Source organism: Microbacterium trichothecenolyticum, assembly GCF_000956465.1.
In the GTDB taxonomy this organism is placed as follows: Bacteria; Actinomycetota; Actinomycetes; order Actinomycetales; family Microbacteriaceae; genus Microbacterium; species Microbacterium trichothecenolyticum.
In genome coordinates this window covers 1-57671 of sequence record NZ_JYJA01000034.1, presented here as the reverse complement: position 1 = coordinate 57671, position 57671 = coordinate 1, and the positions used below count along the sequence as shown (strand labels likewise).

Sequence of the window (57671 nt, the reverse complement as noted above, 5' to 3'; positions counted from 1 at the left end):
GATTCGCGACGCGCCCGCGCGCCTGCGTGTGGGAGGGTGTTCGTGCGGTAGAACAGCAGGAAGTCGAAGGGAACCCGGACCGTGAAGCTGATCAAGCGCATCGTCGTGGTGCTCGTCATCGCGTTCGCGGCGTTCTACCTCATCACCCGCCCGCAGGACGCGGCGAACGCGGTGCAGGGCGCGGTCGGCGCCGTCTGGGGCGCCGGTGTCGCCGTGGTCGACTTCTTGACGGCTCTCGCACAGGGCTGAGCATGTTCGATCCGCGGATCGAGAAGCACCTGATCTCGGATCAGGGAGAGCACGTCGTCGACGAGGTCCGCAAGCACTGGGCCGCCACGGTCTCGGCGGTGCTCGAGTTGTTCGGCGGCATCGTCGTGCTCCTTCTCGGCTTCTTCGTGCCGGCGCAGGCGTGGTGGGTGCCGGCGCTGCTGGGCGGCGCGGTGACCGTGCACGCGATCTGGCGGATCTTCGAGCAGCACACCGACCGCTTCGTCATCACGAACATGCGGGTCTTCCGCGTGCACGGCATCCTGTCGCAGCGCATCGCGACGATGCCCCTCGCGCGGATCCTCGACATCTCCGTCTACAAGCCCCTCGTCGGCCGCATCTTCGGCTACGGCCACTTCGTGTTCGAGTCGGCCGCGCAGGAACAGGGGCTTCGTGAGATCAAGTACGTCGGCGATCCCGACCAGCGCGGTCTCACGATCCAGCGCGTGATCCAGCAGGCGGGCCTGCGCGGCGCCGCGGGTCGAGGCGACCAGTTCGCCGGTGCGCCGTTCGCTGCCCCGGCACCGCCGCGACCGGAGCCCCCGGCATCGATCACCGTCGTGCCGGTCTCCGACGACCGCAACCCGACCGCTCCGGTTCCCGATGTGCGGCACGGGTCCACGACATCGGGGTGGGACTGGCTCGCCGATGCGCAGCGCCGCGAGGATGAGCGGCTGGCTCAGCTGCGCGGAGAGGCCACCTCGTCGCCGGCGCCCTTCGACCCCGACCGCACGAACACCGCGCCGATCGAGCTTCCCCGCTGATCCGAGCGGGATGCCGAGGGCGAGGGACCGGGCATTTCGGGGCGATCGGGAACATCGCGAGCGACCCGGTCGTTCTGATACCCTGGAGCGTCACTCGTGTGGCTGTTTCGCCACGCCTGAGTGCCGGCTCGCGCCGGTGACCGGGCCCGCAAGGGTCCGAGTGGCATCGCAAGAAAATCCGCTTCGCCTCGGCTCGAGGCATCCGTTCGCGCTCGCGCGGGGGGAAGCCGCTGAAAGCCGGGGCCCGACACACAACCCCAACAAGGACAACCCACTACATGACTACCGCAACGACCGCCCCGGCCACCAAGCAGGTCGCGATCAACGACATCGGATCTGCCGAGGACTTCCTGGCCGCGGTCGAGAAGACCCTGAAGTTCTTCAACGACGGCGACCTCATCGAGGGCACCGTGGTGAAGATCGACCGCGACGAGGTCCTCCTCGACGTCGGTTACAAGACCGAGGGCGTCATCCCCTCGCGTGAGCTCTCCATCAAGCACGACGTCGACCCCAACGAGGTCGTCAAGGTCGGCGACGAGGTCGAAGCCCTCGTTCTCCAGAAGGAGGACAAGGAAGGCCGCCTCATCCTCTCCAAGAAGCGCGCTCAGTACGAGCGTGCGTGGGGCGACGTCGAGAAGATCAAGGAGAACGACGGTGTGGTCACCGGCTCCGTGATCGAGGTCGTCAAGGGTGGTCTGATCGTCGACATCGGCCTGCGTGGCTTCCTCCCCGCATCGCTCATCGAGCTCCGCCGCGTCCGCGACCTCACGCCGTACCTCGGCCAGGAGATCGAGGCGAAGATCCTCGAGCTCGACAAGAACCGCAACAACGTCGTGCTGTCGCGCCGCGCCCTGCTCGAGCAGACGCAGTCCGAGTCGCGCACCACGTTCCTCAACAACCTCCACAAGGGCCAGGTCCGCAAGGGCACGGTCTCGTCGATCGTCAACTTCGGTGCGTTCGTCGACCTCGGTGGCGTCGACGGTCTCGTCCACGTCTCGGAGCTCTCGTGGAAGCACATCGAGCACGCGTCCGAGGTCGTCGAGGTCGGCCAGGAGGTCACCGTCGAGATCCTCGAGGTGGACCTCGACCGCGAGCGCGTCTCGCTGTCGCTGAAGGCGACGCAGGAGGACCCGTGGCAGGTCTTCGCCCGCACCCACGCGATCGGTCAGGTCGCGCCGGGCAAGGTCACCAAGCTCGTTCCGTTCGGCGCGTTCGTCCGCGTCGCGGACGGCATCGAGGGCCTCGTGCACATCTCGGAGCTGTCGGGCAAGCACGTCGAGCTCGCCGAGCAGGTCGTGTCGGTCGGCGAAGAGGTCTTCGTCAAGATCATCGACATCGACCTCGAGCGTCGCCGCATCTCGCTCTCGCTCAAGCAGGCGAACGAGTCGGTCGACCCGCACGGCACCGAGTTCGACCCCGCCCTCTACGGCATGGTCACGGAGTACGACGAGCACGGCGAGTACAAGTACCCCGAGGGCTTCGACCCCGAGACCAACGCCTGGCTCGAAGGCTTCGACGAGCAGCGCGAGAAGTGGGAGCAGGAGTACGCCGCCGCCCACGCTCGCTGGGAGGCCCACAAGGCTGCCGTCATCAAGGCCCTCGAGGCCGAGGCCGCCGCTCCGGTCGAGACCGGCGCGTCCTCGTACTCGTCCGACAGCGGCCCCGCGGGCACGCTGGCTGACGACGAGGCCCTCGCCGCCCTCCGCGAGAAGCTCTCGGGTCGCTGATCCTGAGCTGAGCCGCCCGGTTCGCTGAACCGTCTGGTTCGAAAGGCCGTCACCACCGCTTCTGCGGGGGTGGCGGCCTTTCGCGTTTCCGGGCGTCGGAGGTCCCCGGTACCGTCGCTCTGTGCCAGTGAATCCTCACGCCGCGCGATGTCTCGTGGACGACGACGGCTGCCGCGGTCCCGTGGCTGCGGATGCGCCGGTCGCGCTGTGCGAGGCGCACCTCGCGGCGGCGGGGGAGTGGGCGGACGCCCAGTACGGCGTCACCGACGCGCTGCCCTCGCCGTGCCGGCTGTGCGGCTCGCGGCTGGGGGTCCGCTATCCGTCGGGCTGGCTGTGCGCGGTGTGCGAGTGGCGCTACGGCGACCTGCCCGACGACGACATCGCACCGCCGCGCGTCGACGTCGTGTACTACCTGCGCTACGACGACCGCGTGAAGATCGGAACGAGCGGGAATCCACGGCAGCGCTTCGGCGCCATCTGGCATGACGAGCTGCTGGCGTTCGAGCGCGGCGGGCGCGCGCTCGAGCAGCGGCGGCACGTGCAGTTCGCGGCGGATCGGTTCCCGGGCACGGAGTGGTTCCGTCGCTCCGACGCGCTCACCGCGCACATCGCCGTGCTCGCGGCCGGCGTCGACGATCCGTGGCAGCTGCATGCGCGGTGGCTGAGCGAGGCGCTCGCGGCACGCGGGTGACGCCGTACGCTCTGCGAGAACGAGGGAGGATCCTCCAGCACCTTCCGAGGAAGCGCGCCTAGCGTGAGGATCCACCCCGCACTCGCAGACGACGGAGCAGCACATGGGATTCCTCGACCGACTGTTCGGAAGCACGGATGACGCGCGCCAGGCGCCGCCCGTTCCGCAGAACCGCTACGGCGCCCAGGGGCCGGGCATGCAGCCGCCCCGGAGCGAGGACGAGATCGCCATCGAGCGCTACCGGTACCTGCTCAAGACCGCGCCGCCCGAGACGATCGAGCAGGTGCACGCCGAGGCCTTCGCGAAGCTGACGGAGCCGCAGCGCCAGCAGGTGCTCGCCGAGCTCTCGGCGGGGCTCCCTCGGCAGGAGCAGCCGCGTTCGACGGATCCGCGGGCGATGGCCCGCGCGGCGACCCGCGCGGAGTACACCGACCCCGGTTTCATGGAGCGCACGCTGGGTCCTCAGCGCCAGGGTCCTTCCTTCGGCTCCATGCTCGGCTCGTCGATCCTCGGCACGGTGGTCGGCTACGTCATCGGCTCGGCTCTGGTGAGCTCGTTCCTGGCGCCCGGCTTCGCCGACGACCAGGGCTACGAGGACGCCTCCACCGCCGACGGCGGCTCCGGCGAGACGGGCCCCGCGGACGCGGGCGCCGACTCGGGGGCCGGCTGGGGCGGCGACCCGGGCTCGGGCTGGGGCGGCGACGCCGCAGCCGGCGACATGGGCGGATTCGGGGACTTCGGCGACTTCGGCTTCTGACCCGGCGCCGGGCGATCGGGCCCCGCGTTCGCGCACCCGGTGGGCGGCGCCGAGCGCGCCGTTCGGGCGCAGGGGTGCGGCATCCGTTACCGTCGCGGTATGAGCGCCGCGACGCCGGGCGAGCCGGGAGCGCCTGCGGCGCGATCCCGCACGGGCGGGACCGCGCCGGAGGGAGCCGACCGCACGCGCGGTCGCACCGCGATGCTCAACCAGCTGCTGCTGACCGCAGTGGTGTTCGTCCTCGGGGTGCTCGTGGCGATCGGGCCGTTCGGCGGCGAGCAGCTGCTGTTCTTCCTGGGGGTCGTCCTCGTGGTCGCAGTGACGGCCGCCACGCTCGTGGTGCCCTGGGGTCGCCTGCCGTACGGGTGGGTCGCCGTGGTTCCCTCCGTCGACATCGTCGCCATCACCCTCATGCAGATCGCAGCGCCCGACACGGTGCTGGGACTGCTGTGGATCTTCCCCGCGACCTGGCTCGCCGGCGGGTTCGGGCTGCTCGGGCTGTTCGGCGTGATCGTGGCGATCGCGGGGATCGTCAGCGTGCTGACGGCGCTCAGCGCCACCGAGGTCACGTACCGGACGTTCCTGCTGCCGCTCGTGATCGTCGCCGTCGCCGCCACCAGCCACCTCAACGCGCGCCGGTCGGACGCGCAGCGCATGCTGCTGGCCAAGCAGTCGGCACTGCTGGCGAGCGTGCTCGCGCGCACCCGGCGTCAGGAGCAGGTCGTCACGGAGGTGCTGGACGCCGTCGACTTCGGCGTGGTGCGGATGGGCACGAGCGGCCGCGTCGCGGTCACGAACGAGGCCCACGGCAGGCTCCTGCAGGGGTTCGAGCTCGACCCCGACGGCATCGAGGTGCCGGCCTTCCGCGATGACGGCACCTCCCCGCTGCCGCCCGACGAGCTCCCCCTCGAACGTGCGCGCCGCGGCGAGGCGTTCGACGACCAGGTGGTGTGGTTCGGGGCAGAGCCCGGACCGCGCCGGGCGCTCACGATCACCGCGCGTCGCCTCATCGATCCCGACGGCGCCGACGCCGGTGCCGTGGTCGTCTCGCGCGACGTGACCGCCGAGCTCAGCGCCCTCCGCGCGCGCGACGACCTGGTGGCCTCGGTGTCGCACGAGCTGCGGACGCCGCTCACCTCGATCCTGGGCTATCTCGACCTCGCCATCGAGGATCCCGACACCCCCGACGCGGTGCGCGCCAGCCTCGACGTGGCCGAGCGCAACGCGGAGCGACTGCTGCGCATCGTGGCCGACATCCTCGCCGCGTCGAGTTCGTCGCCGTCGTCGGTCGAGGCATCCCTCGCCCCTCAGCTCCTCGATGCGCGAGACCTCATGCGCGGCGCGGCGGCCGACGCCCTCCCGCGGGCCGCCGCCCGGGCGATCACGATCGACGAGACGGGCCTCGAGCCCGCGACCGCGTGGGCCGACCCGCTGCGGCTGCGGCAGGTCGTCGACAATCTCGTGTCGAACGCCATCGCCTACAACAAGGACGGCGGCACGGTGTTCGTCGGCACGACGACCGACGGCACGTCGAGCTGGATCCTGGTGCGCGACACCGGCGTGGGCATCTCGGACGCCGACCGTTCGCGTCTCTTCCAGCGCTACTACAAGGCGGGAGGCGAGCGCAGATCGGGTACCGGCCTCGGCCTCGCGATCACCCGCGACATCGTGCGCGCGCACGGCGGCGAGCTCGCGCTCCACAGTGCGCCCGGCGTCGGCTCCACCTTCATCGTGAAGCTGCCCGCGGTCGCCCCGGAAGGAGAAGAAGGATGACCCTCGATCTGGCGAGCGTGCTCATCATGACCGCTCTGGTCGTCAACGTCAGCGGCGTGCTGTTCATCCTCGAGACGCTGTTGCGACGGGACGAGGGCGCGGGGCGCATCTGGGCGATCGCCTTCCTCGCGGCGATGCTCACCACCCTCGCGTACACGATCTGGGTGCAGTCGGAGGGCGCGTGGTGGGCGATCGCCGTCGGCAACGCGGCGTTCGTCGCGGGCACCGGCTGCATGTGGCTGGGATGCCGCCGCTTCAACGGGCGCGACATGCGCTGGTCGGCGATCCTCGTGGCCGTCGCGGTGACCGCCGCGGCCGCGGCCGTCGCCGTCGAGGGAGGGGCAGGCGGCGACTGGGCGGGCGCACTGTGGATGTTCGTGCCGCTGCTCGCCTTCGCCGGCGCAGGGGCGGTGGAGTGCCTCCGCGGCGACATGCGGGAGTCGCGGACGGCGTGGGTGCTGGGGGCGGTCCTCGGATTCCAGTCGCTGTACTACGTGTCGCGCACCACGGCCTTCGTGACCTCCGGCCCCGACAGCGCGCTGTTCGAGACCGCGTTCGGCACGATCAGCACGAGCTACCTCACCGTGACCCTCACGATCGTCGCCGTCGTCGTGACCTCGGTGCTCCGGGCGAGCCGTGCTCCGATGCGCGGGTACCTGCGAGAGACCCGGGCCGTGGACGAGGAGCAGGGCATCCTCACCGAGGGCTCCTTCGCTGTCGTGCTCGAGAGCATGTGCCGGCGTGCCGAGCGGCGCCTGGAGCCGATCGCGGTGACCGCCGTGCGCCTGGACGACCTCGACCAGATCTCCACGGCGTTCGGCAGCGACGTCGCCGGGGCACTGGCGGCGACGTGGCGCACCGGCGTGCGCGACCACGCGCCGACGAACGCCGTCGTGGGGCAGGACGGCCACACCGGGCTCGTCGTCGGTCTGGCTGTCTCGTCCGCGCAGGAGGCGCGCCGGCAGGCGGGCGCGATCTACCGAGGCCTCTTCGACGACCTCGGCAAGGTCGGCGGGGGAGTGATCCCCGTTGTCGGCGTCGGCGTCGCGCTCAGCGAGACGGCCGGCTACGACTCCGCCGAGCTCATCCGCGTCGCGCGCGAGGCGGCGAGCCGCGCAGCCGCGAACGTCGAGACGTCGGTGCTCGTCGACGAGGGCGAGTAGCGGCATCCGTGCGCCGCCGCGGAGCACGTGTCAGGCGGTGAGCCGATAGCCGACGCCGCGGACGGTCTCGATCCACCGGGGCTGCGAGGGCGACTCGCCGAGTTTGCGCCGGAGGTTCGCCATGTGCACTTCGATCGCGCGGGCGTCACTGTCGGAGACGAAGTCACTGACCGCGTACTGGTCGCCGCGGAGCATCAGGGCGAGATCGGACTTCGCGCGCACGCGCCGGCCCGCCATGAGCAGGTCGGCGAGGATGTCGAACTCGCTGCGCGTCAGCTCGACATCCTCGTCGTCGACGGTGACGAGGTGCGTCGAGGCGTTCAGGCGCAGCCCGTGGTGCTCGATCCACACGCCCTCGGGCGGGGCGTTCTCGCTCTGGCCGTCGGGGTCGGCCGGCGCCACGTGCCGCGGCCGGCGCAGCATGGCGTCGATGCGGGCACGCAGCTCGCGCGGACGGAACGGCTTGGCGACGTAGTCGTCGGCCCCCGCCTCGAGGCCCTGGAGGGCGTCGATCTCCTCGGTACGGGCGCTGAGCATCACGATGTAGGTCGAGCTGATGGCCCGGATGCGCTTGGCGGTCTCGAAGCCGTCCATGCCGGGCATGTTCACGTCGAGCGTGGTCACCAGCGGACGGTGCTCGCGAACGAGTTCGACGCCGTCCGCGCCGTTGGCCGCGCCGTGCACCTCGAAGCCCGCCTGGGCGAGCACGGTCGACAGGAGAGAACGGATGTCTTCCTCGTCCTCGATCACCACCGCGACGCGCGCTTCTTCCACCGATGCACCCTCCGGGTCCGGTGCCGTCGACGGACCATGGACGTCGGTCATGATATCCCAGAACGCGCTTCGGAACGGGTGCGGCAGGCCGTCGACGATCACGGAATGCGACCGTGGGCGGCTCGGGCCAGGTGCCTCTGCTCGCGGGCGTCCGCAGCCCCGCCGGTTGGACGGGCCGCGCGGAGGGCGGGAGTCTTCCCCACGACCCGCCCTGCGCGCGTCCTCCGTGCACGGACCAGGGCCGCAATCGTCCCCACGCACGCGGCCCTTCCGTACCTCAAGACGATCCGGCTGGTGCAGCGGGGCGGTGCCGCGTCGGGCGCCACGATGTCGCGTCCGGCGTTCATCTCCCGCCCTCCCCAGTGCCACACGGGTGGATCTGTCCTTCGGGTGCCCCGAGGCTACCTCCGGTGCCTCAACGCCCGCTCAGGCCCGCCTCAGGAACCGCGCAGGCTTGCAGGGGACCGCGCCCCGCCGCTTCAGTGCGGCGTGGCATGCTCGAACCATGCCGCTCGTCGCCCTCACCGGAGGCATCGCCTCGGGAAAGTCCACGATCGCCCGTCGTCTCGCGGAGCACGGCGCCGTCGTCGTCGACGCCGATCAGCTGGTCCGCGAGGTGCAGCAGCCGGGCTCTCCCGTGCTGGCTGCGATCGCCGAGACCTTCGGGGAACGGATGCTGCGCCCCGACGGATCCCTCGATCGCGCGGCCCTCGGCAGCCGGGTGTTTGGCGACGAAGCGGCGATCGCGCAGCTCAACCGGATCGTCCACCCCGCCGTCCGAGCCGAGTCGGCGCGCCGCTTCGAGGAGGCGTTCGCCGCCGATCCCGACGCTGTCGTCGTCTACGACGTGCCGCTGCTCGTCGAGGCGCGTGTCGACGACCCCTGGCAGCTCATCGTCGTGGCGCACGCGCCCGAGGACGTCCGCCTCGGGCGCCTCGTCGAGCTGCGCGGCATGACCGAGACGGACGCGACCGCCCGCCTCGCGTCGCAGGTGCCCGACGACGCGCGCCTGCGGATCGCCGATGTCGTGATCGACACCGCGGGTTCGCTCGAGAGCACCCGGCGCCAGGTCGACGCGCTGTGGGACTCGCTCGACGAGCACGTCGCGCAGCGCACCGCACGAACGTAGCCTGGAGACGGATCGAGGAGGTACCCGATGGCCGTGTTCTCGAGGTTCCGGCGCCGCAAGACGCCCTATGGTGCGACGACCGACGAGGAGCGCATCGCGCGCTACGTCTATCTCCTCAACACCCTCCCCGCGTCCGTGATCGAGAGCGCCCATGCGTCGGCCTTCGCCGACGTGCCTCCGGAGCGCCGGCGCGAGATGTTCGAGCGGCTGCGGCCGTTCCTCGCGGAGTCGGAACGCGATGCCGCCGCCGAGGATCCGACGGTCATCGCGCGGCTGGTCCGCCGAGCCGAGGAGCACAAGGCGCGCCGTGGCGAGAGCAGGGGAGCGGATGCGGCGGCCGCGGCCGTGACCGACCCCGCCCGCACGGCGGTCGACGCCCTGGACCGCGACCCGCGCGACGACGTCGATGTGCGCTCGATGCTCGTGAACGCCGGCGCACTGATCATCGTGGCGAACCAGTTCCTGCTGTCGAGCTCGGTGGCCGCGTACTACACCGTCGGTGCCGGATCCCTGCAGCTGGGCGACGGTCCCGCATGGATCGGCGACACGTACGACCCCGGCTCGGGCGGCTACGACGGCGGTGGTGGCGGGTTCGACGGCGGCGGCGGGTTCGACGGGGGCGGTTTCGGCGGCGGATTCGACGCCGGGGGCTTCGGCGGCGGGTTCGACGGCGGCGGGGGCTTCGGCGGCTGAGTCCCGCGCGGACAGCAGTCCGCGGCATCCGCTGGTCGCGAACGCCGCCCCGATGTCGGGGGTCGCGCCTACGCTGGATTGGTGCAGACCACTCGATCCGTGCGGCCGTTCGAGGTCGTGAGCGAATTCGCGCCGTCGGGCGACCAGCCCCAGGCGATCGCCGAGCTGGCGGCGCGCATCAACGCCGGCGAGACCGACGTCGTGCTGCTCGGCGCGACCGGCACGGGCAAGTCGGCGACGACGGCGTGGCTGGTCGAGGCCGTCCAGAGACCCACCCTCGTGCTGGCCCACAACAAGACGCTGGCCGCGCAGCTGGCGAACGAGTTCCGCGAGCTCATGCCGCACAACGCGGTGGAGTACTTCGTCAGCTACTACGACTACTACCAGCCCGAGGCGTACGTCCCGCAGACCGACACCTTCATCGAGAAGGACTCATCCGTCAATGCCGAGGTGGAGCGGCTGCGCCACTCGACGACGAACTCGCTGCTCAGCCGCCGCGATGTCGTCGTGGTGAGCACGGTCTCGTGCATCTACGGCCTCGGCGCGCCCGACGAGTACCTGCGGGCCATGGTGGCGCTGCAGGTCGGCGAGGTCTACGACCGCGACGCGCTCATCCGCAAGTTCATCGCGATGCAGTACAACCGCAACGACGTGGACTTCTCGCGCGGCAACTTCCGCGTGCGCGGCGACACCATCGAGATCATCCCGGTCTACGAGGAGTACGCGATCCGCATCGAGATGTTCGGCGACGAGATCGAGGCGCTGTTCATGCTCCACCCGCTCACCGGCGATGTGGTGCAGCGGCTCGACAGCGTGCCCATCTTCCCGGCGTCGCACTACGTCGCCGGCACCGAGACGGTGCAGCGCGCGATCGGCACGATCGAAGACGAGCTCGCGGACCGGCTCAAAGAGCTGGAGTCGCAGAACAAGCTGCTCGAGGCGCAGCGCCTGCGCATGCGCACGACCTTCGACCTCGAGATGCTGCAGCAGCTCGGGTTCTGCTCGGGCATCGAGAACTACTCGCGCCACATGGACGGGCGCGCGCCCGGCGAGCCGCCGCACACGCTGCTCGACTTCTTCCCCGACGACTTCCTCATGGTGATCGACGAGTCCCACGTCACCGTCCCGCAGATCGGGGCGATGTACGAGGGGGACGCCTCGCGCAAGCGCACACTCGTCGAGCATGGGTTCCGGCTGCCCAGCGCGCTCGACAACCGGCCGCTGCGGTGGGACGAGTTCAAGGACCGCGTCGGGCAGACGGTGTACCTGTCGGCGACTCCGGGCCGGTACGAGATGGGCATCGCCGACGGCGTCGTCGAGCAGATCATCCGCCCGACGGGCCTCGTCGACCCCGAGATCGTGGTGAAGCCCTCGAAGGGGCAGATCGACGACCTGCTCGAAGAGATCCGCCTCCGCGTCGAGCGCGACGAGCGCGTGCTCGTCACGACGCTCACCAAGAAGATGGCCGAAGAGCTCACCGACTTCCTGGGCGAGCACGGCGTGCGCGTGCGCTATCTGCACTCCGACGTCGACACGCTGCGCCGTGTGGAGCTGCTCAGCGAGCTGAGAGCGGGCGTCTACGACGTGCTGGTGGGCATCAACCTGCTGCGCGAGGGCCTCGACCTGCCCGAGGTCTCGCTGGTGTCGATCCTCGATGCCGACAAGGAGGGGTTCCTCCGCAGCGGCACCTCGCTCATCCAGACGATCGGTCGCGCGGCCCGCAACGTCTCGGGTCAGGTGCACATGTACGCCGACAAGGTGACCGATTCGATGGCCAAGGCCATTGAAGAGACCGACCGGCGTCGCGAGAAGCAGATCGCTTACAACACCGCCAACGGCATCGAACCCCAGGCGCTGCGCAAGCGCATCGCCGACATCACCGAGGTGCTCGCGCGCGAGGCGTCCGACACCGATCGGATGCTGCGGGGCAAGGCGGCAGCGAAGACCAAGTCCGGTGTCGGCAAGAGCCCGACCCCCCAGCTGCGGCGCGAGGGCATCGCGGCCGAGGGCGCGGAGCAGCTCGAGGCGACGATCGCCGACCTCAGCCAGCAGATGCTCGCGGCGGCCGGCGAACTGAAGTTCGAACTCGCCGCGCGGCTGCGCGACGAAGTGCAGGACCTCAAGAAGGAGCTGCGCGCCATGGAGCGCGCGGGTCACGCCTGAGGCCGCGCCTTCGACGTGGCTCGAAGACCGCCCAGGACTACGGGCAGTGCATGAGGGGCTTCGGCCCCGAGCGGTCGAACGTGTGCTGCGAGATCGGCGCGCCGCAGAGCGGGCACGCGCGCTCGGCCCGTTCCGCCTGACTCGGCGGGGGAGTCGTCTCGTAGGGGCCGACGGCGGCGGGGCCGGCGACACGGATGAGATTCGTGTTCAGGAACGCGTACCAGCCGCCCGCTTCGCGCACGCGCTCGCGGAGCGGACGGCGGTCGGGGGTGGGGGCATCCGTGTCTGGCATGTTCCTTAGTGTACTAACGATTAGTGGGCGATAGGATCATCGGGTGACGAATGCCGAACTCAGCCCCGACGACCTGCTCAAGCTCGACAACCAGGTCTGCTTCGCGCTCGTGACCGCGGCGCGCAACGTCGTCGGGCTGTACCGGCCGATCCTCGAGCCGCTCGGCCTCACGCACCCGCAGTACCTCGTGATGCTCGCGCTGTGGGAGCGGTCGCCCCGCTCGCTGCGCGAGCTCGCCGCCGAGCTCGCGCTGGAGCCCGCGACGCTGTCGCCCCTCGTGAAGCGCCTCGAGGCGCAGGACCTCGTCACCCGTTCGCGTCGCGACGACGACGAGCGGGTGCTCGACGTCCGCCTCACGGAGGCCGGCCGGCGTCTTCGCGCCCAGGCGCTGGAGGTCCCCGGCAAGGTGATGGCGAGCGTCGGGACGGATGCCGCGGCGCTCCTGGCGCTCCGGGACGCGCTGCAGCCCTTCGCCGGCGCCCGCTGATCCGGGGCCCGCGGTACCGCCCCTTCGCCTACGGCGAACAGCTCCCAGCCCTCGTGTCGGAGGCCCCACCTAGACTTGTCGGGTGCCCATCGTCCCTGTCGCCCTGCCCGCGAACATGCCCGGAAACTCCGTCGGCGGTGCCGGCGGAAAGCTCAGCGTCCGCGGTGCCCGCGTGCACAACCTCAAGGATGTCGATCTCGACATCCCGCGCGATTCGCTCGTCGTCTTCACCGGCCTGTCGGGCTCGGGCAAGTCGAGTCTGGCGTTCGACACGATCTTCGCCGAGGGCCAGCGCCGCTACGTCGAGTCGCTGAGCGCTTACGCCCGGCAGTTCCTGGGGCAGGTCGACAGGCCCGACGTCGACTTCATCGAGGGCCTGAGTCCCGCTGTGTCGATCGACCAGAAATCCACGAACCGCAACCCGCGGTCGACGGTCGGCACGATCACCGAGATCCACGACTACATGCGTCTGCTGTGGGCGCGGATCGGCGTGCCCCACTGTCCCGAGTGCGGGGCCGTCATCCAGCGCCAGACGGTGCAGCAGATCGCCGACCAGCTCATTGAGCTGCCCGAGCGCACCCGCTACCAGATCGTCGCCCCCGTCGTCACACAGAAGAAGGGCGAGTTCGTCGACCTCTTCAAGGAGCTCGGCGCGAAGGGCTACGCCCGGGCCATCGTCGACGGCGAGCTGATCCAGCTCGCCGAGCCGCCGGCGCTCAAGAAGAGCTACAAGCACGACATCGCGGTCGTGGTCGACCGTCTCGTCGCGGCTCCCGGCATCCTGGACCGCGTCACCGACTCCGTCGAGACCGCGCTGTCGCTCGCGGGCGGCGTCGTGCAGGTCAACTTCGTCGATGAGGAGGGGGATGCCGCGTGGCAGTCCTTCTCCGAGAAGCTCGCGTGCCCGAACGGCCACCCGCTGCAGCTCACCGAGATCGAGCCGCGCACGTTCTCGTTCAACGCGCCGTTCGGCGCGTGCCCCGCGTGCTCGGGTCTCGGCACGCGCATGTCGGTCGACGTCGAGCTCATGCTGGGCGACGAAGACCTGTCGATCCGCGAGGGCGTCCTCATCCCGTGGACGACCCAGGGCAAGGGACTCTTCCAGTACTACGAGCGCCTGCTCGAAGGACTCGCGAACGATCTCGCCTTCTCGCTCGACACGCCCTGGAAGAGGCTTCCGTCCGAGGTCCGCGAGGCCGTGCTGCGCGGTGAGAACTACAAGGTCACCGTGCGGTGGAAGAACCGCTACGGCCGCGAGATGCGCTACTCGTCGGGCTTCGAGGGCGTCGTTCCCTACATCGAGCGGCAGTACACGCAGGCCGAGTCCGACACGCAGCGTCAGCGCTGGGCGGAGTACCTCCGCGAGGTGCCGTGCCCCGTGTGCGACGGCGCCCGGCTCAAGCCCGAGGTGCTGGCCGTGCAGGTGCACGGGCATTCCATCGCGGATGCCTCGCGCCTGAGCCTGGGCGAGGCGCGGGAGTACTTCGCCAAGCTCACGCTCACCGACCGCGAGGCGACGATCGCCGCGCAGGTGCTGCGCGAGATCCGCCTCCGGCTGGACTTCCTCATCCGCGTCGGCCTCGACTACCTGAGCCTGAGCCGCGCCGCAGCGACGCTCTCCGGCGGCGAGGCGCAGCGCATCCGGCTCGCGACTCAGATCGGCTCCGGCCTGACCGGCGTGCTGTACGTGCTCGACGAGCCGTCGATCGGCCTCCACCAGCGTGACAACCGCCGTCTCATCGAGACCCTCGTGGCGCTGCGCGACCTCGGCAACACCCTCATCGTGGTCGAGCACGACGAAGAGACGATCCACGCCGCCGACTGGGTGGTCGACATCGGCCCCGGCGCCGGCGTCAACGGCGGCGAGGTCGTGCACTCCGGCCCGATCGGCGAGCTGCTGGCCGACCCGGATTCGATCACCGGCGACTACCTGTCGGGCCGGCGCTCCATCCCCACCCCGAAGAAGCGCCGCAAGATCGACAAGAAGCGTCAGGTGACGGTCGTCGGCGCGCGCGAGAACAACCTCAAGAACGTGACGGCCGACTTCCCGCTCGGTGTGCTCACCGCGGTCACGGGAGTCAGCGGCTCGGGCAAGTCCTCGCTGGTCAACGGCATCCTCTACCAGGTCCTCGCGACGCGTCTCAACGGCGCCCGCCGGGTCGCCGGCAAGCACACGCGCGTGACCGGGCTCGACAACCTCGACAAGGTCGTGCACGTCGACCAGGCGCCGATCGGCCGCACGCCGCGGTCGAACCCGGCGACCTACACCGGGGTGTTCGACCGCATCCGGACGCTGTTCAGTGAGACGCCCGAGGCCAAGGTGCGCGGCTACCAGCCGGGCCGGTTCAGCTTCAACGTCAAGGGTGGCCGCTGCGAGGCCTGCTCGGGCGACGGCACGATCAAGATCGAGATGAACTTCCTGCCCGACGTGTACGTCGACTGCGAGGTCTGCCATGGCAAGCGGTACAACCGCGACACCCTCGCGGTGCACTACAAGGGCAAGAACATCGCCGAGGTGCTCGAGATGCCGATCGCCGAGGCAGCCGAGTTCTTCGAGCCGATCCAGGCCATCCACCGCTACCTGAAGACGCTCGTTGACGTCGGTCTCGGCTACGTGCGGCTCGGCCAGTCCGCCACGACGCTGTCGGGCGGCGAGGCGCAGCGCGTGAAGCTCGCCACCGAGCTGCAGCGGCGCACGAACGGCCGGTCGATCTACGTGCTCGACGAGCCGACGACGGGTCTGCACTTCGAAGACGTGCGCAAGCTCCTCGAAGTGCTCAACGGGCTCGTCGACAAGGGCAACACCGTCATCGTCATCGAGCACAACCTCGACGTCATCAAATCCTCCGACTGGGTGATCGACCTCGGTCCCGAGGGCGGATCCGGGGGCGGCCAGATCATCGCGACGGGCACGCCCGAGCAGGTCGCGCGCGCCGAGGGCAGCCACACCGGCGCGTTCCTCGCCGAGGTGCTGGGGCTCCGCGCCCCGACGCACGCGGTCACCGAGCTCGTCGAGGCCCGCAAGGCCGGCTGAGCGGCATGGCGCGCTCTGCTCCCACCGTCCCGTACAAGCCGAAGCCGGGCGAGATCCCGACGAATCCCGGGGTCTACCGCTTCCGAGACCGCGACGGGCGCGTGCTGTACGTCGGCAAGGCGAAGAACCTCCGCGCCCGCCTGTCGAACTACTTCGCGCCGCTGCACACGCTCCACGAGCGCACGCGGCGGATGGTGACGACCGCCGCGTCCGTCGAGTGGACGGTCGTCGCGACCGACGTCGACTCGCTGCAGCTCGAGTACCAGTGGATCAAGGAGTTCGATCCGCCGTTCAACGTCCGCTACAAGGACGACAAGTCGTACCCGTTCATGGCGATCACGCTCGCCGACGAGGCACCGCGCGTCATCGTGACGCGCAACCGCCGCATCCCGGGGGCCAAGTACTTCGGCCCGTACCCGAAGGTGTGGGCGGTCCACGACACGATCGATCTGATGATCCGGGTGTTCCCGATCCGCACCTGCAGCGACGCGTCGTACAAGAAGGCGATGGCGACCGGGCGCCCGTGCTTCCCGGGGCAGATCGGGCGCTGCGGCGGGCCGTGCTCGATGAAGGTCACCGTCGAGGAGCACCGGGCGATCGTCGACGACTTCATCGCGTTCATGTCAGGCGGCGATCAACGGTTCACCAGGGAGCTCACCGCGCGCATGCGCGAGGCGTCCGCCGCGATGGACTACGAGGCGGCCGCCGTGTACCGTGACCGGCTGCAGTCGATCGACGCCGTGCTGAACCGCAGCGCGCTCGTGCTCGCCGCCGACACCGACGCCGATCTTTTCGGCATCGCCGAGGACGAGCTGGCCGCCACGGTGCAGCACTTCGTGATCCGCGGCGGCCGCGTGCGCGGCGTGCGCGCGACGACGATCGAGAAAGAGCTCGACATCACCGGTGGCGAACTCGTCGACCAGGTGCTGCAGCGGACGTACGGAAACGCCGCTGGCGCCGACATCCCGAAGCAGGTGCTGGTGCCGACGATGCCCGACGACGCCGCCGACCTCGAGGAGTGGCTTCGCGGGCGCCGTGGCAAGGCCGTGACGATCCAGATCGCACAGCGTGGCCGCAAGGCCGACCTCATGCGCACCGCCACGCTCAACGCGCAGCAGGCGCTGATGCTCCACAAGACCCGCCGCACCAGCGACTACGTCGCCCGCAGCCAGGCGCTCACCGACCTGCAGGAGGCGCTCGACCTCGTCGAGGCGCCGCTGCGCATCGAGTGCTTCGACGTCTCGCACCTGAGCGGCACGAACGTCGTCGCGTCGATGGTCGTCTTCGAGGACGGCCTGCCCCGCAAAGACCAGTACCGCTCGTTCGGCGTCGCCGAGACCACCGACGACACCGACTCGCTCTACCAGGTGCTCACGCGCCGGCTCGCGTACCTCGATCGTCCGGAAGAGAACGAGCCGGGTGCCTCGGCCGACCCGACCGCGGACGGCGAGGTGGTGACCGAGCGGCGTCGCCCGCGCTTCGCGTACCGGCCGCAGCTGCTGGTCGTCGACGGCGGCAAGCCCCAGGTCGAGGCCGCGGCGCGGGCGCTGCGCGATGCCGGCCACGAGGAGATCGCGCTGTGCGGCATCGCCAAGCGCCTCGAGGAGGTGTGGCTGCCGGGGGAGGAGTACCCCGTCATCCTGCCCCGCACGTCGGAGGCGCTGTACCTGCTGCAGCGGCTGCGCGACGAGGCCCACCGCTTCGCGATCACGCATCAGCGCAAGCGCCGCCGCCGCGACATCCAGAGTGTGCTGGCGGAGGTGCCGGGCCTCGGCGACGCGCGGATCAAGGCGCTGCTGCGCCACTTCGGGTCGGTGTCGGCGCTGAAGAAGGCGACGCCGGAGGAGATCGCCGAGCTTCCGGGGGTCGGTCCGAAGCTCGCGTCGGCCATCCACGCCCACCTCGCCCAGCCGGTCGCTCTCTCCGACGCGTCATAGCGCCCGTCGCGCCGCCGAGCGGAGGTCCGGTATGACTAGGCTTGTCGGGACGGGGGTGGTCATGGGCGAGGCGACGCGTCACGACGTCGGAGAAGTGCTGATCGTCACGGGGATGTCGGGCGCCGGACGGTCCACCGCGGCGAACGCACTGGAGGATCTCGACTGGTACGTCGTCGACAATCTGCCGCCGCAGATGCTCAAGCCGCTGCTCGAGCTCACCGAGCTCGCCGGCGGCGTGCTGCCGCGGGTCGCCGTCGTGGTCGACGTGCGCGGGCGCGACCTCTTCTCGGACCTGCCCGACGCGATGCGCTCGCTCCGGGAGCGCCGCCAGATCCGGCTGCTGTTCCTGGATGCCTCGGACGAGGTGCTCGTGCGGCGCTTCGAGGCCGTGAGGCGCCCGCATCCGCTGCAGGGCGACGGCACGATCCTCGACGGCATCCGTCGCGAGCGCGGCCGCCTCGCGGCGGTCCGCGAGAGCGCCGACGTCATCATCGACACGTCGTCGTACAACATCCACCAGCTGGCCACCAAGGTCGCCGACCTCTTCAGCGAAGCAGGCGCCGCGCGCCATACGGTGACGCTCCAGAGCTTCGGCTTCAAGTACGGGCTGCCGCCGGACGCCGACATCGTGGCGGACATGCGGTTCCTTCCGAACCCGTTCTGGGACGAGCGGCTGCGCCCGTTCACGGGGGAGGACGAGGAGGTCCGCGAATACGTCCTCGGCCAGGAGGGCGCACAGGAATTCCTCGACGCGTACAGCGCGGCACTGCGTCCCGTGCTCGAGGGGTACCAGCGGGAGAACAAGAGCCACTCGGTCGTCGCGATCGGCTGCACCGGCGGGAAGCACCGCTCCGTCGTGATGGTGCGCGAGCTCGCGCAGCGTCTCGCGAGCGTGCCCGGCGTCGCCGTCCGTGTGACGCACCGCGATCTCGGACGCGAGTGACGAGCCCGCCCGGCCGGAGCGGCCGGGTAGGCTTGACGGTCGTTCCCGCAAGACCCATGAAGGAGACCCGTGTCGCTGACCGCTGACGTGAAGGCCGAGCTGATCACCGTGCGAGATCCGCGCCCAACGGCACGGGTGGCCGAGCTCACGTCGCTGCTGCGATTCTCGGGAGGCCTGCACTCGATCGCCAACCGCGTCGCGGTCGAGGCCGAGCTGGACTCCGACGTGCTCGCGCGCCGCACCGCCCGCGATCTCGTCGAGCTCTACGGGGTGCGGCCGGAGCTCGTCCACGTGCAGGGCTCGGGAGCCCGGTCGGGCAGCCATTACGCGGTTCGCGTGATCGAAGGCGGCGAGACGCTGGCCCGTCAGACGGGCCTCCTCGACCAGCGACGACGTCCCGTCCGCGGACTCCCCAACAAGCTCACCACCGGATCGCGTGGCGACCTCGCCGCCATCTGGCGCGGGGCGTTCCTCGCCGCCGGCACCCTCAGCGACCCTGGCCGCTCGGCTGCGCTCGAGATCACCTGCCCCTCGTCCGAGGCCGCGATGGCGCTCGTCGGCGCCGCACACCGCCTCGGCATCGCCGGCAAGGCGCGCGAGGTGCGCGGCATCCCGCGCGTCGTCGTGCGCGAGGGCGAGGCGATCCGCGCCGCCCTGGCCGCGATGGGCGCCGTGCGCGCCGCCGCGGAGTGGGACCAGATGCGTCAGCGCCGCGAGGTGCGCGCCGGCGTCAACCGGCTCGTGAACTTCGACGACGCCAACCTGCGCCGTTCGGCGCAGGCCGCCGTCGCCGCCTGCGCGCGCGTCGAGCGTGCGCTGGAGATCCTGGGCGATGAGGTGCCCGACCACCTCCGTCAGGCGGGCGACCTCCGTCTCGCGCACCGCGACGCGAGTCTCGACGAGCTCGGCCACCACGCCGACCCGCCGCTCACCAAGGACGCCGTCGCCGGCCGCATCCGCCGGCTCCTCGCGATGGCCGACAAGAAGGCCGAAGCCGAGGGCCTCCCGGGGACCGAGGCGGCGGTCCCCGCCGGCATGGAGGACTGAGATCCCTCACGGATGCTGCGGGCCGCAGCTGGGCCCACGCGTCCGAGGCTCGGCCCAGCGCGAAGCGATGCGTGGAGGGTCGTGGGGGCCGTGCTTCCACACGTCACAGTCGGAAGCAACCCCGCCGCGGGAGCGTTGCCGCTCAGTAGGATGAATCCGTCACCCTCGCTGCGCCGGGGACTTCGGCGCGCGCCGACAGGAAGAAGAGAACATGGCGAAGTACACCTTGCCCGACCTCCCTTACGACTACGCCGCACTCGAGCCGCACATCAGCGGCAAGATCATGGAGCTTCACCACAGCAAGCACCACCAGGCGTACGTGACCGGCGCGAACACCGCGCTGGAGCAGCTGGCCGAGGCGCGCGAGTCCGGCAACCTCGCGAACGTGAACAAGCTCGAGAAGGACCTTGCGTTCCACCTCGGCGGTCACGTGAACCACTCGATCTTCTGGACCAACCTCTCGCCCGAGGGCGGCGGTGAGCCCGAGGGCGAGCTGAAGGCCGCCATCGACGAGTTCTTCGGCGGCTTCGACAAGTTCCAGGCGCACTTCACCGCCGTGGCCAACGGGATCCAGGGCTCAGGCTGGGCCGTCCTCAGCTGGGACCCGATCGGCGAGCAGCTCATCATCCAGCAGCTGTTCGACCAGCAGGGCAACACCGCGCAGGGCACGATCCCGATCTTCCAGCTCGACATGTGGGAGCACGCCTTCTACCTCGACTACCTCAACGTGAAGGCCGACTACGTCAAGGCCGTCTGGAACATCGCGAACTGGCAGAACGTCGCGCAGCGCCTCGACGCCGCCCGTCAGAAGACCTCTGGCCTGCTGGTACTGTCCTAGTTAGCGCGGCCGTCCCGGCGGGACAGCCCGCCGGGACGCCGTTGTCCTCGTTCGCATCGCAACAACCGCGCATTCGCGCACGACACATCTCAGGAGAAACTCCGTGACTGTCAAGATCGGCATCAACGGCTTCGGCCGAATCGGACGCAACTACCTCCGCGCGGCTCTCGCGCAGGGCGCGGACCTCGACATCGTGGCGGTGAACGACCTCACCGACAACAAGACGCTGGCGCACCTGCTCAAGTACGACTCGATCCTCGGACGCCTGGACCAGGAGGTCTCGTACACCGAGGACTCGATCACGGTCGGTGACAAGACCATCAAAGTCTTCGAGGAGCGCGACCCGGCCAACCTGCCCTGGGGCGAGCTCGGCGTCGACATCGTCATCGAGTCGACCGGCCGCTTCACCAAGGCCGTCGACGCCGCGAAGCACATCGCGGGCGGCGCCAAGAAGGTCCTCATCTCGGCTCCCGCCTCCGGCGAGGACGGCACGTTCGTCATCGGTGCGAACGAGGAGACCTACGACCCCGAGACGCAGCACATCATCTCGAACGCCTCGTGCACCACGAACTGCCTCGCGCCGCTCGCGAAGGTGCTCAACGACGAGTTCGGCATCGTCAAGGGCCTCATGACGACGGTCCACGCCTACACGGCCGACCAGAACCTCCAGGACGGCCCGCACAGCGACCTGCGTCGCGCCCGCGCCGCCGCGCTGAACATCGTCCCGACCTCGACCGGTGCCGCCAAGGCCATCGGCCTGGTGCTGCCGGAGCTCAAGGGCAAGCTCGACGGCTTCGCGCTGCGCGTGCCCGTTCCCACCGGCTCGGCGACCGACCTCACGGTCGAGCTCGAGCGCGACGTGACGGTCGACGAGATCAAGGCCGCCTACAAGGCTGCCGCCGAGGGGCCCCTCAAGGGCATCCTCAAGTACACCGAGGACGAGATCGTCTCGAGCGACATCGTCACCGACGACCACTCCTGCATCTTCGACGCCGGCCTGACCCGCGTCATCGGCAACCAGGTCAAGGTCGTCGGCTGGTACGACAACGAGTGGGGCTACTCCAACCGTCTCGTCGACCTCACCGAGATCGTCGCCTCGAAGCTCTGATCCCCATGGCTCTGCGCACCCTCAGCACGCTGGGTTCGCTGGCCGGCAAGCGTGTCATCGTCCGTGCTGACCTCAACGTCCCCCTCAAGGACGCGGTCATCACGGACGATGGCCGTGTACGGGCCACGCTCCCCACGCTCAACGCCCTGATCAACCAGGGCGCCCGCGTCATCGTCTGCTCGCACCTCGGCCGCCCCGACGGCGCTCCCGACCCGAAGTACAGCCTCGAGCCGGTCGCCCAGCGCCTCTCGGAGCTCCTCGGCAAGCCCGTCGCGTTCGCGCGCGACACGGTGGGGGAGTCGGCCCGAGAAGCGGTCGCAGCCCTCGAGGACGGCGACGTCGCGATCATCGAGAACCTCCGCTTCAACCCGGGCGAGACCGCCAAGGACGACGCGACCCGTCGCGCGTTCGCGGAGGAGCTCGCCACGCTCGGCGACGTCCTCGTCTCCGACGGGTTCGGCGTCGTGCACCGCAAGCAGGCGTCGGTCTACGACCTCGCCGAGATCCTGCCGTCGGCAGCCGGGTTCCTCATCGAGAAGGAGGTCGACGTCCTCGACCGCCTGACCGAGAACCCCGAGCGGCCGTACACGGTCGTGCTGGGCGGCTCGAAGGTCAGCGACAAGCTGGGCGTCATCGACCACCTGCTGCCGCGCGTCGACCGTCTGCTCATCGGCGGCGGCATGCTGTTCACCTTCCTCGCGGCGCAGGGGCACAAGGTCGGCTCGAGCCTCCTCGAGGCCGACCAGCTCGACACCGTGCGCGAGTACATGCGGCGCGCCGAGGATTCGGGCGTCGAGCTCGTGCTGCCCACTGACGTCGTCGTGGCCTCGAAGTTCGGCGCCGACGCGGAGCACGTGGTGACGAGCGCCGACGGCATCGAGGACACGGCGTTCGGGGCCTCGGGCCTCGGGCTCGACATCGGTCCCGACACCGCCGAGCGCTTCGCAGCCGTCGTACGCGACTCGAAGACGGTGTTCTGGAACGGCCCGATGGGCGTGTTCGAGCTCGCGCCGTTCGCCGCGGGCACCAAGGCAGTGGCGCAGGCTCTCACCGAGGTCGACGGTCTGTCGGTCGTCGGCGGCGGCGACTCCGCCGCGGCGGTCCGCCAGCTCGGGTTCGCCGACGACGCCTTCGGTCACATCTCGACCGGCGGCGGCGCCAGCCTCGAGTTCCTCGAGGGCAAGAAGCTCCCCGGACTGGAGGTCCTCGGATGGCAGTAGCAGGCCGCACCCCGCTCATCGCGGGCAACTGGAAGATGAACCTCGACCACCTGCAGGCGGTCGCGTTCGTGCAGAAGCTGCACTGGACCCTGAAGGACGCCAAACATGAGGACGGATCGGTAGAGGTCGCGGTGTTCCCGCCCTTCACCGACCTGCGCACCGTGCAGACGCTGCTCGACGCCGACAAGATCCCGTTCGCCCTCGGCGCGCAGGACCTGTCGGCGCACGACTCGGGCGCGTACACCGGCGAGATCTCGGGCGCGTTCCTGGCCAAGCTCGACGCGAAGTACGTCATCATCGGGCACTCCGAGCGTCGGCAGTATCACGAGGAGACGGACGAGATCGTCGGCTCGAAGGTGAAGGCCGCGCTCAAGCACGGCCTCGTGCCCGTGATCTGCGTCGGCGAGACCAGCGAGGACCTGGAGAAGTTCGGCGCGAGCGCCGTGCCGGTCAGCCAGCTGTCGGTCGCCCTCGAAGGGCTGAAGGCGGACGCCGACATCGTCGTCGCCTACGAGCCCGTCTGGGCGATCGGCTCGGGCCAGGCCGCGACGCCGGAGCAGGCGCAGGACGTGTGCGCCAAGCTCCGCGAGGTCATCGGCGAGAAGCTCGGCGCGGACGCGGCGGCACGCACGCGTGTGCTCTACGGCGGGTCGGTGAAGTCCGCGAACATCGCGAGCTTCATGCGCGAACCCGACGTGGACGGCGCCCTGGTCGGCGGTGCGAGCCTCGTCGTCGACGAGTTCGCCGCGATCATCCGCTATCAGAAGCACGTCGGGGTCTGACCCCGCGACCGGCGGGCGGTGAGGATTCCTCACCGCCCGCCGGCCTACACGTATACTTGACCCTTGTGCGATCGGCGAACGATCGCAGCGAAAGGCTTCAACGACTGTGCAGATCCTCGAGTTCGTCCTGCAGGTGCTTCTCGGCATCACGAGTCTCCTGCTGACCCTCCTCATCCTGCTCCATAAGGGGCGCGGTGGCGGCCTGTCCGACATGTTCGGCGGCGGCATGACCTCGGCGCTCGGCTCCTCGGGCCTGGCCGAGCGCAACCTCAACCGATTCACGGTGGTCCTCGCCCTGGTGTGGTTCGCCTCGATCGTCGCGCTCGGCCTGATCACGAAGTTCCAGGCCCTCTGATGGCCACCGGAGGCAACGCGATCCGCGGCACCCGCGTCGGTGCCGGACCGATGGGCGAGCAGGACCACGGCTTCCACGCCGAGCGTGTCGCCGTCTCCTACTGGGACGCCCTCGGCAACGAGACCGTGCGATACTTCGCGGCGGGCATCCCCGAGGAAGAGATCCCCGACACGATCGACTCGCCGCACTCCGGCCTGCCGGCCGGCCGCGACAAGGAGAATCCTCCCGCCGTCGCGAAGGCCGAGCCGTACAAGACGCACCTCGCTTACGTCAAGGAGCGCCGCACCGAGGAAGAGGCCGAGACCCTCCTCGACGACGCGCTGAAGCAGCTGCGCGAGCGCCGCGGCCAGGACTGAGTCCCCGTACAGACATACGAGAAGAGCGGATGCCGAGGCATCCGCTCTTCTCGTATGTTCGGGGGGTCCGTCCGCGGAGCCGCGTCAATACTCCCGGTCGATCAGGTCCGGCGGCACCTGTGCGGCGGCCGCCTGATCGACGAAGAACGTCGTGCGCTTGCGGCCCTTCGCGCCGGCGGCCGGCACGCTCGCGTAGCTCGCCCCCGCGAGGGCGAGGCCGAGGGCGGCCGCCTTGTCGGCGCCCGCCAGCACGAGCCACACCCGCTTCGAGCTGTTGATCACCGGGCGCGTCATGGTGATGCGCTCCGGCGGCGGCTTGGGGGAGTCGCGTACCGCGACCACCGCGCGATCCGTGATCTGGATCTCGGAGCGGTCCGGGAACAGCGACGCGATGTGCCCGTCCGGCCCGACGCCGAGGAAGCACACGTCGAACGACGGCCACGCGCCCTCGGCACCCGGGAAACGCGCGAGCTCCTCGGCGTACGCCGTGGCGGCGTCGTCGAGGCCGGCGCCGTCGTCGCTGCCCAGGGTCGCGTGGATGTTCTCCTCGGGGATCTCGAGACCGTCGAGGAACGCCTCACGGGCCTGGCGATCGTTGCGGTCGGCATGGCCGAGCGGAACGAAGCGCTCGTCGCTCCACCAGAAGTGCACCCGCGACCAGTCGATGCGCGCCGCGCGCGGATTGCGCGCGGCGGCGGCGAGCACGGCCGCACCCATCGAACCGCCGGTGAGCGAGATGTGCGCGAGCTTTCCCTCGTCGATCCGCTTGCTCACCCGACTCAGGAAGCGGGGCGCGACCGACTCGGCCAATGCGGCGGGATCGGAGCTGATGATGACGCGTTTCTCGGCCCAGCCCTCAGGCATCCGTCTGCGTTCCGTTCGTCACCCGCGCACCGCTCATCAGGCCTGCGTCTCCTTCGTCGCCGGGGGGTCGAGCAGCTCCCAACCCTCGGTGATGACTCGACCATACAGGACGTCCGGGTCGAGACGACGAAGCTCCTCCGCGAGGCATTCGCGGAGCGTCCGGCGGGGGAACGCGAGGTCGTGCGTCGGCTGACCGGGCTGCGTGAGGATGGCCACACCGGGCGTCGGGCGCTCGAGGAGCACCTCGCCGCTCGGGCGCACGAGAGCGACCGACTTGATGCCGTGCGGCCACTCTTCGGCGTCGAGGTAGGCCCAGTCGACGGGCACGTCGAGGGTGAGACGCAACCACGCCGCCAGGAGCGCGGTGGAGGGAGAATCGGACGCCCCGCGCACGCGAACGCCCACGACGGGCTCGTACGGCGGCTGGTCGAGGATCGCCGCCAGCTGCTCGCGCCAGCGCGTCAGGCGCGTCCACGCGAGGTCGGTGTCGCCCGGCGCATACTGCTCGCCGAGGTCCGCGACCCAGGCCGACGGGTCGGACTTGGTCGCGGCATCCGTGATCCGGCGCTGCGCGATGCGGCCGATCGACGTCTTCGAGATGTGGTCGGGGGTCCGGTTGGGCCACCACACCACCACGGGGGCGTCGGGGAGCAGGAGACCGGTCACGAGGCTCTCGAGGTTCGAGCGGCCGGCGTCTCCGAACGCGCGCAGCGTGACGACCTCGCTCGCGCCGGCGTCGCCGCCGACACGGATCTGCGCGTCGAGGCGGGACTCGCCGTCGTCGGTGTCCGGGATCATGAGCACGATGACGCGCATCGGGTGCTCGCGCGACGCGTCGTTCGCGGCCTCGATGACCTCTTCGACGGCGCCTTCGCGCGTCAGGATGACGAGCGTCAGCACGCGGCCGAGTGCGACCGCCCCGCCCTCCTCGCGCACGTTGACGAGTGCGCGGGAGATCTTGCTGACGGTGGTGTCGGGAAGGTCGACGATCACGGGCGCCTCCAGGTGCGGCCATCGCGGGCGAGCATCTCGTCCGCGGAATCCGGGCCCCACGACCCGGGCGAGTACTGTTCGAGCGGTCCGCCCTGGGCGTCCCAGAACTTCTCGATCGGGTCGAGGATCTTCCACGACAGCTCGACCTCTTCGTGCCGCGGGAACAGCGGCGGGTCGCCGAGGAGCACGTCGAGGATGAGGCGCTCATAGGCCTCGGGGCTGGCCTCGGTGAACGCGTGGCCGTAGCCGAAGTCCATGGTGACGTCGCGCACCTGGGCGCCGGCACCCGGCACCTTCGAGCCGAAGCGGATCGTGACGCCCTCGTCGGGCTGCACGCGGATCACGAGGGCGTTCTGCCCCTGACCCGAGGTCTGGCTGCGTGAGAACAGCAGCTCGGGGGCGCGCTTGAACACCACGGCGATCTCGGTGACGCGGCGGCCGAGGCGCTTGCCGGTGCGCAGGTAGAACGGCACGCCGGCCCAGCGACGCGTGTTCACCTCGAGCGTGACGGCGGCGTATGTCTCGGTCGTGGACTGCGGGTTCATGCCGTCTTCCTCGAGGAAGCCGAGCACCTTCTCGCCGCCCTGCCATCCGCCCGCGTATTGACCACGGGCGGTGGAACGCGCGAGGTCGGCCGGGAGCGTGACGGCCGCGAGGACCTTCTCCTTCTCGGCGCGGAGGTCCTTCGCGTCGAACGAGATGGGCTCCTCCATCGCGGTGAGCGCCATGAGCTGCAGCAGGTGGTTCTGGATGACGTCGCGTGCGGCGCCGACACCGTCGTAGTACCCGGCACGGCCGCCGACCCCGATGTCTTCCGCCATCGTGATCTGCACGTGGTCGACGTAGTTGCGGTTCCAGATCGGCTCGTACAGCTCGTTCGCGAAGCGCAGCGCCAGGATGTTCTGGACCGTCTCCTTGCCGAGGTAGTGGTCGATGCGGAAGATCGAGTCCGTCGGGAACGCCGAGCGCAGCACGTCGTTGAGAGCGCGTGCCGACTCCTGGTCGTGACCGAACGGCTTCTCGATGACGACGCGGCGCCAGCGGTCGGGCTGGTCGGCCGTGTCGTCCACGAGGCCCGACGCCTTCAGCTGCTCCGCCACGAGCGGGAACGCCTTCGGCGGGATCGAGAGGTAGTACGCGTGGTTGCCCATCGTGCCGCGCTCGGTGTCGAGCTTGTCGACGGTCTCCTTGAGGCGGCGGAAGGCGTCCGGGTCGTCGAACTCGCCCGAGACGAAGCGGATGCCCTGGAGCAGCTGCTGCCATGTCTCGTCGCGGAATTCGGTGCGCGCGTGCTGGCGCACGGCGTCGTAGACGACCTTGGCGAAGTCCTGGTCCTCCCAGTCGCGCCGTGCGAAGCCGACGAGCGCGAAGCCCGGAGGCAGCAGGCCGCGGTTCGCGAGGTCGTAGACGGCGGGCATGAGCTTCTTGCGGGAGAGGTCTCCCGTGACGCCGAAGATGACGAGCGCGCTCGGGCCGGCGATGCGGTTGAGGCGACGGTCTTCGGGGTCGCGCAGCGGGTTGTGCCCGCGCGAGATCTCGACGGTCATGTGGGGATCGAACTCCTACTGTGCCGCTTCGAAGAGCGAGAGCACTTCGATCTGGGGGTCGGTGAGGGTCAGGGTCACGACGGGACGGCCGTGGCCTTCGGCGAGCACGGCCGCGTCGCCCGCGGCCTGCGCCTGGATCAGCTGACCGAAAGTGAACGGCCGGCCGGGGATCTCGAGGTCGACATCGGTGCGCTCGAGGATCTGCACGAACACGCCGTTCGCCGGGCCGCCCTTGTGGTACTGGCCCGTCGAGTGCAGGAACCGGGGGCCCCAGCCGAAGGTGGTCGGGCGAGCGGAGTCCGCGGCCACGAGCTCGCGCAGGCCCGAGAGCTGGCCGAGCTCGAGGCGGTTGACGTAGGCCTGGATCGCGACGTAGCCGTCCTCGGGAAGGCGCGCCCAGAGCGCGTCGAGCACACCCGCGACGGTTCCGGATGCTGCGAGCTCGGGGTCCGAGACGCGCACCTCGACGCCCTCCACGGCGAACGCCGGGGCGGTGGGCTCGGGACGCGCGTCGAGCAGACCTCGGGCCGCGACCTTGGCGGACTCGACGTCGGGCTGGTCGAACGGGTTGATGCCCAGCATCCGTCCCGCGATCGCCGTCGCGTACTCCCACACCACGAACTGCGCGCCCAGCGAGCCGCTCACCAGGATCTCGCCCTCGTGATGCTCGAACAGGTGGAACTTCTTGGCCTCGTCGACGAAGCGCACGATCTGCAGATCGGCGGGCTTCGCCTCGACCTCGGGGGAGACCGGCAGCAGGACGACCGGCAGGATCCCGGTGCCCTCCTTGCCCGTCGACTCGGCCACGAGCTGCTCGATCCAGTCCGGGAGCCCCACGATATGGGTGCCGTCGGTGATGAGGCCGAGCTTGTCCTTGCGGGGCTCGCCACCGGCGATCGCCGCGGCCAGCACGAGTGCCGGGTTGTCGGGGCTGTCGATCGAGACCTCGAGCAGCGACGCCTCGGCCTCGTCGAGGAGCTCCGAGATGTCGGCGCCCGCGAGACCGGCCGGCACGAGCCCGAACGCGGTGAGCGCCGAGTAGCGGCCCCCTACGGTCGGGTCGGCGTTGAACACCGTGTACCCGTCGGCGCGGGCCTCCGCATCCAGCGGCGAGCCCGGGTCGGTGACGACGATGATCCGCTCGGCGGGGTCGATGCCCAGGTCGCGGAACGCGGCCTCGAACGCACGCTTGGCCGAGTCGGTCTCGACGGTCGAGCCCGACTTCGACGACACCACGAGCGCCGTGCGCGTGAGGTCGCCGGCCTGTGCGTCGCCGTCGATCGCGGCGAGCACCTGGCCCGGTGCGGTCGAGTCGAGGATCACCAGCGGCGCCCCAGACGTCTGCGTGATGACCTCAGGCGCGAGCGACGAACCGCCCATGCCTGCGAGCACGAACCGGGTCACGTTGCGGGCGTGCAGACGCTCGCGCAGGGCGAGGATCTCGGGGACGAGCGGACGCGAGACGCTGACGGCCTCGGTCCACCCGAGTCGACGGGATGCCTCATCCTCCGACTCGGGACCCCACAGCGACGAGTCGCCGCCGGTGATCCCCGACGCCACCAGGCTCGCGACGAGCCCGGGAAGCGTCGCGTCGACGACCGACTTGACGTGCCCCGACAGGTGGATGTCGAAGCTCATCGGGTGGCCTGGAGTGCGTCCTCGAGGGCCGCCTTCACGGTGCCCTGCAGATCGTGCCAGGAGGCGATGAACTTGCTGACGCCCTCGTCTTCGAGCACCTGCGTGACGTCGGCGAAGTCGACGCCGGCGGCCGCGAGATCGGCGAACACCTGGTGCGCGGCCTCGTAGGTGCCGGTCACGGTGTCGCCGGCGATCTGGCCGTGGTCGAAGGTCGCCTCGAGGGTCTTCTCCGGCATGGTGTTGACCGTGCCGGGGGCGACGAGCTCGGTGACGTAGAGCGTGTCGGGGAGGTTCGGGTCCTTCACGCCGGTCGATGCCCACAGCGGACGCTGGGCGTGGGCTCCGGCATCCGTCAGCGCCTTCGCGCGGTCGGTGGCGAACTCCTTCTCGTACAGTTCGTACGCGAGGCGCGCGTTCGCGACGCCGGCGAGCGACTTCAGGCCCTCGGCCTCGTCGGTGCCGATCGCGGCGAGGCGCTTGTCGACCTCGGTGTCCACACGCGAGACGAAGAACGACGCGACGGAGTGGATCTGCGAGATGTCGCGGCCGTTGGCCTGCGCCTGCTCGAGGCCCGCGAGGAAGGCCTCGATGACCTCGGCGTAGCGCTCGAGGCTGAAGATCAGCGTGACGTTGACCGAGATGCCCTCGGCGAGCACCGCGGTGATCGCGGGCAGGCCGGCCTTCGTCGCGGGGATCTTGATGTGCACGTTCGGCCGGTCGACCTTCGCCCAGAGCTGCTTGGCCTGCGCGATCGTCGCGTCGGTGTCGTGGGCGAGGTCGGGGGAGACCTCGATCGACACGCGGCCGTCCACGCCGTTCGTGGCGTCGTAGACGGGACGGAAGATGTCGGCCGCGTCGCGCACGTCGTCGGTCGTCGCGGCGAAGATCGCGTCATCCACCGTCGCGCCTGCCTTGGCGAGCTCGGCGATCTGGTCGGCGTACGAGTGGCCGCCGCCGCCGATCGCGCCCTGGAAGATCGTCGGGTTCGTCGTGACGCCCGAGACGTTGCGCGTCGAGATGAGTTCGGTCAGGTTGCCCGACGTGATGCGCTCGCGCGACAGGTCATCGAGCCAGATGCTCACGCCTTCGGCGACCAGCTTCTCAGTGGGGGTGCTCATTCTGCCTTCTCCTCGTGCTTACTTCGCCGTTGCGAGTTCGAGTGCTGCCGTGGCCGCGAGGGACTCGCGGGCGGCCTCGACGACGTGCTCGGCGGTGATGCCGAACTTCTGGAACAGGGTCTTGTAGTCGGCCGACGCACCGAAGTGGTCGATGGCGACGGATCGGCCGGCGTCGCCGACGATGCCGCGCCAGGTGAGCGCGGAGCCGGCCTCGACCGACACGCGCGCCTTGACGGCGGCGGGGAGGACCTTCTCGCGGTAGGCGGCGTCCTGCTCGTCGAACCACTCCAGCGACGGCGCCGACACGACGCGGGCGTTGATGCCCTCGGCGGCGAGGGTCTCGCGGGCGGCGACCGCCAGCTGGACCTCGGAGCCGGTCGCGATGAGGATCACGTCGGGGGTGCCGTTCGGCGCCTCGGCGAGGATGTACGCGCCCTTGGCGACGCCGTCGGTCGACGCGAAGACGTCACCCGATGCCTCGCCCTCGCCGCGTGCGAACACGGGGATGTTCTGGCGGGTCAGCGCGATGCCCGAGGGACCGCCCTGGCGGCGGACGATCTCGAGCCACGCGGCCGAGGTCTCGTTCGCGTCGGCCGGGCGCACCACCGTGAAGTTCGGGATGGCGCGAAGCGTCGCGAGCTGCTCGACCGGCTGGTGGGTGGGGCCGTCCTCGCCCAGTGCGACGGAGTCGTGCGTCCACACGAAGATCGACGGGATGTCCATCAGCGCGGCCAGACGCACCGACGGGCGCATGTAGTCGCTGAAGATGAGGAACGTGCCGCCGAACGGACGTGTGGGACCGTGCAGCTTGATGCCGTTGACGATCGCGCCCATGGCGTGCTCGCGGATGCCGAAGTGCAGCACCCGCCCGTACGGGTCTCCCGACCACTCGTGGGTCGACCACTCGGCGGGGATGAACGACTTCGCGTCCTTGATGGTGGTCAGGTTCGACTCGGCGAGGTCGGCCGAGCCGCCCCACAGCTCCGGCAGCACCGCGGCCAGCGCGTTGATGACCGTGCCCGATGCTGCGCGGGTCGAGACGTCCTTGCCCGCCTCGAACGACGGGAGAGCCGATGCCACGTCCTCGGGCAGATCGCCGGCCTCGAGGCGGTCGAACAGCGCCTTGCGCTCCGGGTTGGCGGCGGCCCAGGCGTCGAACGATTCCTGCCAGACGGCGCGCTCCTCGGCGGCGCGGTCCTTCAGCGCCCGCGTGTGGGCGATGACGTCGTCGGCGACGACGAACGACTGCTCGGGGTCGAAGCCCAGGACCTTCTTCGTCGCGGCGAGCTCGTCGCCGCCGAGCGCCGAGCCGTGGATCTTGCCGGTGTTCTGCTTGCCGGGCGAGGGCCAGCCGATGATGGTGCGCAGGATGATGAGCGACGGCTTGGCGGTCTCGCCCTTCGCGGCCTCGACTGCGCCATAGAGCTCGGCGACGTCCTCGACGTACTGGCCGGTCTTCTTCCAGTCCACGATCTGCACGTGCCAGCCGTAGGACTCGTAGCGCTTGGCGACATCCTCGGTGAAGGCGACGTTGGTGTCGTCCTCGATGGAGATCTGGTTCGAGTCGTAGATCGCGATCAGGTTGCCGAGCTCCTGGTGACCCGCGAGCGAAGACGCCTCCGAGGTGACACCTTCCTGCAGGTCGCCGTCGCCGGCGATCACGTAGATGTGGTGGTCGAACGGCGACTGACCGGCGGGGGCCTCCGGGTCGAACAGGCCGCGCTCGTATCGGGCCGCGTACGCGAAGCCCACCGACGAGGCGAGGCCCTGGCCCAGCGGGCCGGTCGTGATCTCGACGCCCTTGGTGTGGCCGTACTCGGGGTGACCAGGGGTCAGCGACCCCCACGTGCGCAACGCCTTGAGGTCGTCGAGCTCGAGCCCGAATCCGCCCAGATACAGCTGCACGTACTGGGTGAGCGAGGAGTGGCCGGCCGACAGGATGAACCGGTCGCGGCCGACCCAGTGGGTGTCCGTGGGGTCGTGGCGCAGCACCCGCTGGTACAGCAGGTATGCCGCCGGCGCCAGGCTCATGGCAGTGCCGGGGTGGCCGTTGCCGACCTTCTCCACCGCGTCCGCTGCCAGCACGCGCGCGGTGTCCACCGCGCGCCGATCGATTTCATCCCAACGCAGTTCCGACACCAGGCGCCTTTCTCGAGGAGTGTGCGCCCAGAGTGTGGCCGGCTCGCGGCCCTTCCGGACGGAGAAGGGGGAATCGGCGACGGGCGCGCGTGTTTCTCAGCATAGCGAAGGGGCATGCCGCCGAGGCCATGAGAGCTGTGTATGTGACAGAGTCTTGCGAAGCCCGAGGCGTCGCCGGTGACATCCCGGTGTCGTGGGAGTCACGTTCTGCTCACGCTCGCGGCCTGCCCGATGTGATCCGTCACCATCCCCGGCGTCCCGCCCCGCCCAGCACCCGGCGCCGCCGGCGGGCCGGGCGCGACACGCCGATGCCCTAGACTTGGGACGAATCTGCAGGCGGCGATTGCGGGGGCCATGGACAGCACGAAGACGGCCGGGACCGTAGCATCCGTCGACGGCTCCAGCCGGCCTCGTCAGACCTTCGGCCGCACCGTCCGCGCGTACATCGCGCTGATGAAGCCGCGCGTGCTCGAACTGCTCCTGGTGACGACCGTGCCGGTCATGATCCTCGCGCAGGGGGGCTTCCCCGATGTGTGGCTGGTCGTCGCGACCGTCATCGGCGGCACCGCGAGCGCTGGGTCGGCCGCTGCGTTCAACATGTACCTCGACCGCGACATCGACGCGCACATGCAGCGCACGGTGAACCGCCCGCTCGTCACCGGCGAGGTCTCGCCGCGGGGCGCGCTGATCTTCGCGTGGTCGCTCGCGGTGTTCTCGACCGCATGGCTGTGGGTCACCACGAACTGGCTGGCCGCGACCCTGTCTGCCGCCGCCATCTTCTTCTACGTCGTGATCTACACGATGATCCTCAAGCGCCGCACCGAGCAGAACATCGTGTGGGGCGGCATCGCGGGCTGCTTCCCGGTGCTGATCGGCTGGACCGCGGTGACCGGCTCGCTCGCGTGGCCGCCGGTCATCCTGTTCACCCTCGTCTTCCTGTGGACGCCGCCGCACTACTGGCCGCTGTCGATGAAGTACAAGGACCAGTACGAAGAGGTCGACGTGCCGATGCTCGGCGCGACGCGCGCCGGCTCTCAGGTGGGCCTGCAGGTGATCCTGTACGCATGGGCCACCGTCGTGTGCTCGCTCCTGCTCATCCCCGTCGCCGACATGGGTCTCGTCTACACGGTGTCGTCGCTCGTCTTCGGCGGCTGGTTCATCTACGAGTCGCACGTGCTCTACAACCGCGCTGTGCGGGGCACCGAGCCGCGCCCGATGCGCGTCTTCCACGCCTCGATCACGTACCTCACGCTGCTCTTCGTCGCCATCGCGGTCGATCCGCTCCTCCCGTTCTGACCCAGACGCGAGATACGAAGAAGGCCGCCCGGCGAACCGGGCGGCCTTCTTCGTGCGGGGTGGATCAGCGTGCGGCGACGGATGCCTCGGCCTTGGCGTCGACCGGCTCAGCGGTCTCGGCGGGGGCGGCGTCGGTCTGGGCCTCGGCGGCCTGCGGCTCCTCGGCGGCGGTCTCGGCCTCCGAGTTCCAGTCGATGGACTCGACGACCTCGACCGGCGCGTGCGGGCGCAGCGTCGAGACGGCGGCGACGCCGAGCGCGAGCAGGACGCCGATGATGCCGGCGCCGATGAGGATCGAGCCGAGCTGGGCGATCGACTGGCCGACGTACACGTCGACGCCGGTCGCGGAGCCGTCGGTCAGGGTCGTGGTCATCGAGCCGAGCTTGTCGGTGGTGATGTACCAGCCGCCGGCGATCGTCGCCACGGAGACGACGACGAGGCCCCAGAAGGGGATGCTGCGGACGAGACGGGGGCGGGTGGGCATGTGTCGATCACTCCTCGGGATGCGCGACCCGGGTGGTCGCGGCATCCCACCCTCGCAAAGGAGTCCGTGCGACGCCAATCGGGTTGCTATGGATCAGCTGTGGACGGCCTGGGTCGCGGGTGCCTTCAGATGCAGGACGACGGTCGTCATGGCGGCGGCGGCGAGGGCGGCGAGGACCATGTGGACGCCGACCGCGAGCTCGGGCAGTCCGTTGCGGGCCTGGTACAGCCCGACCGCGATCTGGACGAGTTCGACGCCGAGGAGGACGACGGTCCAGCGCAGCAGCGCCGGAGCGGCCCCGCGCGCCCGCCAGCCGGCGACCACGAGCGCGACAGTCAGGGCGAACAGCGCGTAGCCGGGCCACGCGTGGATGTGCTCGAGCAGTTCGGCGTTGAAGCCGTTGCGGCCCGCATCAGCATCGCCGGAGTGCGGTCCGGCGCCGGTGGTCAGCACGCCGAACGCGATGGTGAGCGCCATCGCGAGCGTCGTGACATGCGCCAGCACCGCGTGCCAGCGCGGGACGACGAGCGTGCGCGGTCCGGCGGGCTGCGACATCCGCACCAGGAAGGCCGCGGTGACGCAGACCAGCGCGAGCGACGAGACGTAGTGGAAGCCGACGATGAAGGGGTTCAGGCCTGTCAGCACGGTGATGCCGCCGACGATCGCCTGTGCGGCGACGCCGCCGAGGACGACGACGGCGAGCACATAGAGGTCGCGGCGCTCGTGGCGCAGCTTCAGGACCAGCACGAGCACGATGGCGGCGATGATGCCGACCAAGCCGGTCATCGTGCGGTTGCCGAACTCGATCAGGCCGTGGATGCCCATCTCCTGAGTGGGCACAAGGGATTCGGGCGTGCAGGTCGGCCACGTGGGGCAGCCGAGGCCCGAACCGGTGAGGCGCACGGCGCCGCCCGTGCCGATGATCGTCACCTCGGCGATGAAGGACAGCCACGCGAACACGCGGATCCGCTTGTCGACGCGGTCGGGGAGCCACTGCCAGAAGCGCTGCCAGATTCCCGGGGCGGTGGTCGTGGACTGTGGCGCGGACATGCGGGGGGTCGCCTCCTGGGGAAAAGGCTCCCACGCGCTGCGCGTGACGTCACGTGGCGCGTCCGCGGCGGGGTGGAGCCTGTAGAATCGAGGGGTCGGTTGCGCACGCACTTCACAGCGCCGCGTACCACTGACAGTCTAGGCGCGATGGTCGGCGCCGCTTGAGAGGGCCCGAGAAGCGGCATCCCCCCTCCGGTATCTCCACCGGAGAACACGGATGCCGGGACGGATGACACCGCCAGGGCCCGGAGGAGAACATGACGATGTCTGATGTGCTGATCGATCGCCCGGAGCTGGATGGCCTGGGCGTCTACGAGTTCGGGTGGCACGATGCCGACGCTGCGGGCGCCGTGGCGAAGCGGGGCATCGATGAGTCGGTCGTGCGCGGCATCTCGGCGCTCAAGAGCGAGCCCGAATGGATGCTCAAGACCCGGCTGAAGGGCTATCAGCTCTTCGGTCGCAAGCCGATGCCGACCTGGGGTGCGGACCTCAGCGAGATCGACTTCGACAACATCAAGTACTTCGTGCGCTCCACCGAGAAGCAGGCGCAGTCGTGGGAGGATCTCCCCGAGGACATCCGCAACACGTACGAGAAGCTCGGCATCCCCGAGGCGGAGCGCCAGCGCCTCGTCGCGGGCGTCGCCGCCCAGTACGAGTCCGAGGTCGTCTACCACCAGATCCGTGAGGACCTGGAGGCGCAGGGCGTCATCTTCATGGACACCGACACCGCGCTGCGCGAGCACCCCGAGTTCTTCGAGGAGTACTTCGGCACGGTGATCCCCGCCGGCGACAACAAGTTCGCGGCGCTGAACACGGCGGTTTGGTCGGGCGGCTCGTTCGTCTACGTGCCCCCGGGGGTCCACGTCGAGATCCCGCTGCAGGCCTACTTCCGCATCAACACCGAGAACATGGGCCAGTTCGAGCGGACGCTCATCATCGCCGACGAGGGCTCTTACGTGCACTACATCGAGGGCTGCACGGCGCCGATCTACAAGAGCGACTCGCTGCACTCGGCGGTCGTCGAGATCATCGTGAAGAAGAACGCGCGCGTTCGCTACACGACGATCCAGAACTGGTCGAACAACGTCTACAACCTCGTCACCAAGCGCGCCGTGGCGCACGAGGGCGCGACGATGGAGTGGATCGACGGCAACATCGGCTCGAAGGTCACGATGAAGTACCCGTCGATCTTCCTGATGGGCGAGCACGCGAAGGGCGAGACCCTCTCGGTCGCCTTCGCCGGCCCTGGCCAGCACCAGGACGCCGGCGCGAAGATGATCCACATGGCGCCGTACACGCAGTCGTCGATCGTCTCGAAGTCGATCGCCCGCGGCGGCGGCCGCGCCGGCTACCGAGGCGAGGTCCGCGTCGACGCGAACGCCCACCACTCGGCCAACACCGTGCGCTGCGATGCGCTGCTGGTCGACACGATCTCGCGCTCCGACACGTACCCCGCGATCGACATCCGCGTCGACGACGTGCAGCTCGGCCACGAGGCCACGGTCTCGAAGGTCAGCGAGGAGCAGCTCTTCTACCTGATGAGCCGCGGCATGCCCGAAGACGAGGCCATGGCCATGATCGTGCGCGGCTTCATCGAGCCGATCGCGCGCGAGCTGCCCATGGAGTACGCGCTCGAACTCAACAAGCTCATCGAGATGGGCATGGAAGGATCCGTCGGCTAGATGAGCCCCACCACCGAGGCCCCCACCGTTCCCGGCGCGAAGGGCCACACCGATGGCGCCGGTGCCTTCGTACCCGTGCAGACCCGCTCCGAGCGACCCTGGTCGTTCGACCCGACCGCCTTCGAGGCGCCGACGGGCCGCGAGGTCAACTGGAAGCACACTCCCATCGCGAAGCTCCAGGCGCTGCTGTCCGACGAGACCGGGCGCCATGGCGTCATCGAGGTCGACGTGGACGCGCCCGACAGCCTGGTTCAGGAGCGCCTCCGCGTGGGCAGCGCGCCCCGCGGCGAGGTGTTCCGTCCCGAGGATCTCCCCAGCGCGATCGCGTGGAAGCAGGAGACCGAAGCCCCGCTGCTGCGCATCCCTGCCGGCGCCGAGTACGCCGAGCCGATCGTCGTCTCCCTGAACGGCACCGGCGGCGTGGCCCACGCCCACGTCGTGGTCGAGGCGCAGGCGAACTCGCACGCCACCGTCGTCCTGCGCCACACCGGCACCGCGCACCACGCGCAGAACGTCGAGATCATCGTGCGCGACGGCGCCCACCTCGAGCTGGTGACGGTCCAGCGCTGGGACGACGACGCCGTGCACCTGGCGTCGCACCAGGCCCGCGTCGAGCGCGACGCGACCCTGCGTCACGTCGTCGTCAGCTTCGGCGGGGACGTCGTGCGGGTCAACCCGAGCGTCGAGCTCGCGGGCACCGGCTCGCGCGCCGAGCTCTACGGACTCAGCTACTCCGACTCGGGGCAGCACCTCGAGAGCCAGGTGTACCTGCACCACAAGGGCGCCGAGACCTCCGGCGACGTGCTGTACAAGAGCGCCCTGCAGGGCGCTGCGGCGCGCACGGTCTGGATCGGCGACGTCCTCATCGGACCGGACGCCGTCGGCACCGACTCGTACGAGGCCAACCGCAACCTCGTCCTCACCGAGGGCGCGCGCGCCGAGTCCATCCCGAACCTGGAGATCGAGACGGGCGACATCCGCGGCGCCGGGCACGCGAGCGCCACCGGGCGCTTCGACGACGAGCAGCTGTTCTATCTGCAGGCCCGCGGGATCACCGAAGACGAAGCCCGACGGCTGGTCGTGCTCGGCTTCCTCGCCGAGATCGTGCAGAAGATCGGTGTCGAAGACCTCGAAGCGGAGCTGTTCGCCGCCATCGAGGAAGAACTCGCCAAGGAGGCCGGCCTGTGACCGCTCAGCGTGTGTGCGCCCTCAGCGACCTCGTCCAGGACGAGGCGACCCGCGTCGAGGTCGACGGTGTCGCGATCGCCGTCGTGCTCGACTCCAACGGCGAGGTGCATGCGATCGGCGACGTCTGCACCCACGGCGACATCTCTCTGTCGGAGGGCTTCGTCGACGGCGAATCGCTGGAGTGCTGGGCCCACGGCTCGGCCTTCTCGCTGCGCACCGGCAAGCCCCTCAATCTCCCCGCGTACGAGCCGGTCCCGGTCTTCGCGGTCACCGTCGACGGCGATGACGTGCTCATCGACGCGACCGTCAAGCTCGAAGTGAACTGAAGAAGGTACTGAAGAATGTCTGTTCTCGAGATCCGCGACCTCCACGTGACGGTCGAGACGGATGCCGGCACCACGTCGATCCTCAACGGTCTGACACTCACGATCCGCAAGGGTGAGACCCACGCGATCATGGGCCCCAACGGCTCCGGCAAGTCGACGCTCGCCTACACGATCGCCGGACACCCCAAGTACAACGTCACGAGCGGCTCCATCTCGCTCGACGGCGAGGACGTCCTCGCGATGTCGGTCGACGAGCGTGCGCGCGCGGGCCTGTTCCTCGCGATGCAGTACCCGGTGGAGATCCCCGGCGTCACCGTCACCAACTTCCTGCGCACCGCGAAGACCGCGATCGACGGCGAGGCGCCGTCGATCCGCACGTGGACGAAGGACGTCAAGGCGTCGATGAAGAACCTGCGCATGGACCCGAAGTTCGCTTCGCGCAACGTCAACGAGGGCTTCTCCGGCGGCGAGAAGAAGCGCCACGAGATCCTCCAGCTCGAGCTCCTCAAGCCCCAGATCGCGATCCTCGACGAGACCGACTCGGGCCTGGACGTCGACGCGCTCAAGATCGTCTCTGAGGGTGTCAACCGCGCCAAGGCGGAGTCCGGCCTCGGTGTGCTGCTCATCACGCACTACACCCGCATCCTGCGCTACATCGCCCCCGACTTCGTGCACGTCATGGTGAACGGGCGCATCGTCGAGGAGGGCGGCCCGGAGCTCGCCGACCGCCTCGAGGACGAGGGCTACGACCGCTTCCTGCCTGCGGGCGAAGCAGAGCCGGCCGAAGCCCCCGTGGTCAGCGAAGCGTAGGATCGACCTTATGACGGCGACCCTCACCCCTGAGAAGTACGACGAGGTGACCGAGGCTCTCAAGGACGTCATGGACCCCGAGCTCGGGATCAACGTCGTCGACCTCGGCCTCATCTACGATCTCGCGTGGGACGACGAGAACGATGCGCTGGTCATCCACATGACTCTCACGTCTGCCGGGTGCCCTCTCACCGACGTGCTCGAGGAGCAGACGGCCCAGGCGCTCGACGACATCGTCGAGCGGTTCCGCATCAACTGGGTGTGGATGCCGCCGTGGGGGCCTGAACGCATCACCGACGACGGGCGCGACATGATGCGCGCGCTCGGCTTCGCGATCTGACACCTCCCCGACGCCCGGCGGTCGTTGACGCGGCCCCATGAGGGTGTGCCACACTCGGCGCATGTCGGGGAACAGCAGGCGTGTCTTGTCCGCGGTCGGTGCAGCCGCTCTGATCCTGGCGGGGACCACGGGGTGCACCTTCGCCGGTGCCGCGTCGGAGGCCTCGCCGAGCTCCACCCCGACCGTCAACCCCGACCCGGGGGCTGACGCGCTGGCGACGGTCACGCGTGAGCGGGTCGACGCGGCGATCGACGACCTCGCATCCTCGGTCGAGACGGCGATGGATGCCTCGGGCACCCCGGGACTGTCCATCGGCGTGGTGTACGAGGGCGAGGTGCTGTTCGCAGAGGGCTTCGGCGTGCGCGACATCGACAGCGAAGACCCCGTCGACGCCGACACGGTGTTCGCGCTCGCGTCTGTCTCCAAATCCATCGGCGCGAGCGTCGTCGCCCGCGCCATCGACGAGGGCTACGTCTCGTGGGACACCCCGGTGGCCGACCACCTGGACGGCTTCGCCCTGTCGAACCCGTACGTCGGTTCGCACGTGACGATCGCCGACATGTACGCGCACCGGTCCGGGCTCTACAAGCACGCGGGCGACGAGCTCGAGGAGATCGGCTACGACCGTGCGACGATCCTCGAGAGGCTGAGCCTGATCCCGCTCGCACCGTGGCGCGCGACCTATGCGTACGGCAACTTCGACATCACCGCGGCGGGCGAGGCGGTCGCGAGCGCCGCCGGGGAGGACTGGGCCGACCTGTCGGAGCGACTGCTCTACGAGCCGCTCGGCATGACGTCGACGAGTTCGCGCTACGCCGACCTCGAATCGCGTGACAACCGCGCGCTCGGTCACATCCAGCTGGACGGCGAGTGGGTCGTCACGCCGGACCAGCGCCGGCCCGACGAGCAGTCGCCGGCGGGCGGCGTCAGCTCGAGCGTCACCGACCTCACGACCTGGCTCTCGATGCTGCTGGCGAGCGGCGAACATGACGGGGAGCCCTTCATCGACGCGTCCTCGCTCATTCCCGCGATGTCGCCGCAGATCGTCGGATCGGCGCCGTCTTCGTTCGGATCGCGGGCCGGATACTACGGCTACGGGTTCAACGTCGGCACGACGCCCGGAGGCCTGGTCGACGTCAACCACTCCGGGGCGTTCCTCCTGGGTGCCGGAACGGTGTTCAAGCTGCTGCCGGGCGCGGGTCTCGGCATCGTCGTGCTGTCGAACGCCTCCGCCAACGGCGTGGCGGAGGGCATCGCGGCCCGCTTCCTCGACATCGCGCAGTACGGCTCCGAGCGCCGCGACTGGCTGCCGCTGTTCATGCAGGTCTTCGCGGGGGAGTCGGAGCCGTTCGGCTCGCTCGTCGGCGAGACGGCGCCGACGGATCCGGATCCCGCGCAGGCCTTCGAGGCCTACACGGGGGAGTACGCCAACGACTACTTCGGTCCCGCCACCGTCGAGCTGGTGGGCGACGAGCTCGAACTGTCGCTCGGACCCACCGGTCGGTGGGCGCTCGAGCACTGGTCGGGTGACGAGTTCGTCTTCCGCCCGTTCAGCGAGAACGCCCCGCCGGGGTCGATCTCGAAGGCGACGTTCGACGGGGACACCCTCGTTCTGGAGTACTTCGACCAGCACGACCTCGGCACCTTCACACGGTGACTCACTCGGGGGCGCCACGCCGCCGGATCGGTAGGGTCGAGGGGTGAGCGTCACCCCCCTTCGAGCCCTGCCCATCGACGAGCTGCGTCAGCGCACGAGCACGAAGTGGCGCAAGTACGGAGAGGACGTGCTGCCGTTCTTCGTCGCCGAGACGGACTACGCCCTGGCGCCGGCGATCACCGAGGTGCTGACGCGGGCCGTGCGCCTCGGCGACACGGGCTACACCCCACCGGAGCCCGGCGTGCGCGAGGCGTTCGTGGGCTTCGCCGAGCGTCGCTGGGGCTGGAAGGTCGACCCGTCCCACGTCTTCTGGACCGGGGACGTGATGATGGGCGTCGTCGAGATCCTCCGACGCGTGATCGAGCCGGGCGACCGCGTGGTCGTGATGCCCCCGGTGTACCCGCCGTTCTACGACACCGTGGAGGAAGCGGGCGGGGTCGTCGATCGCGTGCCGCTCATCGAAACGGCCGACGGGTGGGAGATCGACCTTCTGGGCGTGGAGGCCGCTCTGGCCGGCGGCGCGCGGGCGGTGCTGCTGTGCAACCCGCACAACCCCACGGGCACCGTGCATTCGCGACAGACGCTGGCCGCGCTGGCCGACATCGCGGAGGGGTTCGGAGCGACCGTCATCAGCGACGAGATCCACGGGCCCCTGGCCTACGCGCAGAGGCCGTTCACGCCGTTCCTCTCGGCATCCGACTCCGCAGGGCGTGTCGGCTACGCCGTGACCAGCGCGAGCAAGACATTCAACCTCGCCGGCCTCAAGTGCGCAGTGATGGTGGCCGGCGGCGACACCCAGGCGAAGGAACTGCGTGCCCTGCCCTGGGAGGTCGAGTGGCGCACCGGGCTGTTCGGGGCGCTGTCCAACGTCGCCGCCTACTCGGCCGACAGCGACGAGTGGCTGGCGAGCCTGCTCGCGGCCCTCGACGCGAACCGGATGCTGCTGGCCGACCTCTTGGCCGAGCACCTGCCGCAGGCGCGCTACCTTCCCCCGGATGCCGGCTTCCTGGCGTGGGTCGACCTCTCCGCGTACGGGTGGGGTGAGAACCCGGCTGTCAAGGTTCTGCGCGATGCGAAGGTGGCGCTGCACCACGGTCCGCTGTTCGGCACCGAGGGCAAGGGCTACGTGCGCATCAACTTCGGCTGCGACCCCGACCTGCTCCGCGAGGCGGTGGAGCGCGTCGGCGCGCTGGCGCGATCGTGACCGCCGGGCCGGAGTCCGCGCCCATCGGGATCTGGCAGGGTCGATTCCTCTGGGTGACCGTCGGCGCCGTCGCGCTCATCTTCCTGGCGGCGATGCAGTCTCTCGCCGTCACCACGGTGATGCCCGTGGTGAGCGCCGACCTCGATGGCGAGCGCCTGTACGCCGTCGCGTTCGCGGGGACGCTCGCGACGAGCGTCATCGGGATGGTCGCCGTGGGCGCGTGGTGCGACCGCGGCGGCGTGCTCGCGCCGCTCAGCACTGCCGTCGCCCTGTTCGTCGTCGGCCTGCTCATCGCCGGATTCGCCCTCACGATGCCGGCGCTGGTCGCCGGCCGCCTCGTGCAGGGCCTCGGCACGGGCGGGCAGACCGTGGCGCTCTACGTGGTCGTCGCCCGCGTGTACCCGGGCGCGATGCACGGCCGGGTCTTCGCCGCGTTCTCAGCGGCGTGGGTCGTGCCGTCGCTCATCGGCCCTTTCCTCGCCGGGGCGGTGACGGAGTTCCTGCACTGGCGGTGGGTGTTCCTCGGCGTCGCGGCGCTCACCGTCGTGGCGTTCGCGATGGTGGTCGCCCGCCTGCACGGACTTCCGCTCGACACCGATGAGCCTTCGAAGGCACGCATCGCACCGCGCCTCGCGTGCGCGGTCGCCGTGGCCGTGGGCGCTCTCGGGCTCAGCCTGGCGGGCGAGCTCGGCGCGTGGGCATGGGCGGCGGTGGCAGCATCCGTGGTCGTCATCGGCCTGGCATCGCGGCCGCTGCTGCCGCGCGGCACGCTCGTCGCCGCGAGAGGACTGCCGAGCGTGGTGCTGATGCGCGGGCTCATCGCGGGTGCGCTGTTCGGCGCGGAGATCTACGTGCCGTACCTGCTGATCGACGGCTACGGGTTCTCGCCGACATGGGCGGGGCTCGGGCTCACGGCAGCCGCGCTGGCGTGGGCGGTCGCCGCCGACGTGCAGGGCCGCTTCGGCGACCGCCTCGGCAACGCGCGCATCACGCTCACCGGCACCGCGCTGCTGGTGACGGCGCTGCTCGTCGCGGCGGCGACCGCGCTGCTCGGACTGCATCCCGCGGTGCTCATCGCGGGGTGGGGTCTCGCGGGAGGCGGTATGGGTCTCATGTACCCGCGTCTGACCGTCCTCACGCTCGCGTACTCGACGCCGCAGAACCAGGGTTTCAACTCGTCGGCGCTGTCGATCTCGGACGCCGTCGGCTCGGCGTCCTCGATCGCGGTCATGGGCCTCGTCTTCACCGCGCTCGTGGGGACGGATGCCGGCTTCCCTGCGGTGTTCGCCATCGCTGTCCTGCTCGCGCTCGGCGCGCTGATCCCGGGCCTCCGGCTCGGGCACGCGCACGAGGCGCCGCGTCGGGCCTGAGGCGGCGGGAACGCGTCAGTTCTCGGCGCGGCCGAGGCGCCAGTAGCCCATGAACGCGACGGCGCGACGGTCGACCCCGCGCTCGGCCACGAGGTGGCGGCGCAGGGCCTTGATCGCGCCCGCCTCGCCGGCGAGCCACGCGTACAGGCGCGCGCTCTTCAGCGCCGCTCCCCCCTTGGCGGTGCGCGGCACCTCCCACAGGATGTCGGTGTCGATGTCGATCTCCTCGACGTCGGCGCCGGCGCCGGCGGGCGCGAGGCGGGCCGCGGCATCCGTCACCGACTTCACGAGGTGAGCGTGCCGCTCGCCGTCCGCGCGCGCGGCGATCCGGTACTCGAATCCGGGATGCTGCGGGAAGTACGCTGCGTCGTCGGCGTGCGGCAGCTCGACCGCGACCACTCCGCTGGCGTCTCGGGGGAGCTGCTCGAGGATCGCGGCGATCGCGGGTGCCGCCGTCTCGTCGCCGGCGAGCAGGATCGAGTCGACGCGGGCCGGCGGCACGAAGTCGATGCCGAAGCTCACGCCGCTGTGGGCGGCGGTCGGTGCGAAGATGAGTACCTCGTCGCCGACCGCGGCGCGGTCGATCCAGTCCGAAGCCGGCCCGATCACGTCGTGCGAGACCATGTCGACGTCCACCTCGCTGAGGTGGTTGCGGACGTAGCGGGTGGTGTACGTGCGGAACGGCAGGCGCTGCTCCTCGGGCAGTTCGCGCCACTGCGTGTACCAGTCGTCGCCGAGGGGCATCGCGTCGAGGCCGAGCGTGCGCGTGGGGAAGACGATCTTCACTCGCTGGTCGAGCCCCGGGTCACCGTAGTCGGCGAGGTCGTCGCCGCCGAAGGTGAAGCGGCGGAAGCTGGGCGTCACGTCTGCGATAGCGGTCACACGGGCGCGGAAGAAGCGGTAGGGCACGTCGGCGTCGGTCATCTTCAGGCTCCTGTCGGCAGGGGAGTGAGCGCCGCGGCGAGCGGGGCTGCGGGGTCGGAGACGGGGGCCGACACGTGGTGACGGCCCCGGGGCAGGACGATGGGCGAGCCCGATACGGGGTCGGTCACGACGAGCGCATCGAGGTCGAAGACCTCTCGGATGAGCTCACTGGTCATGACGTCGCCGGGATCGCCGCTCGCGACGACGCGGCCGGACCGCAGCGCGAAGAGGTGGTCGGCGTAGCGCGCGGCCAGGTTCATGTCGTGCAGCACCATCACGATCGTGGTGCCGCGGTCGCGGTTGAGATCGGTGAGGAGGTCGAGCACCTCGACCTGATGTGCGACGTCGAGGAAGGTGGTGGGCTCGTCGAGGAGCAGGATGTCGGTCTCCTGCGCGAGGGCCATCGCGATCCATGCGCGCTGGCGCTGTCCGCCCGACAGTTCGTCGACGGAACGGTCGGCGAGCTCCTCTATCCCCGTGGCGGCCAGTGCCTGCCCGACCACTTCGTAATCGTGAGAGCTCCAGCGCGCCAGCAGCTTCTGGTGCGGGTGCCGTCCCCGGCCGACGAGGTCGGCGACAGCGATGCCTTCCGGGGCGATCGGGCTTTGCGGGAGGAGACCGAGCGTGCGCGCGATCTCTTTCGTCGCGCGGCCGTGCAGCGCCTTGCCGTCGAGGATCACCTGGCCGTCGCGCGGTGCGATGAGGCGCGCGAGCGCACGCAGAAGCGTGGACTTGCCGCATCCGTTCGCTCCGACGATCGCGGTGATGCGACCGGGCGGGATCACGAGATCGAGACCCTCGACGATCGTGCGGTCGCCGTACGACAGCGTCAGGCCCTCCGCCGACAGGCTGTGGGATTCGGTCATAGCGAGCCTCCGGAGCGGTTCGTCCTGATGAGGAGGTAGATGAGGAAGGGAGCGCCGAGCACGCCGGTGACGACCCCGACCGGGTAGCGGCTGTCGAAAGCGAACTGTCCCAAGAGGTCCGACAGCTGCACCAGGAGCGCGCCGACGAGCGCCGACGGCAGCAGCAGCGAGCCACCGGGGCCGACGACGCGTGCCGCGATGGGGCCGGCCATGAACGCGACGAATGCGATCGGGCCGGTGGCGGCGGTCGCGAACGCCAGCAGCGCGACGGCCGCGACGATCACGACCACCCTGGTGCTCTGGAGACGGATGCCGAGGCTCGCGGCCGCGTCGTCGCCGAGGCGCATGACATTCAGGTCCCGGCCCTTCGACAGCAGGGCCGGGGCGAGCACGACACTCGCGATGGCGAGCGGGAGCACGGCCGACCACGTCGCGCCGTTGAGGCTGCCGGTGAGCCACCGCATCGCCGCCTGCAGGTCGTAGGCGGGGGCCTTGGAGAGCACGTAGGTGACCGCAGCATCGAGCATGGCGGCGACGCCGATGCCGATGAGGATCAGTCGCGTGCCGGCGAAGCCGCCCTTGTTCGAGAGCAGGTAGATCGCGAGGGCGGTCGCGAGGCCGCCCGCGACGGCGAGGACCGACACGGCGGACTCGCTGAGCGACAGGATGACGATGCCGAACACCGCCGCCGCGCTCGCGCCGGCGGTGATGCCGATGATGTCGGGCGACGCGAGCGGGTTGCGCAGCATCGTCTGGAACGTCACGCCTGCGATGCCGAACGCGAATCCCGCGAGGATCGCGAGAACCGCGCGCGGCAGACGGAGCTCCCCGACCGTGAACGAGGCGCCGGGCACGGTCTGGCCGAGGATGACGCGGACGATCTCGTCGAGGCCGTAGAACGTCTGCCCGATCATGAGGGATGCGACGAAGACCAGCACCACGCCGACGGCGAGGGAGGCGGTCACGACGACGCGTCGGCGGCCGCGGCGCCGCCGTCCGGTGACGACGGCCTGCGCAGTGGGACGGAGAAGGGTGTCGGTGCTCACAGTTCGCGCACCTTCTGCCTGCGGACGATCCAGATGAAGAACGGGGCGCCGATGAGCGCCGTGAGGATGCCGACCTCGATCTCGTCCGGGCGTGCGATGACGCGGCCCACGATGTCCGCGGCGACGAGCAGAACAGCACCGGCGACCGCCGAGAACGGGAGCAGCCAACGGTGGTCGGTGCCGACGAGCAGGCGGCAGAGGTGCGGGATGATCAGGCCGACGAACGCGATCGGGCCGGCGATCGCGGTGGCCGCACCGCACAGGATGACGGCGCCCGCCGACGCGATGAGCCGGGTGCGCAGGACGTGCTCGCCGAGGCCGGTCGCGACGTCGTCGCCGAGCGCGAGCGAGTTCATGCCGCGTGCGCAGACGAGCGTGATCACCGCACCGGCCGTCAGGATCGGGAGGATCGTCGCGATGCGATCCCAGGTCGCGCCGCCCACCCCGCCGATCTGCCAGAACCGGAAGGTCTCGAGCAGGTCGACGCGGGGGAGGAGCACGGCGCTCACCAGCGACATGAAGGCGGCCGAAGTCGCAGCGCCCGCCAGCGCGAGCTTAAGCGGCGTCGCTCCGCCCCGGCCGAGGGAGCCGACCGTGTAGACGAACACGGCGGCGCCGCCCGCGCCGACGATCGAGGCCGCGATGAAGGCATAGGGGTCCGACATGCCGAAGAATGCGATGCCGACGACAACCGCGAGTGCGGCACCGCCCGAGATCCCGAGGATGCCGGGGTCTGCGAGGGGATTGCGGGTCACCGCCTGCATCGCTGCGCCCGACATCGCCAGCGCGGCGCCGACGAGGATCGCGAGCACGGTGCGGGGAACCCGGGCCACCACGGCGGCCTGCGCGACCCCGCCGGTGTCGCCGCCCAGGCCGGCGAGGATGTCGTTCAGCGCGACGTCGCGGACGCCGAAGGCCACGCTCGCGACGGACAGCGTTGCGAGCACCGCGAACGACACCGCGAGCCACATCAGTCGCATCGCCGCCGGGCGCCGCAGGGTTGCGGCGTCCGGCAGCGGTGTACGCGTCTCGGTGACAGTCACCCGATCGAGCTCCTGGCCTCTGTCAGTCGGCCGTGAGGGCGTCGCTCAGCAGCGCGAAGTACTGGTCGACGCCCCAGCCGATCGACAGCGGCGACGGGTTGGCCGAGGCAGCCAGCGGCGTCGACTCCTCGAGGATCGCGATGCGGCCCTCCGCGATGGCCGGGATCTGCGACAGGAGCGGGTCGGCCTGCAGCTGGGCGATGATCGAGCCGCTCGCGTCGCCGTAGGTCACGAACACGTCGACGTCGGCGAAGCGGTCGGCCTCCTCGGCGCTGACCGAGGTGTAGAACTCGACGCCGTCCGACTCCTCCTCGACGACGGCCGGCACCGGGAGGCCGAGGCCCTCGAGGAAGCCGGGGCGCGTGTCGAGGCTGGTGTAGAAGCCGATCTGGCTGAAGTCCGACGGGTCGATGTAGGAGAAGAGCACGCGCGCGTCGGCGAGGTCGGGGTGGTTCGCGAGCGCCGCGTCGACCTCGCCGTGCAGCTCATCGATGAGGGCGTCGCCCTCCTCGGCGAGCCCGAGGGCCTGCGAGTTGAGACGGATCATGTCCTCGTACGACGTACCCCACGCGACCTCGGGGTACGCGACGACGGGCGCGATCTTCGACAGGGTGTCGTACTCCTCCTGCGTGAGTCCGGAGTATGCGGCGAGGATGACGTCGGGCTGCGTGTCTGCGACTGCCTCGAAGTCGATGCCGTCGGTCTCGTCGAACAGCACAGGGGTCTCCGCACCGAGTTCGTCGAGCTTCTCCTCGACCCACGGCAGCACGCCGTCGCCGTCGTCGTCGCCCCAGGTGACCTCCGCCATGCCGACGGGCACCACGCCCAGCGCGATCGGAACCTCCTGGTTCGACCAGGCGACGGTCGCGACGCGCTCGGGCTTGGACTCGATCACCGTCTCGCCGTAGGCGTGCTCGATCGTCACCGGGAAGCCGGCACCTGACGCTGCGTCGTCGGTGTCGTCGGTGCCGTCGGCGGCAGCGGTCGCGCATCCGGCGAGGGCGATCGCGGCGACGGCGAGCATCGCGGTGGCGGCGGCAGGGCGGTTGAGGCGCACGGAATCCTCCGGGAGTTGTTAGGTAAGGATGCCCTTAGCAGGGCGCGGTAAGGCCAACCTTACCCAGCCGTTTCCCAGATTGCCAATCGGTCGCGTCACCGCTGCGCGAACGTGAAAGCCCCCGGCTGTGCGGCCGGGGGCTTTCTCGATGGACGGATGTCTCGGATGGAGGCATCCGCCTCAGTTCTTGCTCTGGTCCGCCTTGCGCACGAGCGCCCACGCACCGGGGATGATCGCGGCGGCGAGTGCCGCCTTGATGAGGCCGCCCAGGATGAACGGCAGGAGGCCGACGGCGAGGAGCTCGCCGAACGAGTAGTCCAGGCCCATCACGACGTTGAGGATGAAGGCCATGTATGGGATGCCGAACAGGAACGGCACGACGCTGGCGGCGGCGAAGCCGAGGAACGCGAGTCCGGGGCGGCGGTCCCACGCCCGCTCGGCGAACCAGCCGGCGACGAACGCCGAGAAGATGAAGCCGATCACGAACCCGAAGCTGGGCTTGCCGACCGCGGCGACGGTGCCCGTGAAGCCGGCGAAGACCGGGAGCCCCGCGAGGCCGACGAGCATGTAGGTCGTGAGGGCCGCGGCACCGCGCCACGCGCCGAGTGCGGCGCCGACGACGATGACACCCAGCGTCTGACCCGTGATCGGCACGGGCCACAGCGGGATCTCTACCTGGGCGAGGAGGGCGACGATGGTCGCGCCGGCGATGACGAGTCCGGCATCGAGGGCGAACGCGCGAGCGCGCGAGGACGGGCGGGCGATGACGTCGGCGAGGACGCGACGCGTGCCGGCGGAGGCGGTCGGAGCGGCGGCGATGGATGACATGGCTCTCAGCCTAGGGGGAGGTGGGGGCAGGTTCTTGGACGGGATCCACGAATGATCGACGGATCCGCTGTCCGGCTCCTACGAGCCCACGGCTGCGGCGCGCGTGCCAGCCGGAGCGCGGCGACGAGGAGTGCGGCAGCGGCGGCAGCGGTGAGGACGTTCGTGCCGCTCACCAGGAGGAGGGCGACGGCTGCCGTGCCGGCCCCGGTCGCGAGGCCCAGCCGCCAGGCCGAGCGCGTGCTGCGCGGCGACGCGACCGCCTCGATGCGGGCGAGCGGCCATGCGACGACAGCCGTCGCTGCGAGCGCGAGCGCCAACCACGCCGGCCGCGAGAGCCACCACCACGGGCCGTCGATCCCGGGAAGCGGCAGTGCGGTGATCATCGCGCCGACGGCCGTCAGTCCGGCCAGGCACAGCAGGACCGGCATATGCCACAGGTAGACGGTCATCGCGCGTGGTGTGACGGCCTCGATGAGTCGCGCGGGCGCCGGGCGCTCCGCCAGGCCCTCCAGCCGACCGCGGAGGAGGGAGAACAGCGCCGTGTGCGCGATGCCCACGAACAGCAGCGCCGTCGTCGGCGGGTTGATGTTGGCCACGAGGTCCGGTGAGTGCACCCCCGCGACGAACGAGATCGCGAGTGCGGCGGTCGCCGCTGCGGCCACCATGACCCGCAAGCGCCGCGAGAGTGCGTCGATCCGTCCGTCGGCCAGGAAGAATCCCAGCTGCTGCAGCGCGAGCCACACGAACGCGAGGTTGAGGAAGCCGTACGCGTCGACGCCGGTGCTGAGACGGACCAGGTCGACGACCCCGGCCGCCGCCGCGAGGATCGTGATGGTCCGCACCGGGGCGCTCTCGTGCAGACGGAGGAGCGCCGGCAGCAGCGCCTGGCAGACGAGGAAGACGCCGAGGAACCACAGCGGCTGCGCGAAGCGGAATCCCGCAAGTGCGACGAGCTCCGCCGGTACACCCGCGGCGGTGAGCAGGGCGAGCAGTGCACCGACAGTGGCGATCGTCACCAGTGCGGGCAGCAGCAGGCGGTGGATCCGCCCGCCGACGAAATCGATGCCGTCCCGGCCGCGCCGCCGCGCACGGCGAAGGGCGGTCGCGCCCGAGAACCCGCCCATCACGAAGAACAGCGGCATCACCTGCAGCAGCCAGCTGAGCGGGACGATCCACCAGGTGCCGTCGCTCGCGTTGACGAAAGAGGGGCCGGCGTCGGTCACGGCGACACCGACCATCATGGCGTGGAGCACGACCACCCCCGCGATGCACAGGGTGCGGACGAGGTCTATGGCGCGGTCTCTGACCGGTGCGTCGATGCGGGGCGAAGCCGCGGCGGCGATGCGGACGATGGTCATGAGGCCCTCCTCGGGGTGCGTCCCGGGAAGGCTAAGGAGGCCGTGTGTGCGGTCGCATCGCTCTACGGTGCCGTCGTGGCATCACCCCGTGGAGGGATCAGGGGGCGGGCTCGACCAGCCCTGCGTCGTAGGCGAAGATCACCGCCTGGACGCGGTCGCGGACGCCGAGCTTCGACAGCACTTTGCCGACATGCGTCTTCACGGTCTGCTCCGAGATGAACAGCTCTGCGGCGATCTCGGTGTTCGAGCGCCCGCGGCCGATGAGCGTGAGCACCTCGCGCTCGCGCTCGGTGAGCTCTCTGAGGGCCGCGGTCGCGCGCCCGGCACGGGGCCGGCGAGCGGCGAAGTGCTCGATCATGCGTCGTGTCACGCTCGGTGCGAGCAGCGCATCGCCCGCGGCGACGACACGCACGGCGTGCACGAGATCCTCCGGGAGGGCGTCCTTCAAGAGGAACCCGCTCGCACCCGCCTCGAGGGCGTCGTACACGTAGTCGTCGATGTCGAACGTGGTCAGCATCAGGATCCGCGGGACATGGGCGGCGGGGTAGTCCGGACCGAGGACGCGTCGCGTCGCGGCGATGCCGTCGAGTTCGGGCATCCGCACGTCCATGAGCACCACATCGGGGTCGAGGCGCGCCGACAGCGTCACCGCCTCCTTCCCGTCCGCTGCCTGGCCGACGACGCGGATGTCGTCCTGCGCATCGAGGAGGGCGGCGAATCCCGCCCGCACCATGGCCTGGTCGTCTGCGATGAGAACACTGATGGTCACGCTGCGCCTCCGGGCGTCGGGTCGGGCGGGAGCGGGGCGAGGGGGAGTGAGGCGCGCACGATCCATCCGCCGTCGGCGTGGGCGCCCGCGCTGACCGTGCCGCCGACGAGCGCCGCGCGCTCGCGCATGCCGAGGAGACCGTGTCCGAGCGACGTGGACGCATCAGGACTCGGCGCCCCGCTCGACGCAGCGTTGCGGACACGCAGGCGCAGGGTGGCGGCATCCGTCTCCACGGCCAGCTCGATCGGAGCCTGCGGAGCGTGCCGGACCGCGTTGCTCAGCGCCTCCTGCACGATGCGGAAGGCGGCGATGTCGACCGCGCTCGGCACCGCCTCGGGCACCGGGGCGAGCGCGGCGTCGATCTCGGCCCCGGCGCGTCGCAGTGCCTGCACGAGATCCGGGATGTCGCGCAGCCCCTGCTGCGGTGCGAGGTCGGCCTGCTGATCCTCGGTGCGGAGCACTCCGAGGAGCCGGCGCATCTCGGTGAGCCCTTCGCGCGCCGTCCGGGCGATCTCGTCGAACTCCTGTCCCGCTTCGTCAGGCAGCCCGGGCACGCGGTACCGGGCCGTCGACGCCTGCACCTGGATGAGCGACATGCCGTGCGCGACGACGTCGTGCAGCTCGCGGGCGATGCGCGCGCGCTCCTCGACGAGGACGCGTCTCGACTGCTCGAGGGCGGTCAGCTCGCGCTCGCGGGTGAGCTCGGCGCCCACGCGAAGACGACTGGCCGCGAGCACCGCGACGAGCAGGGCGGCGCCCGACACCGACGTGACGATGACGAGATTCACGATCCCCGCGACCACGGGCACCGTTGCGGCCAGCGCGATGACGACCGCGAGCGTGCCGCCGATGCCGAGGAGCCAGGCGAGAAGCGCGACCCGCCAGCCGTGCAGGACCGCGAGGACGCCGACGAAGAGGATGAAGGCGAGCATGGCCGGCACGGACCACGGCCACGGCCAGGTCGTCGCGGGCTCGCCGACGGGCAGGGGCAGGGCGACGGCCGCCACGGTGCACATCGCGATCGACCAGCGCGGGAACCGCACGGCGACGAGCGGGGACGCGCACAGCATCGCCCCGAACAGGAAGGCGAGGGGCGCCGGCTGGAGGTACAGCGCGATGTGCACGGGCACGAGCACGGAGAAGAGCGCGACGGTCGCCAGAGCGAGGGCGCCGAAGGCGATCGCCGGATTGCTCAACCTGCGACGCGTCCGGGACCCGGACGTCACAGGGGAGGAGGTGTCGCGCACGATGTCATCCTGTCAGTCGTCGAGGTTCACGCGGATGCCGCGACCCGGCGTGCCCGTACCGCGAGCAGGCGGTCCACGAGCAGTCCGATGCCCACGGCGAGCACGATGCCGAGGGCCGCGCCCACGAGCGGCTGATCCTTCAGCCAGGCGCCGGCGAGCAGTCCGATCGCGATGCTGTAGGCGGCCCAGCACAGCCCCGCCGCGACGCTGAGCATCGCGAACCGCCGCCATGGGTAGGCGAGCGCGCCGGCCGAGAGGTTGACGGCCACGCGCCCCACCGGGATGAAACGCGCCCCGAGAATGAGCCCGGCGCCCCGTCGGTCGAGCGCGGCGCCCGCCCATCCGAGGGCTCCGGCGACGCGCGGCCGTCGCATCCACGCGAACCGCGAGGTGCCCGCGCGCCGCCCGATGGCGAACGCGATGTTGTCACCGGCCGCGGCCCCCGCGGCGGCGACGAGGCCGAGGGCGAGAAGATCGGGACGGTCGCCGGATGCTGCGACCGCCGCCGACGCGACCAGCACCGTCTCGCTCGGCACCGGCGGGAAGAACCCGTCCATCAACGCGACGGCGAACATCGCCGGGTACAGCCACGGGGAGGCGACGGCCTGCAGCACGAGGTCGGAGATGACATCCACCCGGGAACGGTATGGCCGCGGTGCCGCACAGGGCATCCCTCCGGGGTATCGACCGGATCCCTCTGCGGAGGCATTCGGGCGATCGCCGATGAGAGCGGCCCCGTATACTGGGAGGCTGGCCGGTCGGCCACCTCCCCATCTCCATCGACGGATCGGACTTCCGCTGTGCTCGCCGTGCACGACCTCGAGATCCGCGTGGGCGCCCGCGTGCTCATGTCGGACGTCTCCTTCCGCGTCTCGGACGGCGACAAGATCGGTCTCGTCGGCCGCAACGGCGCCGGCAAGACGACGCTGACCAAGGTGCTGGCGGGCGATCTCATCCCCGCGGACGGCAAGGTCGAGCGCTCCGGCGAACTCGGCTACCTGCCGCAGGACCCCCGCTCGGGCGACCCCGAGATGCTGGCCCGCACGCGCATCCTCGACGCGCGCGGCCTCGGCTCGCTCGCGATCGGCATGCACGAGGCATCCCTCGCGATGGGTGACGACGACGAGGCGATCGCTGCAAGGGCGATGCGCAAGTACGCGAACCTCACCGAGCGCTTCGAGGCGCTCGGCGGCTACGCGGCCGAGGCCGAGGCGGCGTCCATCGCCCACAACCTCTCGCTGCCCGACCGCATCCTCGACCAGCCGCTCAAGACCCTGTCGGGCGGTCAGCGCCGCCGGATCGAGCTCGCGCGCATCCTGTTCTCGGACGCGCAGACGATGATCCTCGACGAGCCGACCAACCACCTCGACGCCGACAGCGTCGTGTGGCTGCGTGAATTCCTCAAGGGCTACAAGGGCGGGCTCATCGTCATCTCGCACGACGTCGAGCTCGTCGGAGAGACGGTCAACCGCGTCTTCTATCTCGACGCGAACCGCCAGGTCATCGACGTCTACAACATGAACTGGAAGAACTACCTGCGCCAGCGGGTGGCCGACGAGGAGCGCCGCAAGAAGGAGCGCGCCAACGTCGAGAAGAAGGCCACCGTCCTGCAGCAGCAGGCAGCCCGGTTCGGAGCCAAGGCGTCCAAGGCGGCCGCCGCCCACCAGATGGTGGCGCGCGCCGAGAAGATGCTCGCCGGCCTCGACGAAGTGCGCCAGGAGGAGCGCGTCGCGAAGCTGCGGTTCCCGAAGCCCGCGCCGTGCGGCAAGACGCCGCTCATGGCCTCGGGCCTGTCCAAGTCCTACGGCTCGCTCGAGATCTTCACGGATGTGGACCTCGCGATCGACCGCGGCTCGAAGGTCGTCATCCTCGGCCTCAACGGTGCCGGAAAGACGACGCTGCTGCGCATCCTCGCCGGCGTCGACCAGCCCGACACCGGGCAGCTCGAGCCCGGCCATGGGCTGAAGATCGGCTACTACGCCCAGGAGCACGAGAATCTCGACGTGTCGCGCTCGGTGCTCGAGAACATGATGTCGGCCGCGCCCGACATCACAGCCACCGAGGCGCGCAAGGTGCTGGGGTCGTTCCTCTTCACAGGCGATGACGTGCTGAAACCCGCCGGCGTGCTCTCCGGCGGCGAGAAGACCCGCCTGTCCCTCGCGACCCTCGTGGTGTCGTCGGCGAACATGCTGCTGCTCGACGAGCCCACGAACAACCTCGACCCCGCCTCGCGTGAGGAGATCCTCGGGGCGCTCGCCCACTACGAGGGCGCGGTGGTGCTCGTGTCGCACGACGAGGGGGCCGTCGAGGCGCTCAACCCCGAGCGCGTGCTCATCCTCCCCGACGGCGTCGAAGACATCTGGGGCCGCGACTACGCGGACCTCGTGTCTCTCGCGTAAGCCGGCGCCGGCTCGAGGTCAGCGGCCGGCGGCGTCCAGCAGGGCGTCCTCGTCCTCGGCGTCACGGTCGCGGCGACGGCGCGGTGCCGGCGGCGCGGGTGCCGAGGCATCCGTTCCGCCTGCCTCCGACGGGGCGTCCTCCGCATCCTCGCGACGATGACGGCGCTCGGTGCGGATGACGTAGCCGATGAAGACGAAGCCCATCACCGCGAACAGGATCCATTGGATCGCGTACGAGAGGTGGGGACCGGGGTCGTCGGACGGGGGCTCGAGGGCGCTCGGCGCCGTCGCAGGGGCCGGGTCCTCCGACACCATGACACCGTAGGCGCTCTGCTCGAGGGCCTCGCCCGCGGGGGGTGAGATCGTGTCGGCGACGAGGCCCAGGTTGATCGTCGGGACCTGGCCCTCGGGCGCCGAGCGGCCCGACGACGGCAGGGGCTCGCCCGGGCGCAGGCGCACGATCACGGTCGCCTCGCCGGTCGGGGGAGCGGGGACGGCGTCGGGGACGGGCTGGTCCTGACCCGGCGGCACCCAGCCACGATCGACCAGCAGCACGCGGCCGTCGTCGAGTCGGAAGGGCACGAGCACCTCGAAGGCCGAGGTTCCGCCGTGCGGGCGGTTGCGCACCAGGAGCTGCTCGTCGGTGAGGTACGTCCCGGTCAGGGTCACCGGGTGCCATTCGTCACCGGGGGAGAAGTCTCCGTCGGCGGGGAGGAGCTCGGCCAGCGGCACCGGGACGGCGTCGTAGTTCTCGGCGACGAGCGCCAGCTGACCGGAGCGCTCCTGGTTGCGCGTGAACTGCCAGTTCGACAGGAAGGCGCACGCGATCGCGAACACGACGGCGAGGGCGATGTAGATCGCCCAGCGGCCCGCGCGGGGGAGGCTCTGCATGCTCACGGAGCGGGGGCTCACCGGGCGGCCTCCGTCGGGGCGAGCGGGGCGACCGCCACGGGGAAGTCTCGTGCGGCGAGGAACTCGCGGAGGTACCCCACGTGCTCGTCGCACGCCACCCAGGTCTTGCGGTGGCCCTCGGTGTGGATGCGGGGATTGCGCCAATCGATGCGCCAGCGCGCGGTCGCGCGGCACCCTGCGCGCGAGCAGACCGCGTCGGCGACCTGGTCGGGTCCGGCGTCGCTCATGCGGGCGGGTCCGCCTCGTCGGCGGGCTTCTCGTCCGTGCGCTCGCCGTCCGCCGGGATCGCCCGGGTCTCCTCGATGCGGATCACCGGGGTTCCGGTCGCAGCGGTCGTGGGGGTGGCGGGAAGCGCAGGCTCGGGATCCTCGCGGCGGTTGCGCCGTGCCTCCTGGCCGACGTTCGCGGAGACGACCGCGATGTAGGGCAGGAAGATCGCCGCGGCGCCGAAGAGCCACGTGTACCAGCCGTACGGCGTGATGACCACCATGAGGATGAAGCACGCGACGCGGATCGCCATCGTGATCAGGTAGCGCGTCGAGCGCGCGTCGACGTCGTCGCGCGGGGAACGCGGCAGTGATGTCGCCGACGGGGCGTGGCTCGAACTCTTCACGGTACTTCCAGGGTACGCCGGTTGCACCGCGTCATCGCCCCGGGAACGGGTCCCGGGGCGAGCGGATTCAGGAGTATGTGCCGTACTGGCCGTACATCCCCGCGAGGAAGGAGAAGAACAGGATCGCCGCGATGGTCCCGAGGATCGCGAGTCCCAGTCCGACCCAGCCGACGATGGTGCCGGCCAGCGCCATGCCGCGCCCCTGCTCGCCGCTCGTCTTGAGCTGGTTGAGCGACATGTGGCCGGTGATCACGCCCACGACCGAGCCGATGAACGGGAGGATGACGAAAGCCGAGATCGACGCGATGAGCGACACGATCGCCAGCGTGTTCGTCTTCGCGGGCGCGCCGTAGCCGTACCCGGGGGCGGCGCCGTACGCCGGCGCGGAGCCATAGGCCGGCGCGCCGTAGGTGGGCGCGCTGCCCGCGGGCGAGCCGTATGCCGGCGGGGGATAGGCGCCGCCCTGAGCCGGCGGCGGGTAAGCGCCCGCGAAGACGAACACGCTGGCGATCGTGTCGCTCATCGCGTCGATCTCGGCTTTCGTCATCCTCCCGTTCATCGGCTCGGTCGTGGGCGTGATCACCGGCCACATGTCGCTCAACC

General features: G+C 70.3%; 55 protein-coding genes. 31 read left to right on the top strand and 24 right to left on the bottom strand.

The features are described 5' to 3' along the window. Positions 1 to 81: 81 nt before the first annotated feature. The 7 genes from RS82_RS21345 (at position 82) to RS82_RS09820 (ending at position 7142) form a co-directional block, all read left to right on the top strand. Positions 82 to 249, top strand: coding sequence for a hypothetical protein (locus RS82_RS21345; protein WP_157005503.1), 168 nt, complete (start codon positions 82 to 84; stop codon positions 247 to 249). Between the two features lie 2 nt (positions 250 to 251). Next, on the top strand, positions 252 to 1031 hold the full coding sequence (locus RS82_RS21040; RefSeq protein ID WP_084695558.1) for a PH domain-containing protein: 780 nt from the start codon (positions 252 to 254) through the stop codon (positions 1029 to 1031). A 278-nt stretch (positions 1032 to 1309) separates the two neighbouring features. After that, positions 1310 to 2758 (top strand): 30S ribosomal protein S1, encoded by a 1449-nt coding sequence (rpsA, locus tag RS82_RS09840; protein ID WP_045298874.1) that lies wholly within the window; start codon positions 1310 to 1312, stop codon positions 2756 to 2758. A gap of 121 nt (positions 2759 to 2879) precedes the next feature. Beyond that, positions 2880 to 3449 carry a GIY-YIG nuclease family protein gene (locus tag RS82_RS09835; RefSeq protein ID WP_245619574.1) on the top strand — a complete coding sequence of 190 codons (570 nt, stop codon included), beginning with the start codon at positions 2880 to 2882 and terminating at the stop codon, positions 3447 to 3449. 103 nt (positions 3450 to 3552) lie between these two features. After that, positions 3553 to 4206 (top strand): hypothetical protein, encoded by a 654-nt coding sequence (locus RS82_RS09830; protein WP_045298869.1) that lies wholly within the window; start codon positions 3553 to 3555, stop codon positions 4204 to 4206. 99 nt (positions 4207 to 4305) lie between these two features. Further along, entirely contained in the window at positions 4306 to 5979 is a 1674-nt protein-coding gene (locus tag RS82_RS09825) for a sensor histidine kinase (protein WP_045298867.1), read from the top strand. Then, positions 5976 to 7142, top strand: a complete 1167-nt coding sequence (locus tag RS82_RS09820) for a hypothetical protein (RefSeq protein WP_045298865.1) — start codon at positions 5976 to 5978, stop codon at positions 7140 to 7142. Before RS82_RS09825 ends, RS82_RS09820 begins: the two co-directional genes overlap by 4 nt. A 30-nt stretch (positions 7143 to 7172) precedes the next feature. On the opposite strand, the gene RS82_RS09815 is transcribed toward RS82_RS09820, so the two are convergent. After that, positions 7173 to 7916: a response regulator transcription factor gene (locus RS82_RS09815; RefSeq protein WP_045299176.1), complete on the bottom strand. Its 744-nt coding sequence runs from the start codon at positions 7914 to 7916 to the stop codon at positions 7173 to 7175. Positions 7917 to 8421: 505 nt separating this feature from the next. Between RS82_RS09815 and coaE the strand changes: the two genes are divergently transcribed. The 3 genes from coaE to uvrB all read left to right on the top strand — a co-directional run bounded on the left by coaE (position 8422) and on the right by uvrB (position 11901). After that, a complete protein-coding gene (coaE, locus tag RS82_RS09810) occupies positions 8422 to 9045 on the top strand; it encodes a dephospho-CoA kinase (RefSeq protein ID WP_045298863.1) in 624 nt (207 codons plus the stop codon). A gap of 27 nt (positions 9046 to 9072) precedes the next feature. Further along, the gene (locus tag RS82_RS21650; RefSeq protein WP_045298861.1) at positions 9073 to 9738 is read left to right on the top strand and encodes a hypothetical protein; all 666 of its coding nucleotides are present in this window, start codon (positions 9073 to 9075) and stop codon (positions 9736 to 9738) included. Positions 9739 to 9819: 81 nt separating this feature from the next. Further along, on the top strand, positions 9820 to 11901 hold the full coding sequence (gene uvrB, locus RS82_RS09800; protein WP_045298859.1) for an excinuclease ABC subunit UvrB: 2082 nt from the start codon (positions 9820 to 9822) through the stop codon (positions 11899 to 11901). A gap of 37 nt (positions 11902 to 11938) precedes the next feature. Here uvrB and RS82_RS09795 read toward each other — a convergent pair whose 3' ends face one another. Continuing rightward, a complete protein-coding gene (locus tag RS82_RS09795; protein ID WP_045298856.1) occupies positions 11939 to 12193 on the bottom strand; it encodes a hypothetical protein in 255 nt (84 codons plus the stop codon). Positions 12194 to 12236: 43 nt separating this feature from the next. Between RS82_RS09795 and RS82_RS09790 the strand changes: the two genes are divergently transcribed. The 11 genes from RS82_RS09790 to RS82_RS09740 all read left to right on the top strand — a co-directional run bounded on the left by RS82_RS09790 (position 12237) and on the right by RS82_RS09740 (position 24300). After that, positions 12237 to 12680 (top strand): MarR family winged helix-turn-helix transcriptional regulator, encoded by a 444-nt coding sequence (locus RS82_RS09790; protein WP_045298854.1) that lies wholly within the window; start codon positions 12237 to 12239, stop codon positions 12678 to 12680. 82 nt (positions 12681 to 12762) lie between these two features. Continuing rightward, positions 12763 to 15714 carry an excinuclease ABC subunit UvrA gene (gene uvrA / locus RS82_RS09785; protein ID WP_396653199.1) on the top strand — a complete coding sequence of 984 codons (2952 nt, stop codon included), beginning with the start codon at positions 12763 to 12765 and terminating at the stop codon, positions 15712 to 15714. A 5-nt stretch (positions 15715 to 15719) separates the two neighbouring features. Continuing rightward, the gene (uvrC, locus tag RS82_RS09780; protein WP_045298852.1) at positions 15720 to 17651 is read left to right on the top strand and encodes an excinuclease ABC subunit UvrC; all 1932 of its coding nucleotides are present in this window, start codon (positions 15720 to 15722) and stop codon (positions 17649 to 17651) included. A 31-nt stretch (positions 17652 to 17682) separates the two neighbouring features. Next, positions 17683 to 18594 (top strand): RNase adapter RapZ, encoded by a 912-nt coding sequence (rapZ, locus tag RS82_RS09775; protein WP_425411884.1) that lies wholly within the window; start codon positions 17683 to 17685, stop codon positions 18592 to 18594. Positions 18595 to 18663: 69 nt separating this feature from the next. Beyond that, complete coding sequence (gene whiA, locus RS82_RS09770; RefSeq protein ID WP_045298850.1) at positions 18664 to 19641, top strand: DNA-binding protein WhiA; 978 nt, start codon at positions 18664 to 18666, stop codon at positions 19639 to 19641. Between the two features lie 211 nt (positions 19642 to 19852). Further along, on the top strand, positions 19853 to 20479 hold the full coding sequence (locus RS82_RS09765) for a superoxide dismutase (RefSeq protein ID WP_045298848.1): 627 nt from the start codon (positions 19853 to 19855) through the stop codon (positions 20477 to 20479). A 103-nt stretch (positions 20480 to 20582) separates the two neighbouring features. Next, positions 20583 to 21587 (top strand): type I glyceraldehyde-3-phosphate dehydrogenase, encoded by a 1005-nt coding sequence (gap, locus tag RS82_RS09760; protein ID WP_045298846.1) that lies wholly within the window; start codon positions 20583 to 20585, stop codon positions 21585 to 21587. A 5-nt stretch (positions 21588 to 21592) separates the two neighbouring features. Then, complete coding sequence (locus RS82_RS09755) at positions 21593 to 22807, top strand: phosphoglycerate kinase (RefSeq protein WP_045298843.1); 1215 nt, start codon at positions 21593 to 21595, stop codon at positions 22805 to 22807. Then, positions 22798 to 23589, top strand: a complete 792-nt coding sequence (gene tpiA / locus RS82_RS09750; protein WP_045298841.1) for a triose-phosphate isomerase — start codon at positions 22798 to 22800, stop codon at positions 23587 to 23589. Before RS82_RS09755 ends, tpiA begins: the two co-directional genes overlap by 10 nt. A 106-nt stretch (positions 23590 to 23695) precedes the next feature. Further along, entirely contained in the window at positions 23696 to 23944 is a 249-nt protein-coding gene (gene secG / locus RS82_RS09745) for a preprotein translocase subunit SecG (RefSeq protein WP_045298839.1), read from the top strand. Then, positions 23944 to 24300 carry an RNA polymerase-binding protein RbpA gene (locus RS82_RS09740; protein WP_045298837.1) on the top strand — a complete coding sequence of 119 codons (357 nt, stop codon included), beginning with the start codon at positions 23944 to 23946 and terminating at the stop codon, positions 24298 to 24300. Before secG ends, RS82_RS09740 begins: the two co-directional genes overlap by 1 nt. An 84-nt stretch (positions 24301 to 24384) precedes the next feature. Here RS82_RS09740 and pgl read toward each other — a convergent pair whose 3' ends face one another. From pgl to tkt, 6 genes are read right to left on the bottom strand one after another with little or no spacing between them, the layout of a single operon-like run. Continuing rightward, the gene (pgl, locus tag RS82_RS09735; protein ID WP_045298835.1) at positions 24385 to 25164 is read right to left on the bottom strand and encodes a 6-phosphogluconolactonase; all 780 of its coding nucleotides are present in this window, start codon (positions 25162 to 25164) and stop codon (positions 24385 to 24387) included. A 36-nt stretch (positions 25165 to 25200) separates the two neighbouring features. Then, positions 25201 to 26157, bottom strand: coding sequence for a glucose-6-phosphate dehydrogenase assembly protein OpcA (locus RS82_RS09730; RefSeq protein WP_045298833.1), 957 nt, complete (start codon positions 26155 to 26157; stop codon positions 25201 to 25203). After that, positions 26154 to 27704 (bottom strand): glucose-6-phosphate dehydrogenase, encoded by a 1551-nt coding sequence (zwf, locus tag RS82_RS09725; RefSeq protein WP_045298831.1) that lies wholly within the window; start codon positions 27702 to 27704, stop codon positions 26154 to 26156. Before zwf ends, RS82_RS09730 begins: the two co-directional genes overlap by 4 nt. Before the next feature lie 15 nt (positions 27705 to 27719). After that, positions 27720 to 29342 carry a glucose-6-phosphate isomerase gene (locus tag RS82_RS09720; protein WP_045298829.1) on the bottom strand — a complete coding sequence of 541 codons (1623 nt, stop codon included), beginning with the start codon at positions 29340 to 29342 and terminating at the stop codon, positions 27720 to 27722. Continuing rightward, positions 29339 to 30460 (bottom strand): transaldolase, encoded by a 1122-nt coding sequence (tal, locus tag RS82_RS09715; RefSeq protein ID WP_045298827.1) that lies wholly within the window; start codon positions 30458 to 30460, stop codon positions 29339 to 29341. The genes RS82_RS09720 and tal overlap by 4 nt, the downstream gene beginning before the upstream one ends. An 18-nt stretch (positions 30461 to 30478) precedes the next feature. Then, positions 30479 to 32599, bottom strand: coding sequence for a transketolase (tkt, locus tag RS82_RS09710; RefSeq protein WP_045298825.1), 2121 nt, complete (start codon positions 32597 to 32599; stop codon positions 30479 to 30481). A 354-nt stretch (positions 32600 to 32953) separates the two neighbouring features. Between tkt and RS82_RS09705 the strand changes: the two genes are divergently transcribed. Next, positions 32954 to 33895, top strand: coding sequence for a heme o synthase (locus tag RS82_RS09705; protein ID WP_045298823.1), 942 nt, complete (start codon positions 32954 to 32956; stop codon positions 33893 to 33895). Positions 33896 to 33959: 64 nt separating this feature from the next. Here the strand turns inward: RS82_RS09705 and RS82_RS09700 are convergent, their stop codons facing one another. After that, the gene (locus RS82_RS09700; protein WP_045298821.1) at positions 33960 to 34379 is read right to left on the bottom strand and encodes a hypothetical protein; all 420 of its coding nucleotides are present in this window, start codon (positions 34377 to 34379) and stop codon (positions 33960 to 33962) included. A gap of 93 nt (positions 34380 to 34472) precedes the next feature. After that, the gene (locus RS82_RS09695; protein ID WP_045298819.1) at positions 34473 to 35429 is read right to left on the bottom strand and encodes a COX15/CtaA family protein; all 957 of its coding nucleotides are present in this window, start codon (positions 35427 to 35429) and stop codon (positions 34473 to 34475) included. Between the two features lie 263 nt (positions 35430 to 35692). Between RS82_RS09695 and sufB the strand changes: the two genes are divergently transcribed. The 8 genes from sufB (at position 35693) to RS82_RS09655 (ending at position 44006) form a co-directional block, all read left to right on the top strand. Next, on the top strand, positions 35693 to 37111 hold the full coding sequence (gene sufB, locus RS82_RS09690) for a Fe-S cluster assembly protein SufB (RefSeq protein WP_045299169.1): 1419 nt from the start codon (positions 35693 to 35695) through the stop codon (positions 37109 to 37111). Further along, a complete protein-coding gene (gene sufD, locus RS82_RS09685) occupies positions 37112 to 38299 on the top strand; it encodes a Fe-S cluster assembly protein SufD (RefSeq protein WP_045298816.1) in 1188 nt (395 codons plus the stop codon). It abuts the gene before it with no gap. Further along, the gene (locus tag RS82_RS09680; protein ID WP_045298814.1) at positions 38296 to 38625 is read left to right on the top strand and encodes a non-heme iron oxygenase ferredoxin subunit; all 330 of its coding nucleotides are present in this window, start codon (positions 38296 to 38298) and stop codon (positions 38623 to 38625) included. The genes sufD and RS82_RS09680 overlap by 4 nt, the downstream gene beginning before the upstream one ends. A 15-nt stretch (positions 38626 to 38640) precedes the next feature. Then, the gene (sufC, locus tag RS82_RS09675) at positions 38641 to 39435 is read left to right on the top strand and encodes a Fe-S cluster assembly ATPase SufC (RefSeq protein WP_045298813.1); all 795 of its coding nucleotides are present in this window, start codon (positions 38641 to 38643) and stop codon (positions 39433 to 39435) included. A gap of 10 nt (positions 39436 to 39445) precedes the next feature. After that, positions 39446 to 39775, top strand: a complete 330-nt coding sequence (locus RS82_RS09670; RefSeq protein WP_045298811.1) for a metal-sulfur cluster assembly factor — start codon at positions 39446 to 39448, stop codon at positions 39773 to 39775. Between the two features lie 85 nt (positions 39776 to 39860). Continuing rightward, entirely contained in the window at positions 39861 to 41432 is a 1572-nt protein-coding gene (locus RS82_RS09665; protein WP_211255902.1) for a serine hydrolase, read from the top strand. 43 nt (positions 41433 to 41475) lie between these two features. Beyond that, positions 41476 to 42636, top strand: a complete 1161-nt coding sequence (locus tag RS82_RS09660; protein ID WP_045298807.1) for a MalY/PatB family protein — start codon at positions 41476 to 41478, stop codon at positions 42634 to 42636. Continuing rightward, the gene (locus RS82_RS09655) at positions 42630 to 44006 is read left to right on the top strand and encodes an MFS transporter (RefSeq protein WP_045298805.1); all 1377 of its coding nucleotides are present in this window, start codon (positions 42630 to 42632) and stop codon (positions 44004 to 44006) included. Before RS82_RS09660 ends, RS82_RS09655 begins: the two co-directional genes overlap by 7 nt. A gap of 15 nt (positions 44007 to 44021) precedes the next feature. Here RS82_RS09655 and RS82_RS09650 read toward each other — a convergent pair whose 3' ends face one another. From RS82_RS09650 to RS82_RS09605, 10 genes are all read right to left on the bottom strand, one after another. Beyond that, positions 44022 to 44930 carry a siderophore-interacting protein gene (locus RS82_RS09650; RefSeq protein WP_045298803.1) on the bottom strand — a complete coding sequence of 303 codons (909 nt, stop codon included), beginning with the start codon at positions 44928 to 44930 and terminating at the stop codon, positions 44022 to 44024. 2 nt (positions 44931 to 44932) lie between these two features. After that, positions 44933 to 45796: an ABC transporter ATP-binding protein gene (locus tag RS82_RS09645; protein WP_045298801.1), complete on the bottom strand. Its 864-nt coding sequence runs from the start codon at positions 45794 to 45796 to the stop codon at positions 44933 to 44935. Beyond that, on the bottom strand, positions 45793 to 46842 hold the full coding sequence (locus RS82_RS09640) for a FecCD family ABC transporter permease (RefSeq protein ID WP_045298799.1): 1050 nt from the start codon (positions 46840 to 46842) through the stop codon (positions 45793 to 45795). The genes RS82_RS09645 and RS82_RS09640 overlap by 4 nt, the downstream gene beginning before the upstream one ends. Then, positions 46839 to 47822, bottom strand: coding sequence for a FecCD family ABC transporter permease (locus RS82_RS09635; RefSeq protein WP_211255909.1), 984 nt, complete (start codon positions 47820 to 47822; stop codon positions 46839 to 46841). The genes RS82_RS09640 and RS82_RS09635 overlap by 4 nt, the downstream gene beginning before the upstream one ends. Positions 47823 to 47907: 85 nt before the next feature. Continuing rightward, entirely contained in the window at positions 47908 to 48942 is a 1035-nt protein-coding gene (locus RS82_RS09630) for an iron-siderophore ABC transporter substrate-binding protein (protein WP_045298795.1), read from the bottom strand. 180 nt (positions 48943 to 49122) lie between these two features. Then, positions 49123 to 49770, bottom strand: a complete 648-nt coding sequence (locus RS82_RS09625; protein ID WP_045298793.1) for a biotin transporter BioY — start codon at positions 49768 to 49770, stop codon at positions 49123 to 49125. Between the two features lie 5 nt (positions 49771 to 49775). After that, positions 49776 to 51128 carry an acyltransferase family protein gene (locus RS82_RS09620; RefSeq protein WP_084695556.1) on the bottom strand — a complete coding sequence of 451 codons (1353 nt, stop codon included), beginning with the start codon at positions 51126 to 51128 and terminating at the stop codon, positions 49776 to 49778. A gap of 97 nt (positions 51129 to 51225) precedes the next feature. After that, entirely contained in the window at positions 51226 to 51897 is a 672-nt protein-coding gene (locus RS82_RS09615) for a response regulator (protein WP_045298791.1), read from the bottom strand. After that, positions 51894 to 53144: a sensor histidine kinase gene (locus RS82_RS09610; RefSeq protein ID WP_045298789.1), complete on the bottom strand. Its 1251-nt coding sequence runs from the start codon at positions 53142 to 53144 to the stop codon at positions 51894 to 51896. Before RS82_RS09610 ends, RS82_RS09615 begins: the two co-directional genes overlap by 4 nt. A gap of 26 nt (positions 53145 to 53170) precedes the next feature. After that, positions 53171 to 53779, bottom strand: coding sequence for a DedA family protein (locus tag RS82_RS09605; protein WP_045298787.1), 609 nt, complete (start codon positions 53777 to 53779; stop codon positions 53171 to 53173). 165 nt (positions 53780 to 53944) lie between these two features. Between RS82_RS09605 and abc-f the strand changes: the two genes are divergently transcribed. After that, complete coding sequence (abc-f, locus tag RS82_RS09600; RefSeq protein ID WP_045298785.1) at positions 53945 to 55543, top strand: ribosomal protection-like ABC-F family protein; 1599 nt, start codon at positions 53945 to 53947, stop codon at positions 55541 to 55543. An 18-nt stretch (positions 55544 to 55561) separates the two neighbouring features. On the opposite strand, the gene RS82_RS09595 is transcribed toward abc-f, so the two are convergent. The 4 genes from RS82_RS09595 to RS82_RS09580 form a co-directional block, all read right to left on the bottom strand. Next, positions 55562 to 56434 carry an SURF1 family cytochrome oxidase biogenesis protein gene (locus RS82_RS09595; protein WP_045299164.1) on the bottom strand — a complete coding sequence of 291 codons (873 nt, stop codon included), beginning with the start codon at positions 56432 to 56434 and terminating at the stop codon, positions 55562 to 55564. 17 nt (positions 56435 to 56451) lie between these two features. Next, positions 56452 to 56682 carry a hypothetical protein gene (locus RS82_RS09590; RefSeq protein WP_045298783.1) on the bottom strand — a complete coding sequence of 77 codons (231 nt, stop codon included), beginning with the start codon at positions 56680 to 56682 and terminating at the stop codon, positions 56452 to 56454. Then, positions 56679 to 57068, bottom strand: coding sequence for a DUF3099 domain-containing protein (locus RS82_RS09585; protein ID WP_045298781.1), 390 nt, complete (start codon positions 57066 to 57068; stop codon positions 56679 to 56681). The genes RS82_RS09590 and RS82_RS09585 overlap by 4 nt, the downstream gene beginning before the upstream one ends. Positions 57069 to 57135: 67 nt before the next feature. Further along, entirely contained in the window at positions 57136 to 57591 is a 456-nt protein-coding gene (locus tag RS82_RS09580) for a DUF4190 domain-containing protein (RefSeq protein WP_052676770.1), read from the bottom strand. Between the last annotated feature and the right edge of the window lie 80 nt (positions 57592 to 57671).

Coding starts and splice junctions, on each gene's coding strand:
- rapZ (WP_425411884.1), top strand. CDS start 17,683: ATGACTAGGCTTGTCGGGACGGGGGTGGTCATGGGCGAGGCGACGCGT.
- RS82_RS09595 (WP_045299164.1), bottom strand. CDS start 56,434: ATGCAGAGCCTCCCCCGCGCGGGCCGCTGGGCGATCTACATCGCCCTC.
- RS82_RS09740 (WP_045298837.1), top strand. CDS start 23,944: ATGGCCACCGGAGGCAACGCGATCCGCGGCACCCGCGTCGGTGCCGGA.
- zwf (WP_045298831.1), bottom strand. CDS start 27,704: ATGACCGTCGAGATCTCGCGCGGGCACAACCCGCTGCGCGACCCCGAA.
- uvrC (WP_045298852.1), top strand. CDS start 15,720: ATGGCGCGCTCTGCTCCCACCGTCCCGTACAAGCCGAAGCCGGGCGAG.
- RS82_RS09755 (WP_045298843.1), top strand. CDS start 21,593: ATGGCTCTGCGCACCCTCAGCACGCTGGGTTCGCTGGCCGGCAAGCGT.
- RS82_RS09670 (WP_045298811.1), top strand. CDS start 39,446: ATGACGGCGACCCTCACCCCTGAGAAGTACGACGAGGTGACCGAGGCT.
- tpiA (WP_045298841.1), top strand. CDS start 22,798: ATGGCAGTAGCAGGCCGCACCCCGCTCATCGCGGGCAACTGGAAGATG.
- sufB (WP_045299169.1), top strand. CDS start 35,693: ATGTCTGATGTGCTGATCGATCGCCCGGAGCTGGATGGCCTGGGCGTC.
- RS82_RS09590 (WP_045298783.1), bottom strand. CDS start 56,682: ATGAGCGACGCCGGACCCGACCAGGTCGCCGACGCGGTCTGCTCGCGC.
- RS82_RS09635 (WP_211255909.1), bottom strand. CDS start 47,822: ATGCGACTGATGTGGCTCGCGGTGTCGTTCGCGGTGCTCGCAACGCTG.
- RS82_RS21040 (WP_084695558.1), top strand. CDS start 252: ATGTTCGATCCGCGGATCGAGAAGCACCTGATCTCGGATCAGGGAGAG.
- RS82_RS09695 (WP_045298819.1), bottom strand. CDS start 35,429: ATGTCCGCGCCACAGTCCACGACCACCGCCCCGGGAATCTGGCAGCGC.
- sufC (WP_045298813.1), top strand. CDS start 38,641: ATGTCTGTTCTCGAGATCCGCGACCTCCACGTGACGGTCGAGACGGAT.
- RS82_RS09825 (WP_045298867.1), top strand. CDS start 4,306: ATGAGCGCCGCGACGCCGGGCGAGCCGGGAGCGCCTGCGGCGCGATCC.
- tal (WP_045298827.1), bottom strand. CDS start 30,460: ATGAGCACCCCCACTGAGAAGCTGGTCGCCGAAGGCGTGAGCATCTGG.
- RS82_RS09820 (WP_045298865.1), top strand. CDS start 5,976: ATGACCCTCGATCTGGCGAGCGTGCTCATCATGACCGCTCTGGTCGTC.
- RS82_RS09580 (WP_052676770.1), bottom strand. CDS start 57,591: ATGAGCGACACGATCGCCAGCGTGTTCGTCTTCGCGGGCGCTTACCCG.
- RS82_RS09705 (WP_045298823.1), top strand. CDS start 32,954: ATGGACAGCACGAAGACGGCCGGGACCGTAGCATCCGTCGACGGCTCC.
- RS82_RS09700 (WP_045298821.1), bottom strand. CDS start 34,379: ATGCCCACCCGCCCCCGTCTCGTCCGCAGCATCCCCTTCTGGGGCCTC.
- RS82_RS09765 (WP_045298848.1), top strand. CDS start 19,853: ATGGCGAAGTACACCTTGCCCGACCTCCCTTACGACTACGCCGCACTC.
- RS82_RS09795 (WP_045298856.1), bottom strand. CDS start 12,193: ATGCCAGACACGGATGCCCCCACCCCCGACCGCCGTCCGCTCCGCGAG.
- rpsA (WP_045298874.1), top strand. CDS start 1,310: ATGACTACCGCAACGACCGCCCCGGCCACCAAGCAGGTCGCGATCAAC.
- RS82_RS09620 (WP_084695556.1), bottom strand. CDS start 51,128: ATGACCATCGTCCGCATCGCCGCCGCGGCTTCGCCCCGCATCGACGCA.
- RS82_RS09625 (WP_045298793.1), bottom strand. CDS start 49,770: ATGTCATCCATCGCCGCCGCTCCGACCGCCTCCGCCGGCACGCGTCGC.
- RS82_RS09650 (WP_045298803.1), bottom strand. CDS start 44,930: ATGACCGACGCCGACGTGCCCTACCGCTTCTTCCGCGCCCGTGTGACC.
- pgl (WP_045298835.1), bottom strand. CDS start 25,164: ATGCCTGAGGGCTGGGCCGAGAAACGCGTCATCATCAGCTCCGATCCC.
- RS82_RS09830 (WP_045298869.1), top strand. CDS start 3,553: ATGGGATTCCTCGACCGACTGTTCGGAAGCACGGATGACGCGCGCCAG.
- sufD (WP_045298816.1), top strand. CDS start 37,112: ATGAGCCCCACCACCGAGGCCCCCACCGTTCCCGGCGCGAAGGGCCAC.
- RS82_RS21650 (WP_045298861.1), top strand. CDS start 9,073: ATGGCCGTGTTCTCGAGGTTCCGGCGCCGCAAGACGCCCTATGGTGCG.
- RS82_RS09645 (WP_045298801.1), bottom strand. CDS start 45,796: ATGACCGAATCCCACAGCCTGTCGGCGGAGGGCCTGACGCTGTCGTAC.
- coaE (WP_045298863.1), top strand. CDS start 8,422: ATGCCGCTCGTCGCCCTCACCGGAGGCATCGCCTCGGGAAAGTCCACG.
- RS82_RS09720 (WP_045298829.1), bottom strand. CDS start 29,342: ATGAGCTTCGACATCCACCTGTCGGGGCACGTCAAGTCGGTCGTCGAC.